A 57671-nucleotide genomic window follows, 5' to 3' on the forward strand; every position below is an offset into this window, starting at 1 on the left:
GCTGAGCGGCGTTGCGTCGGCAGGCGGCAATACCGGAGCAGGTATAGGTGGCGCATTGGGTGGAGTATTGGGCTCGGTAGTCGGCCAGTCGATCGGCGGCAGCACCGGCTCGGCAATCGGCGCGGGCCTGGGTGGCGCGGCCGGTGGTGCGGTGGGTGCCGACAAGCACAGCCGTGGCGAGGCGGCCATCGGCGGCGCACTGGGTGCAGCTGGCGGTAACGTGGTGGGTCGCCAGATGGGCGGCACCACTGGCAGCATGATCGGCGCAGCAGCCGGTGGCGGTGTGGGTGGTGCCTTGGGCAACCACATGGGCCGGGAATACGATGACGAGAGCGGGCATCGCTATCGTGATTATGACGACGATGACGATGATCGGGGCTGGCGTCGCCACCGCCACGACCGTGGCAATCACTACGGCTGGCGCAACAAACACCGCCACGACGACTGATCCGGCCGAGGCGGTTACGCTGATTCTTTACCTGCTTGGGGCCGCTTTGCGGCCCTTTCGCAACACAAGGCCGCTCCCACAAAGGCTCTGTTCCATGCGCGACAGCGCAGCCATGAGGTAGAGGGCTGTTGTGGCCTGCCGTGCCTAGTTCGCTGGCAAGAGGATCACGAAGTTCTTTTTCATGTCTTCCAGCACGGTCCATTTGCCCTTGGCGCCCGGTTCGATGATGAACGTGTCGCCAGCGGCCAGTTTGACGGGGGCGCAACCCTCAAGCTCGATGACGCAGCATCCACTCAGGACATGGCAGAACTCCCAAACCTTGTAGTCGATGCGCCACGCTCCGGTGCTGGCTTCCCATTCTCCGGAAATGCGACCTTGCTGTTCATCGTGATAGTACTTGGACGTCAGCGTATGAGGGGTGCCTTCCACCACCTCTTCAAAAAAGGGAAGGTCGCGTATCGGTTGGATATCCAGTTCGCGGAACACGGTCAGTTTCTTGTTCATGGCTTTTTCTCGAGCACGTTTTGGTTAGGGCGATACATCAAATAGGCTTCCCCGGTTACGCCCAGCATCGGGTGCGGAACGATCTGGCAGGTTTTAACAATTTGAAAACCGTGACGTTCGTAGAAGCGGCGTGCACCGTGGTTTTCTGCATAATCGATCAGGCATAGCCCATTCAGGCCAGACTCCTCGGCGCGCTGCTGGGCGTGGCGAAGAAACTGGACGCCCAGCCCCTGGCTGCGCCAGGCCTCATCCAGGGCCAGGCTGGATATGTACAAGGTGTCCGGTATTTCCATGTCGGAATAAGGCGCGAGGACCGGGTCTGTCTCGACAGGCCTGTCAGGGGTCTCGCGCAAGGCATAGCTATGCATCATGCCGATGACGCGCCCTTCGAAAGTGGCCATCAGGCAGTTCTTGTAGGAAAAGTCGCCCTGTTCCCTGGCATAGCGAGACGCACCGACGCTCAGCAATGCTTCCCCAGGTGCGGCAAGCTTGCTCCATATGTAATCGGCCATGCCCTCCGATGTCAGTTGAAAGAAGCGCGCAATATCGTGCGCGTCCGAGGCTTGAGCGGGCCTGAAGTCGATAGGCATGTACAGTGCTCCCATGGGACCGGGTGGTCAGTTTTCAAGGATTACGCCTTTGGCAGGGAGGCAGGGTAGGCGGGTTGAACGGTGCCCATCATGCTGTGGGCGAACACCGTCAGCACGGTGTGCGACGCTGTCCCATGCGCAAAGACAGGTTGCCGTCTGATGGCTCAGGCCTGGGGAATCGATCGTGCAGTTACCGGAGGTGGTTAGGCGAGAAACGGGCGATGTGTACGCCCATGGCGGGAGGGCCGGAAACAGAGCAGGGGGTGAACCCCGTATGGAGGTCGTATGTCACGAAAGGCAGCTACCGGCCCACGGCGGACACTGATCCAAAGCTCTGTAAGTCAGTACCGGCCTCATCGCCGGCAAGCCGGCTCCCACAGGAATATCACCAGCCTTCAGGTATGCGCTGTACCTGTGGGAGCCGCGCTTGCCGGCGATGGGCCGCGAAGCGGCCCCGGTTACAGATTTCCGCTATGGGTTGTTAGCCGCCATTCGCGACTACGACAGACAAGGAACGATTGTGGGCAGCTGTGGATTACCCCTTTACCTTTTCCTCTTCGCTAGCCTGGAGCACCCCGGCAGCATGCCTTGGCAATGCGATAGAAATCAGGGCAGCCAGCAGAACAAATACTGTGGAGATCCACAGGCAGGCTCCCAGCCCGTAAGCTTGGAATACCCAACCGGAAAGCAGCGTACCGACCAGCCGCCCTAGCGCGTTGGACATGTAATAGAAGCCCACATCCAGCGATACCCCGTCTTCCTTGGCATAGCTGACGATCAAGTAGCTGTGCAGCGACGAATTCACGGCGAACAGCACGCCGAACAGCATCAGCCCGCTCAGTAGCACCACCTGCGCCGACCAGCCTGCCGACAGGCCCAGGGCGATAAGCGCCGGCAGCCCGGCAAGGGCGATCGCCCAGATGAAGGCCGCGCGACCGTCAGGCACATGGCCGCGTTTCTTGCCAGTGATGTGGGGCGCAAGCGACTGGACGATGCCGTAGCCGATTATCCAGGCAGCCAGGAAGCCGCCGACCAGCCAGAAGTCCCAGCCAAAAGCCGTGCTCAGATATACCGGCAAAGCCACGACGAACCAGACGTCACGGGCGCCAAAGAGAAACAGCCGTGCGGCCGAGAGAATGTTGATGGCCCGGCTCTTGGACAGCATGTCGCGGAACTTCGGTTTGGCCTTGGCCTTGCCCAGGTCTTTCTTCAGCAGGATCAGGCTGCCGATCCAGATCAATGCCAGTACCGCCGCCATGGCCAGCACCGCCAGGGTGAAGCCGAGCAGGGCGAGCAGGGCACCACCAAGGAAGAAACCCACACCCTTTAGTGCGTTTTTCGAACCTGTGAGAATGGCTACCCACTTGTACAGGGTGCCTTGCTGGCTGTTCGGCACCAGAAGCTTGATGGAGCTCTTGGCGCTCATCTTGTTCAGGTCCTTGGCGATGCCGGACAGCGCCTGTGTCGCCATCACCCAGGGCACTGTCAGCCAGGCTGCTGGCACCGTGAGCATCAGCAAGGCCAGCACCTGCATGCCCAGGCCGATGTTCATGGTGCGGTTGAGCCCCAGGCGGGCGCCGAGGTAGCCGCCCACCAGGTTGGTGATCACGCCGAACACTTCGTAGAACAGGAACAGCGCCGCAATCTGCAGCGGCGTGTAGCCCAGCGAATGGAAGTGCAGTACCACCAGCATGCGCAATGCGCCGTCGGTGAGAGTGAAGGCCCAGTAGTTGCCGGTAACCAGCAGGTACTGACGCACTTGTGCAGGCAGGGCTGACAACGCCTTCATGATCGCCGGTTACTCCGCTGCGCCGACCAAGCGTGCCAGTTCAGCTGCACGGTTGGCGTAGCCCCACTCGTTGTCGTACCAGGCGTAGATCTTCACTTGGGTGCCATTGACCACCATGGTGGACAGCGCGTCGATGATCGAAGACCGTGGATCGGTGCGGTAGTCGATGGACACCAGAGGGCGTTCTTCGTAGCCCAGGATGTCCTTGAGCGGCCCTTCGGCAGCGGCTTGCAGCAGCGCATTGACCTCGGCAACCGTCGTCTCACGCTCCACCTCGAACACGCAGTCGGTGAGCGAGGCGTTGGCCAGCGGTACTCGCACAGCGTGACCATTCAGCTTGCCGCGCAGCTCAGGGAAGATCTCGGCGATTGCGGTAGCCGAACCCGTGGTGGTCGGGATCAGGCTCATGCCCGAGGCACGGGCACGACGCAGGTCCTTGTGTGGCGTATCGAGGATGCTCTGGGTATTGGTCAGGTCATGGATGGTGGTGATCGAGCCGTGGCGGATGCCCAGGTTTTCGTGAATTACCTTGACCACCGGGGCCAGGCAATTGGTGGTGCAGGAAGCGGCGGTGACGATACGGTGCTGCGCCGGGTCGAACAGCTGCTGGTTGACGCCCATCACCACGTTCAGCGCGCCTTTCTCCTTCACCGGAGCGCAGACCACCACGCGTTTGACGCCCTGATCCAGATAGGCCTGGAGCACCGCTACCGACTTCATCTTGCCGCTGGCGTCGATGACCAGATCACAGCCCGACCAGTCGGTGTCGGCGATCGTCTTGTTCGCGGTGACCTTGATGCGCTTGCCCTCGATCACCATCGAGTCGCCTTCTGCCCGGGCTTCACGCTGCCAGCGGCCGTGGACCGAATCGAAGTTGATCAGGTGGGCGTGGGTCTCGGCGTCCCCGGCCGGGTCATTGATCTGGACGAATTCGAATTCCGGCCAGCCCCAGGACGCGCGCAGCGCCAGGCGACCGATACGGCCAAACCCATTGATGCCTACTTTGATTGCCATGGTCTTGTACTCGAGTTGTGACTTCAGATGGATCGTTGATTGACACGCCTGGACAGTTCCTCGGCCGACTCCTTGCGCTCGGAGTAGCGGTCGACCAGGTAGTCGGCGCGGTCGCGCAACAGCAGGGTGAACTTCACCAGCTCTTCCATGACATCGACGACACGGTCGTAGTACGGGGACGGTTTCATGCGGCCCGTTTCGTCGAACTCCAGGTAGGCCTTGGGTACGGACGACTGGTTGGGGATGGTGAACATGCGCATCCAGCGGCCAAGCACACGCAGCTGGTTGACCACGTTGAACGACTGCGAACCGCCGCATACCTGCATGACCGCAAGGGTCTTGCCCTGGGTCGGCCGTACGGCGCCCATGCTCAGGGGGATCCAGTCGATCTGCGACTTGAACACACCGGTCATCGCGCCATGACGTTCCGGGGAGCACCAGACCATGCCTTCCGACCACAGCACCAGGTCGCGCAGCTGCTTGACCATCGGATGGTCATCCGGCGCGTCATCCGCCAATGGCAGGCCAGACGGGTTGAAGATTCGCGTCTCGGCACCGAAGTGCTCCAGCAGTCGGGCGGCTTCTTCGGTCAGCAGGCGGCTGAAGGAGCGTTCGCGGGTCGAGCCGTACAGCAGCAAGATGCGAGGCTTGTGGGTGGACTGCTGCTCGATCGCCAGTTTCTCGGCTGTCGGCAGATCGACCAGGTCGTTGTCGATGTTGGGAATGGGGTGTTCGGTCATGGTTTCACTCTGCAGGGCAGTGATGGATGGTCAGCAGCAGGTAGCCACGCGCTGAGGGCGGTCACCCATGGTGTCCAGTCGTTTGGCGCTGGTGCTCAACCATTCGCGATTGGCCCCCAGCGTTGTTACCAGGACATCGCGTACCCAGGTGGGCAGTTCTGGATGCAGGCGGTAGTAAACCCACTGGCCCTGACGGCGGTCTTCCAGCAGGCCACAGGTGCGCAGTTGTGCGAGGTGGCGGGAAACCTTGGGTTGGCTTTCTTCCAGGGCGCAGATCAGTTCACAGACGCACAGCTCTTCCTCACGAGCGATCAGCAGCATCATCCGAATGCGGTTCTCGTCGGCGAGGCATTTGAAGACCTGGGTCGGGGTCAGCGAGTCAGTCATGGCAGTTCTCGGTGTTTGCTTTTCATGCTTGATATATATGGTTTTTCAAATATACGATTTTTCGCATGTATTGCAAGGCCTGCCAGATTGATTTCTGCAGACGAAAAGAAGGCCTTGCAGGAGATCGCCCAGCCCTTTGGGCTGCGCTGTCGCGCAGAGAACTCAATTCGCAAGCGCGACGCGGCCTCTGTGGGAGCGGGCGTGCCCGCGAAAATTCAACGCGGTGGTTGGCACCGGCTGCGCCGGTGTTCGCGGGCACGCCCGCTCCCACAGAGGCCCTGCTCAATCATCCAGCTATATGCAGTTCCATGAGGGCGGGCCAGTCCGTTCCACCGTAGCGTCCTGTCGATCAAGGCTTGACCGCCCACGCTGTGCAAATACGTTTAACATGCTCCAGGCCTGCCCCCATCGTTGAAGAGATCTGTATGGAGTTACGTCAGCTTCGCTATTTCCTGAGTGTTCTGGAGTACGGCAGCCTTGGCAGGGCGGCGGTCGAGCTCGGGGTCGGCGCCTCCGCACTGAGCCAGCAACTGTCGAAGCTGGAGAGCGAGGTGAGTACCCGGCTTTTGACGCGTTCGAGCACCGGCGTAGCGCCGACCGCGGCCGGACTGGCCTTCGAATACCATGCGCGTCTTGCGCTTCGTCAGGCGGAGCATGCTGTCCTGGCGGCACAAAGTGGTCGCATGAGCGGCTATGCCAGCGTGGGGCTGGCACCGACCACTGCATCGATCCTTGGCTTGGCGTTGATCGACAGGATGCGCGAACGCTATCCCGACATCCGGCTGCACCTGGTGGAGATGCTGTCTGGTTATCTGATGAACCAACTCAATGCCCGGCACCTCGACCTGGCGGTGCTGTTCCAGGCAGAGACGGGGCCGCGGCTGGAGGTACGGGCGCTTCTGACGGAGCGGCTGTTCGTGCTGGTTCCCGCGCCACTGGTCAAGGACGGCTGGGGCGAGTCGCTCACGTTGCAACAGATCGCGACGCTGCCGTTGGTTATGCCAAGCACGCAACACGGTCTGCGAACGACGTTGCGCTCGATTTTCGAGCGGGCAGGGCTGGAGGCCAGCATCGTCATGGAAGTCGATGGTTTGTCGCTGTTGATGGATTGCGTGTGTGCGGGCCATGCCGCCACCATCCAGCCCGGCGCGACGGTGGCCCGGGCGCATCAGGCGGGCCTGCGCGTGTTTGCCATCGATGAAGCACAGGCGCAGCGTCGCAATGTCATTGTCAGCCTGACCGATGACGAGCTCTCGCCGGCAGCGTTGGCAACGCGGATCGTACTGCAGGAGGTCGCTCGGGATCTGGTGGAACAGGGCCGATGGCCTGGGGCCCGGCTGCTTTGACCCGGATTCTGGGTGCGCTCATCCAGCCCCTTTAGAAAAACTGAATGCCTCCCCCCGACCATCGCGTTTCGCGGTCTGCGGGCGCTCATTAAAGTCCCCGGTCACGAGGAGCAGCCGAACATTCGGCTCTTCGTGATCTGGAGGCGAAATGATCGATGTGCTAGTCATCGGAGGGGGCAATGCCGCCCTCTGTGCCGCGCTGATGGCGCGAGAGGCCGGAGCCAGCGTGCTGCTGCTCGAGGCCGCACCTCGCGCCTGGCGTGGTGGCAACTCACAACACACGCGTAACCTGCGGTGCATGCATGATGGCCCCCAGGACGTACTGCTCGAGGCGTACCCGGAAGAGGAGTTCTGGCAGGACCTGCTGAAGGTCACAGGTGGCCAGACCAACGAAAAGCTTGCGCGCCTGGTGATTCGCGCATCCTCCAGCTGCCGTGGGTGGATGCGCCGGCATGGCGTGCATTTCCAGCCCTCATTGTCAGGTGCGCTGCACACCGCACGGACCAATGCCTTCTTCATGGGCGGCGGCAAGGCGCTGGTCAATGCCTACTTTCGCAGCGCCGAAAACCTTGGCGTACAGATACGCTACGACACACCGGTAGCCAACATTGAACTGCGGGACGGACGCTTCGTTGCGGCCCATGTGCCGGCACGCGAGGTTCAGGGGCGACACCTGCCTGCCGAGCGCATCGAGGCGCGTACCTGTGTGCTTGCCGCCGGCGGCTTCGAGTCCAACCGTGAGTGGTTGCGCGAGGCGTGGGGGCAGAACGAGCGAGGGGAGTGGCCTTCGGACAACTTCCTGATCCGTGGTACGCGTTTCAATGACGGTGTGCTGTTGCGCCGCATGATCGAACAGGGCGCCGACACGATTGGCGACCCGACCCAGGCACACATGGTGGCGATCGATGCCCGCGCACCGCTATACGACGGCGGCATCTGCACGCGCATCGATTGTGTGTCGCTGGGCGTGGTGGTCAACCGCGACGGCCAGCGCTTCTACGATGAAGGCGAGGATTTCTGGCCCAAGCGCTATGCCATCTGGGGGCGCCTGGTGGCGCATCAGCCTGGGCAGGTGGGGTTCTCTATCATCGACCAGAAAGCCCTCGGGCGCTTCATGCCACCGGTTTTCCCGGGCGCCACCGCCGATAGCCTGGAGGCGTTGGCCGGCCTGCTCGGTTTGCCTGTGCAGGCCTTCCTCGAAACCGTGCATGCCTACAACCGAGCCTGCCAGGTGGGCACTTTCGACCACACCCGGCTGGACGACTGTCACACCGTTGGCCTGGAACCGGTGAAAAGCCACTGGGCGCGCCCGATCGATACGCCCCCCTACTACGGCTACCCGCTGCGCCCTGGCGTGACTTTCACCTACCTGGGGCTGCGCACCGATGAAACCGCCGCCGTCCATTTCGACGGGCGTCCCAGCCCGAACCTGTTCGTTGCCGGTGAAATGATGGCGGGCAATGTACTGGGCAAGGGCTACACCGCAGGCGTCGGCATGTCCATCGGCACCGCCTTCGGCCGTATCGCCGGAACCAGCGCTGCTGCGGCGGCGGGTTACGAACATCCAGAAAAAGAGAAGAGCCATGACTGCGCAACTGCCTGAGCCACGCCAGCCTGACACCGCCGGGCCGGCCCTCGAACTGATCCCGGTGTTGAACGTCGAGGAGCAGGAAGTGGACCGGCAAATGCGGATCTGCAATGCCTGCCGTTACTGCGAGGGCTTTTGCGCCGTTTTCCCGGCGATGACCCGCAGGCTGGAGTTCGGCAAGGCAGATATCCATTACCTGGCCAACCTGTGCCACAACTGCGGCGCCTGCCTGCATGCCTGCCAGTACGCGCAGCCCCACGAATTCGCGGTGAACGTGCCCCAGGCGATGGCCAAGGTGCGCGGGCAGACATACGCCGAGTACGCCTGGCCGGCCCTCTTCGGGCGGCTGTACAGGCACAACGGCACCTATGTCGCCAGTGCATTGGCCGTAGCCTTGTCGCTGTTCCTGCTGCTGACCTTGTTCGTCAACGGCACGCTGCTGCCCGGGCGGTTGGCTGGGAATTTCTATGCGGTCTTCCCGCACAACACCCTGGCGCTGATGTTCGGTAGCGTCTTTGTCGCTGCAGGCTTGGCTCTGGCGGTGGCGGTACGTCGCTTCTGGCGTTCGGTCTCGCCTGCCGAGGCGCTGGCGCAACCGGCAAAAGGGGCTGTGCTTGAGGCATCAAGCGCGGCGTTGACCCTGAAATACCTGGACGGCGGGCACGGCCAAGGTTGCAACAACGCCGATGATCGCTACACGCTCTGGCGCCGTCGCTTCCATCACTTCACCTTCTACGGCTTCATGCTGTGCTTTGCCGCCACGGTGGTCGCCACCGGGTATCACTATCTGCTGGGCCAGCAGGCGCCGTACCCGCTGCTGAGCGCACCGGTGTTGCTCGGAACCCTGGGCGGGATTGGCTTGATTGTCGGGCCTGCCGGGTTGCTTGCGCTGAACCTGCGCAGGGCGCCGGAGCAGGGCGATGTGGCCCAGCGCCCCATGGATCGGGCCTTCATCCTGCTTCTGCTGTTGGTCAGCGCCACAGGCCTTGCCTTGCTGGGGCTGCGTGATACCGCAGCGATGGCGATCGTGCTGGCGCTTCACCTGGGGACGGTGATGGCGCTGTTCATCACGCTGCCCTATGGCAAGTTTGCCCATGGCCTGTTCCGCAGCGCGGCACTGCTCAAGTTTGCAATCGAGAAGCGCCGCCCCAACAAGCTGGGCCTGGGCGGGGAGTGAACCATGAACTCAGCCCGTTTTTCCCCTGCGCCGTGCCGAGCCGGAAGCAAGGCATTTCGTTCAACGGTTGGGCCACTTGTCCAGCAGGATCGACACGAACTTCTCCGCTGCCGGCGACAGCGACGCCCCTCTGCGGTAGACCAACCCCAGGGTGCGGGTTACCTGGGGCTCGATCAGCGGCACGCTGACCAGCGTCGGGTGGTCGGCGCTGGGCATGGCCAGGCTGGGCATGGCCGACACGCCCAGCCCGGCCTCGACCATGCCCAGCGAGGTGGACAGGTGCTGGACCTCGTAGAACCACTTGGGCCGCAGGTTGAGACCGGACAGGGCATGGTCCAGCAGCATCCGGTTACCGCTGAGCCGGCCTACGCCGATCAGGCGGTAGTCGGCCAGTTCTGTCCAGGTGACGGCCTCACGGTTCGCCAGCTTGTGGTCCCTGCGGCAGGCCAGCACGAAGTGCTCCTGTACCAGGGAGACGAACTCGATGTCCGGGTGCTGGCCGCTCATCATGTTGATGCCGAAATCGGCTTCACCGCGCAGTACGGCTTCGAGCCCGTCGTTGGCACTGAGGTCCAGCAGACGAATGCGGATCTTGGGGTATTGCTCGTTGTAGTCACGGATCACCGACGGCAGGAAATAGAACGCTGCAGTCGGAATACAGGCGAGGGTTACCTGACCGGTCTGTCGTTCTGCGAGTTCGCGAATGCTCAGGATCGAGTCTTCGAAGTCATCCAGCAGGCGCCTTGCCTTGGGCAGGAAGTCACGCCCGACGCTGGTCAGGCTGACGCGACGAGTAGTGCGTTCCAGCAACGAAGTGCCCAAGCCTTCCTCGAGCTTCTTGATCCGCCGGCTCAAGGCGGGCTGCGACAGGTGCAACGCTTCTGCGGCTTCGTGGAAGCTGCCGAGTTCGGCGATTTTCACGAAAGATCGTATGTCTTGCAGCTCATATTCCATCTCGGATCGCTCTTGGCAGTCAGTTCTGAATTGATGCTTGGATCGCAATAATAGCTACGATATTTGCATTGGATTGATTTATCCATCCCTGTCAATCTTTTGTCCACAGCATCAATGATGTCCATTGATCAACAAGAGTGCGAAATCATGCAACGAATTCCTTGCGTACTCATGCGCGGTGGCACCTCCAAGGGCCCCTTTTTCCACGCATGGGACCTTCCTGCCAATGTGGTCGAACGCGACGAATTGCTGATCAACCTGATGGGTTCCGGGCATGAACTGGAAATCGACGGCATCGGTGGCGGTAGCCCGCAGACCAGCAAGGTAGCGATTGTCAGCCCCTCGCTGCATGCCGACGCCGACGTCGACTACCTGTTCGTGCAGGTTATGGTCGCCCAGCGCCGGGTCGATACCGCGCCCAACTGCGGCAACATGCTGTGCGCCGTTGGCCCGTTCGCCATCGAGCAAGGTCTTGTCAAAGGTCAGGACGGCAAGACGCTGGTGCGTATTCGCAACCTCAACACCGGCACTTTCGTCAATTCGCTGGTGGAAACCCCCGGCGGCATCGTGCGCTATGAAGGCCGCACGGCGATCGATGGCGTACCGGGCACTGCCGCTCCGGTGCACCTGACCTTCCTCGACGCGGTCGGCAGCAAGACCGGCAAGCTGTTCCCGACCGGCAAGGCCAAGGATGTGATCGACGGCGTTGCGGTCACCTGCATCGACATGGCCATGCCGATGATGGTGGTGGAGGCCAGCCAGCTGGGCGTCACCGGCTCGGAATCCCCGGCCGAACTCGACGCCAACGGCGAACTGCTCGAGCGCCTCGAGGCGTTGCGGCTGAAAGCCGGCAAGGCCATGGGCCTGGGTGATGTCAGCGGTATGGTCATCCCCAAGCCTGTTCTGGTGTCCAAGCCCCGTTATGACGGCACGTTGCAGGTCCGCTACTTCATGCCGCACAACTGCCACCGCGCCTTGGCCATCACCGGAGCGATAGGGCTGGCGACTGCCTGCGTCAGCCCAGGTACGGTAATCGGCGAACTGCTGGGCGAGGGCGCCGAGCAACTGGCCGAGGTACGCCTGGAACACCCAAGCGGCGGTATCGATGTCGCGCTGTCACGCAGCGGCGCCGATGGCAAGACGATTCAGGCCTCTGTGGTGCGAACCGCCCGGCGGCTGTTCTCAGGCTTCGTTTACGCGCCTACATTCCGCAGGTTGGCGGGGTAGGCCCAGGCGGTAGTCCAGACCTGTACATTCGCAACAAGCGCATCCGCACAATTTCAACAATGGGTGATGCCTCATGAGACTCGCCAAATCGCTGTACTTCCAGATCCTCTGCGCCGTCCTGCTGGGCGTGGTGGTCGGTCACTTCTGGGCGCAACAGGCCGTTGCGCTCAAGCCCCTGGGTGATGCGTTCATCAAGCTGATCAAGATGATGATCGCGCCGGTGGTCTTCTGCACCATCGTCACCGGTATCGCCGGGATGACCGACAAGCGCTCCCTCGGGCGTTTGATGAGCAAGACCTTGCTGCTGTTCCTGGTATTGACCGTCATCAGCCTGATGATCGGCCTGGCAGCGGTTTACCTGTTCCGCCCAGGTGTCGGCATGAACATCGACCCTGCCACGCTAAGCACCGCGGGGCTCGGCCAGTACGCCGCGTCTGCGGCAAAGCTCAGCGTGGTCGACTTCTTCATGCACATCATTCCCGACACCTTCATCGGGGCGTTCAACAAAGGCGAAGTGTTGCCGGTGCTGTTCATCGCGGTGCTCAGCGGTTTTGCCCTGTCGTCCATGGGCGAGAAGGGCAAGCCGGTACTCGATGTGCTGGAGTCTGCCTCGACCATGGTGTTTCGCATCTTTGGCTACCTGATGCGCTTCGCCCCGGTCGGCGCCTTCGGTGCACTGGCCTTTACCGTCGGGCAGTACGGCGTGACGTCCCTGGGGGCACTGGCCAAGCTGGTCGGTACGCTCTACATCGCCTGTGCGTTCTTCGTGCTGGTGGTGCTCGGTGGTATCTGCCGTGCTCACGGCTTCAGCCTGTGGAAGCTGCTGCGCTATTTCCGCGAGGAGTTTCTGGTGGTGCTCGGCACCTCGTCCACCGAGCCCGTGCTGCCGCGCATGCTGGAGAAACTGGAGAAATTGGGCTGCAAGAAAGGCGTGGTCGGGTTGGTATTGCCAACCGGTTACTCCTTCAACCTCGACGGTACAGCCATCTACCTGTCGTTGGCGGCAGTCTTCATCGCTCAAGCCTGCAACATCGACCTGAGCCTGGGCCAGACGGTGACGATGCTGGCGATCATGCTGTTGTCGTCAAAAGGCGCAGCGGGTGTGACCGGCAGTGGCTTCGTTGCGCTGGCTTCGACCTTGACCGTCATTCACGACATCCCGTTGGCAGGGCTTGCCTTGCTGATCGGCATCGATCGCTTCATGTCCGAGGCGCGTGCCCTGACCAGCCTGGCCAGCAACGCCGTGGCCACCGTGGTCATCTCGCTGTCGGAAAATGCCTGTGAACGGGAAACCTTGCTGCGCCGCCTGAACGGCATTCCGGCTGCACCGGACGAGGCCGATATTGCGCAGGCCGACTGGTCTGCCGAGCCTCGGCATCACAGCTGAAAGCCTCTTCCATCTCCCATTGTTGACTTAAAATCCCACTCAGCATCCTAGCGATGCCGAGTGGGGTAGGGGGCCGTCTGCCTTGCCGATGGCCGCAATAGAATAAAAACAAGAGAAAAGACCATGCTCGCACTCCTGGGCCTGATCATGGTGGTGACCTTCACCTACCTGATCATGAGCAAACGCCTGTCGCCAATCGTTGCGCTCACCGTGGTACCCATTGTCTTCGCCGTGATCGGTGGCTTCGCCCCCGAACTGGGCAAGATGATGCTCGATGGCTTGAAAATGGTGGCGCCCTCGGCAGCGCTGTTGCTGTTCGCCATCCTGTTCTTCGGCCTGATGATCGATGCCGGCCTGTTCGACCCGCTGATCCGCAAGATCCTCAAGCGCGTCAATGGCGACCCGGTCAAGATCGCCATCGGTACCGCGCTGCTGTCGCTGCTGGTGGCGCTCGACGGTGACGGCACCACCACCTACATGATTACCTGCGCGGCCATGCTGCCGCTGTACAAGCGCATCGGCATGAACCCGATGATCCTGGCCACGGTATCCATGCTGTCGCTGAGCATCATGAGTGGCATGAGCCCTTGGGGGGGGCCGGCCACCCGGGCCATTGCCGCGCTCGGGCTGGATGCGACCGAGTACTTCATCCCGATGCTGCCGACCGTGATCGGCGGTGCGGCCTGGGTGGTGTTCACCGCCTTCCTGCTGGGCCGTGCCGAGCGCCGACGCATCGGCAACATCGCCCTGGAGTCGGGTGGCGGCAACTGCTACATCAAGGAAATCCTCGGCGAGAGCCCACATAAGCGCCCACGCTTGGCGTATGTGAACCTGGTGCTGGTGATTGCCGTCATGACGGCGCTAGTGATGGGCGTCATGCACTCCGCTCTGTTGTTCATGATCGGTTTCGTCGCGGCGCTGATGATCAACTACCCGCAGCTGGATCTGCAGAAAGAGCGCATCCTCGCCCACTCCGGCAACGCCATGACAGTGGTACTGCTGGTATTCGCCGCAGGCATCTTCGCGGGGATCTTCTCGGGCACCAAGATGGTCGATGCACTGGCGCAGACCCTGGTCGACTGGATTCCCGAGGCTTGGAGCCACTGGTTCCCGCTGGTGGTGGCGCTGACCAGCATGCCGCTGACCTTCGTACTGTCCAACGACGCTTACTACTTTGGCGTGGTGCCGATCCTTGCCAACGCTGCGGCCGCCTACGGCATCGACCCGGTTGAAATCGCCCGCGCCTCGGTGCTGGGGCAGCCGGTGCACCTGATGAGCCCGCTGGTGGCCTCGACCTTGCTGCTGGTGGGCATGGTCGATCGCGACATCGGCGACTTCCAGAAGGCCACCGTGAAATGGGCGGTGCTGACATCACTGGTCATCACCGCACTGGCCTTGGTCACGGGTGCCTTGTCCTTCTTCGTCTGATCTGCCTCGGGCGCTGCTGGCGCCCACCTCATCCAAGAACAACAACAGAGTATCGAAAATGTCCCGAACTGTTTTCCGTGGGGCCACCTGTGGCCTGCTCTGCGGCTGGCTGCCTGTGGCCGGCGCTGCCGGATTCATCGACGACGGCAAGCTCAAGCTGCAGCTGCGCAACGTTTACTTCAACGAAAACTTCCGCGACGAACAAGGCATGAGCGCCCGCGCTGCTGCAACTGCAAAGAGCGAGCGTGTGGAATGGGCACAGGGTTTTCTGCTCGACTACCAATCAGGGTTCACCCAAGGCCCGCTGGGGCTGGGGCTCGATGCCCTGGGGCTTGTAGGCGTACGGCTCGATTCGGGCCGCGGGCGCAGCGGTACCGGCTTGCTGCCGGTGCATGACGATGGCCGTGCCGCGGACGAGTTCGCCAGTGCCGGTGTGACGGCCAAGGCGCGACTGGGGCAGACCATCGTCAAGCATGGCACCTTGCTGCCCAAGACACCGGTGCTGGTGTACAACGATGCGCGATTGTTGCCTCAGACCTACCAGGGTACGCAGCTGACCAGTACCGATGTCGATGGCCTGACCCTGACCGCCGGCCACCTGGACCGCTTCAAGCAGCGGGACTCCTCGGACAGCACCGGTCTGTTCCTCGATGGTTACAGTGGCGGCGAGTCAGGCGATTTCAGCTTTGCCGGGGCCGACTATGCCATCAGCAAGCAGCTGCGCTTGAGCTATTTCCACGGCCAGCTCGAACACTTCTATCGGCAGGACTATGCCGGCCTGGTACACGATCTGCCGTTGGGTGGAGGGGTGTTCACCACCGACTTGCGCTATTTCAAGAGCCGCGACAGCGGAGCCGCTCATGGCGGCCAGATCGACAATGACATGTTCAGCGGGCAGCTGTCCTATACCCACTCCGGGCACACTGTCGGTGCCGGTTACCAGGTGCTCGACGGCGAGGCTGGGCTGCCGTACATCAGCGGCGCGACGGTTTACTCGTTCAGTAACGTTGGCATAGGCAAGTTCATCGAGGAGGAAGAGAAAACCTGGATGGCGAGCTACGCCTACAACTTTGCAGCGGCCGGTGTGCCCGGGCTGACCTTCATGGCGCGCTACCTGAGCGGGGACAACGGTCGCTCGGCTGATGCCGGGCTCAGCGAGTGGGAGCGTGACGTGGAGCTTGCCTATGTGGTGCAATCCGGGCCTGTGAAAGGTCTGGGTGTGAAGCTTCGCAACTACGTCTACCGCTCTGACTTTTCCCGAGGGCGCGACAGCAACCGGATCTACCTGACCTACGATATTGCGATCTGGTAATGCGGCCGTGCGAGCATGCATGCCTCGAGGTGCTTGCTCGCACGCGTTTCATGCTTTGGACGGCTGTGGCGCTTTCTTGCCCAGTCGGATCAGCTCATTGGAGAAGCACAGGCCGAAGAGAATCAGCCCGGCCCCCAGGTACAACGTGTCCCGCGGTACTTCATTGAGCACCACGAACGCCAGCAGTGCGGCAAACAGCGGCTCGGTCAGCTCCAGCGCCTGGACTTGCGAGGGTTTCAGGTATTCGATGGCCTTGGTGGTACAGAAGAAGCCGAGGATGGTCGGCAACGCGGCCAGCGCCAGCAGTGCCATGACCGCCACCAGCGACAGCTCGCCAATGTTGAACCCATCGGTTGCAGCCGGCATCAGCAGGTAGAGGCTGCCGAAAAACAATAGTTGCCGGGTGAAATGCAGCCCCCCGGAAACGCCCATTCGCTTCATGGCAACCGAAAATGCGCCATAACCGCAGCCTCCGATCGAAGCGAGCACTGCACCTTCCAGCGTAAAGCCTTGTTCCAGGTCGGCGCCAAAAATCACGGCAATGCCAGCTATGGTCAAACCGGCGCCTACCGTCGCGTTGGCGGTGATCGGGTCCTTGAGAACTATTCGCCCCAGTAATATCGAAGATATGGACGCGCTTGCCATCAGGATCACCACGACGCCTGCCGCGGCGTAATGGCTATAGGCCGAGGTTTCAAAGTGGAACAACACAAAAATGCCGAGAAATGCGCAAACGGCAGCATGGAACCACTTGGCCGTATGCAGGGGCCGCTTTAGAAACAGGAGCAATGCTGACAGCAACAGGCAGCCGAGGACTGTTTTTATCAGGGCGATGCTGCTGGAGCTGAATCCACTGTTCATCAACACTTTGCTGAGTACGCCGATCGTTGCATTCAATGCAGCGGCGCAGAGTGCAAAGAGTACGCCTTTGCCGAAATGAGATTGCATTTGTACATTCCTTGTTATTGGCTTTATGCCTTCGCCCGGTCGACATGCAGGCGATTGCGGCCCGCCTGCTTGGCGATATAGAGCGCCCGGTCGGCGCGTTCAATCAGCGATGGTGGGCTGTCGAGGGCCGCTCCATCGGCACAGGCGATGCCGATGCTGGCGGTCACATGCCCGAAAGGGCTGCCTTTGTGAGGGACAGGTTGCAAGGCCAGGCGCTCGAGCATCAGCCTGGCGACGACGACCGCTCCGTCGTTGTCGGTATCGGGCAGGATCACGGCCAGTTCCTCACCCCCGTAGCGTGCCAGCAGGTCGCGAGGGCGGCGGATGCAGGAAGAGAGCAGGGCAGTCATCTGCTGCAGGCAGGCGTCGCCAGCCGGATGCCCGTAGGTGTCGTTGTAGCGTTTGAAATGATCGATGTCGATCATCAGCAAAGCCAGTGTGGTGCCGTTTCGATGGGCGGTGCGGATTTCCTGGGTCAGCGCCTCGTCAAAGCAGCGCCGGTTGGCAAGCCCCGTGAGCGCATCGTGCATCGCCAGGCTTTCGAGTTGTTGATTGCTCTCCAGCAACTGCTGCTGGGTCAGTCGAAGCTCGCTTTCGACCGCACTGCGCCGGCTCATGGCGCGAATCAGCAGCCAGCCAATGGCCCCGATCAGTGCCAGCAGCGCAGCGACCACCAGCGACGACAGCAGCGCCTCGAGCCGCCAGGCCGAGAGTGCTTCCTGCTTGCCCAGCGCGACCGTTGTCACCAGGGGTAGCTTGTCGCTCTTGCGAAACGCATAGAGGCGCTCCACGCCGTCCAGGCTGGAGGTGAACGATGCGGTGCCAGCTGGCTGGGCAACGAGATACTTGGTAAAGATGGGCGACTTCGAAAAGTTGCGACCCATGTCCTGTTCCCGAAATGGGTAGCGCACCAGCATGGAACCGTCGGTGTAGGCCAGCCCGATGGCACCGTCATGGCCGACATCCAGTTTGCCGAAAAGCTGCAGGAAGTTCTCCACGCCAAGCGTCATGGCGACAACGCCGGCGAACTCGCCGTGGTCATCGTTGAACCGCCGGCTGATGGTGATCACCCATTCCTGGTTGACGCGGCTACGGATTGGCAGGCCGATGAAGGGGTCGCGGGATGGGTCGTCACGGTGGTGGATGAAAAAGGCGCGGTCGCTGCTATTGGCACCGACGGGGGTCGGCTGGTTGGACGACATCAGCCAGCGTCCGTCCCTGGCGTAGATCATGATGCCGCTCATCGGCGGCATCAATGGTTGCTGGCGCTTGACCAGTTGATCCAGACGTTCGATCTGCGCAGGCCCGGCGCCCTCGGTTTCCAGGCGCTCGACCAGGCCGAGCAGCAGCATCGAGCTCTGCCGGACGATACCTTCCGAATAGGTGGACAGTGCCTGGGTCAGGTTCAGGCCATGGACATTGACGTCTTCCAGGGCGCGCTCGCGAGAAGCCATGACTTTCCACAGCGTTAACGATGCGAGAGAGCAACCGATGACCGATAGCAGTAGCACAACGAGGTGGATGTCACGCTTCACGTCAATTCACACGCCTTTTTCCCTAAAGACCAAGTTGAGCGTCGACACGCTTTAACTAACCAGACGGTCAGGAAGTAACCATCCGGTTCATGCGCAATAATATAACACCGAAGTTGCTGGAGTGTTCGACAGAATTACGCGCTCTGTCAGAACCCGTTTGTTATCTTCCGCCAGGTTTTGCAGAAGTGTGAACATGACGAGAGGGCAAGTAACCCTGGACGTAGCGCACGGTCTTTTCCAAAGTTCGCGCCATGTCGGGATGTGCCAAATGATACTTTCGTTCCAGTTTCTGGCTGTCACTCATGTCGAAGCGCTGCGTCTGGATGAAGTTCAATGACTCGGCGCTGATCGACAATCGGGCGGCCAGGCCGGGAATCGCCAATAGCCACTTCAGCAACCCTATGGGTACATGGCGGCGGGGGGCCTTGATATCCAGCGTTTGTGCCAATTGCTCGAGCATACCCTGCAGGTTCGGGGTGTGCTCATACAGCGCAAGGACCTGCCGGTTGGCCATCGACGGGTCGAACGCCACGCAGGTCATCATATTTACCAGGTAATCGACGCTGACCAATGGCAACCAGTGCCTGGCGGAACCAGGGACAGCCTTGAACCGGCCCAGTGCCAGGTTTCGAATGAGGTCGGCCAGAGGTTGCCCTTGAGGGATATGCCCGCTCTCGCTATGGCCACACACCGTAGCAGGATGAACGATCGTGTAATCCGCGCCTGCCTCCTGCATGTAGCGGATGACTGCAAAATGGGACTCCAGCTTGCTGCCTTCGTAGCCACCCACACGACCGTAGACTGCGGGCCAATTGGTGTTTTCAGGGCGCTCGTGATCAACCCCGATACTTGAAAGATGAGTAAGGTTCTGCAGCATATAGCCGCCCACCATCAGCAAGCGGATACGCTGGCTCGCCGCGAGCCTGGCGACTCTCAGCGCACCTTGTACATTGACTGCGCGGGCCTGCTCCATTGTCAGGCCCCAGGTAAACTGCGCCGCGAGGTGGAAGACCACAGCGACTGAAGCTACGCATTGCCTGTCTGTTTCGCTGAGTCCAAGTCCATCCCTGCTGATGTCTCCTTCAACTGCATTTATATATGCAGGGTTACCTCCCAGTTGGCTTACTTGCGCTTTGAGGCGTTCGATATTTTCAGGGTTGCGCATGAGCACCCAGGTCTTGTGCCCTGTCGCAGTAAGGCGGGCCAGTAGGTGTTGGCCGACAAACCCACTGCCGCCGGTAACGAAGCATTCCACGCTCATATCTGAATCCTTGTCTGGATGATTGGCGCAGGCTAAGGTGTAGAGCGTACTCTACAGTCAAGGAATTTTTACTGTGAATGTTGGAGAGTTGGAGCGCCGGAGTGGCGTCGGCCGCCATACATTGCGTTATTACGAGCAACTCGGGCTTATCGTGGCCCACCGCCAAGCCAACAACTACCGCAGCTACAGCGACCAGACCGTTGTTGATCTGGCCTTTATTCAAAGTGCCCAGAGCGGCGGTTTTTCGCTCGCCGAGATCGGCGACATCCTTGCGGCCAAGCGGGGTAATACGATCAATTGCGCGCAGGGCGCGATGTTGGTAACCAGCAAGATGGCCGACATTCAAGCGAAGATCACCACGCTGCAAGCCGCCTATGTTCTTCTGGACGCGGAGCGTGCAAAGCTTGAAGCCAGTGCCATTGCCAACGGGCTGACCATTCCTCACCTTCCTGCGATTTAGCATGGCTCGACGCCGTAGCTTGTTTATTCGCAATTATTTCTCATTTACACTTGTGTCTTGTTTCGGGGCCTACCTCTTATCCAGGATGCATCGTGTCGTTCGATCCCGCCAAACCGACGCTGCTGTCTACATTGGTACGTCACTATGACGATCTGGTGGACCACATTCGCCGACGCTTCGGCGACAGAAGCATGGCGCGCGATGTAGTGCATGACGTGTGCGTGCAGTTGCTTGAGCGCGGTGAGAAAGACGACGTCCGAACCCCACTGGCCTTGCTACGAAAAATCTCCCACGACACCGCCGTGAGTCGCTATCGTAGCGATCGCCGCCGAGGCACCTGGGTAGAGGCTATCTCCGAGCTGCCTGAGGTGGCCTGCCCGGCAGCCACCCCGATGACCAGGTATGACAGCGAGCGCGAGTTTCAACTGCTCGTCGACGCTATCACAGACCTCCCACCTCGCTGTCAGGCTGTTTTCGTCATGCACAAGATTCACGAAATCCCCCAGGCAGAAGTAGCCGCTCGCCTCGGTATCTCCATCAAGACAGTGGAAAAGCACCTGCGCCTGGGGTTGGCGGCGTGCAGGCAACGGCTTGGGCGCGATGAGGTGCATCCATGACCAAGCAGCCCGAACAGGCGCCGCTGGACGAGGCCCTGGGGCGACATCGTGAAGAGCTCAAGCAGCTGTTCCCCATGCCGCCGTCCAGGCCTGCGCCCTCGAAAGCGGTGAAGTCGGCAGGTATCACGCTGGCGGTTGCGATCGCCTTTGCAGCCCTGGCGTGGCTGAACCCTGCCTACAAGAGCGAGCGTTTCGCTACCGCCATTGGTGAGCGGCGCGCTGTGCTGCTGAGCGATGGAAGCAAGCTGCTGCTTGACAGTGGCACGCATGTCGATATCAGTTGGCGTCTGCTCAGCCGCGAAGTCGACCTGCGCGCAGGGCAGGCGCTTTTCGATGTGTCCTCGGCCGTGTACCGCCCCTTCGTGGTGTCCGCTGGCCTGGCGAAAGTCGAGGTGCTCGGTACGCTGTTCAATGTTCGCCGCCTGGATAACGACGCGGTGCGTGTGACCTTGGCCCGTGGGCGCGTGGACGTCGCGGCGGCTGCAGCACAAGCGCCTGTCACCCTCAGGCCAGGGCAACAGGTCGACTCGATTGGCGGGCAACTGATGCCGGTTGCGAAGGCTGATGCCTCCAGGGCGATGGCATGGAAAGATGATCGCATCGTGTTCGAGCAGACGCCGCTGGATGAAGCGGTGTCGTTGCTGCGCCTCTATCGCAAGGCCCCCATCGAGCTGAGCGACCCAAGCCTGGCCGCACTCAAGGTGACAGGGGTGTTCGAGGCGCACAATGTCGACCTGCTACTGGATCTGCTGCCAAGCATCCTGCCCGTCGCCGTGCTGCAACAAGGGGATGGCAGCGTCCGGATTCAACCCAAATCGACAAGAAAATAATTCTCAGGCGCAGGTAGGGTTTCTCGATCCCCATGGCGGCTACTGAAAAAGCCCAACCATAAAAAGGAACTCGAGAAGTGCATTTCCCCCTCTGCAGTCGCCAACTACGCTTGTCATTGCTCGCCAGTAGCCTGCTCATCGCAATGTCGGCCCAGGGCCGGGAAAAGGTGAACGTCGATCTCCCCGCCGCGCCGCTGGGCGAGGCCATCAACGCGCTCGCACAGCAGTCTTCGGTGCAGATCATCTTTGCCAGCGATCTCGGTGCAGGCCGAAACGTGCCTGCGGTGAAAGGGCGGTTCACACCTGAGGAAGCACTTCGAACGCTGCTCAAGGACAGTGGCTTGCAGGTACAGGCCAAGGATGAGCGCACGTTCGTCATCGTCGCGCAGGGTGCCCCTGCATCCAGCCCCGCAACCCACAGCGTGCCCGTGGAAATGGCGCAGATGGAAATCACCGCCTCGCGCACCAGCAGCAGCCTGGTTTCCGCAACGCGGCAATCCACCGTTCTGGAGCATGAACAACTGCAGGAGCTGCGCCAGGGTTCAGAGAGCCTGGCCACGGTACTCGCCAAGGCGATTCCGGGCATGTCCGACTCCAGCCGCACTGTCACCGAGTATGGCCAGACCCTGCGCGGGCGCAGCATGCTGGTCATGGTCGACGGGGTGCCGCTCAATACCAACCGCGACTCTTCGCGCAACCTGGCCAACATCGACCCGGCACTGATCGAACGGGTCGAAGTCATCCGTGGCAGCAGCGCCATCTACGGCAGCGGCGCCACGGGGGGCATCATCTCCATCACCACACGGCCTGCAGGTGGCGAAAACCGTGCCGAAACCAGCCTGAGCGCCACCTCGCCGCTCACCCGCCTGGGCAGCGATGGCCTGGGGGGCCAGTTCCAGCAGTATTTCGCAGGCTCTCAGGGCGCGGTGGACTACTCGTTCGACTTCGGTACCCGCCACATTGGTGCCTCGTACGATGCGCATGGCGACCGGATCGCCCCGGAGCCCAGTCAAGGCGACCTGTTCGATTCGAACATCTACAACATTGGCGGCAAGCTGGGGCTGCACATCGACGAGAACCAGCGAATCCAGCTTGCAGTCAGCCACTACGACGCCCGCCAGGACACAGACTACGCTACAGACCCAAGCGTCGCGAAACTCCCCGCAGGCTCTGTGCCGGCCAATGCGATCAAGGGCCTGGACCTCGACGAGCAGAACCGTATTCGCAACACCCTGGTGAACCTGGAGTACGAGAATCTCGACATTCTCGGAAGCCGGCTTTCTGCCCAGATGTACTACCGGGACTACTTCACCCGCTTCACCCCGTTCGACGCCCGGGCCGTTGCCACCCGCGGCGGCAACATCGACCAGATCATGCAGAACAGTGAAGTCTTCGGCAGCCGCCTGACCCTGCGCACGCCACTTGGCGACAGCGGCAGTACCGAGCTGGTGTGGGGTGGCGACTATAACCAGGAGCGCAGCGACATGCCGCTCGACGTCTTCGACCCGGCGGCTTATGACGCCAATGGCGGTTTGGTTTTCGACAAGACCGGCAAGCTCACCTACATGCCCCCGCTGAGGACGCGAAGCGCCGGTGCGTTCGCCCAGCTGCAGCATCGCTTCGACGAGCATTGGTCTATCGACGGCGGCCTGCGCTACGAATACTCCACCGCCGAGTTCGATGACTTCGTTCCGTTGTCTGAATCCGCGGCTGCCTCCCCGGTGGCGGTGAAGGGTGGCGACATTCATTACGATGCGGTGCTGTCGAACCTGGGCATCGTCTACTCACCGGTACTTGGCCAGGAAATCTACGCCTCCTTCAGCCAAGGCTTCCAATTGCCCGATGTGGGCATTCAGCTGCGCAATGCGCGCCGTGGTTTCGACATCGACGCATCGAACCTGGAGCCGGTCAAGACCAACAATTACGAGCTTGGCTGGCGAGGAGAGCTGGGCAGCAACACCCTCGGCACCTTGGCGCTGTTCTACACCACCTCCAAGCTGGGGGATGTGCAAAGTTTCAACAATGGCCTGATTCTGACCCGCACCAAGGAGCGCATCTACGGCGCTGAAGCCAGTGCCGATTGGCTATCGGACGATGCGGTGTGGGGCGCAGGGGGGAGTGCGACCTGGATGCGCGGGCGAGAAAAGCCGGACGGCAAAGGCTGGCAAGACATGACCGGCTATCGCGTTCCGCCGCTGAAGCTGACCGCCTACGTGCAATACAAGCCGACCCTGGATTGGAGCAACCGCTTGCAAGCCACGTTCTTCGACGCCAAGGACTACAGGCTCGATGGCGTGGACAGCTTTGGTCGACATCAGGTGAGCAGCTATACGACAGTCGACCTGGTCAGCCAGTACCAGATCTCCGCTGACGACAAGGTGAGCGTCGGCATCCAGAATCTGTTCAACCGCGACTACTACCCGCTCTACAGCCAGTTGCTGCGCAATAACAACAACACCAGCCACTTGCCGGCACCCGGCACTGTGTTGACTGCCAGCTATACGCACAATTGGTAAGGTGGTGAGCAATCACCGGGCCGGTATCGAGCCCGGTGGTCATTTACATGTTTCGCTCTACCAGGCATGAGGAAGGTGGAGCGGACTATCTATATTGGGCAGATAGCGCTCAGTGCCAATGCTGTCGGCCTGGGGACAGTGTCCGGACAGTTTGCGTTGCTGCTGTACAGGTAAAGCCTGCGGGCTACCCACTGAAAGCGGCAGTTGATCGTTGCATGGCGAATCAAAGGAGAGCGCACATGGACTTGCTCATTACCGCGGCAGCCCCTGAGGACCTGGCAGGCATCGCGGCTGTGACGGTGAAGGCCTGGCAGACAACGTTTCAGGGCATCCTGCCGGATGCATTTCTGGCCGGATTGACCATCGAGGCTCAGCAACAACGGCATCGGGCCATGTTCGCCGTTAGTGGAGTGATCTACCACGTGGCCAAGGTAGCGGGCGAGATCGTCGGCTTCTGCTCGGGAGGGCCGAACCGAAGCCCGGGGTTCGGGGAGGCTAACGAGCTCTATGGTCTTTATCTGCTGCCGCATTGGCAAGGGCAGGGCGTTGGGCGGCAGCTGCTGCTGACCGTGGCGATGCAGCTTCAAGCGCCGGGCCGGCAAGGTTTGCTCGCGTGGGTGCTGACGGATAACCCGAATCGGTACTTCTACCGACGCTGCGGTGGCCGGGAGGCGTCTGTACAGTCCATTGAACTGGCAGGGCAATCATGGCCGCTGACGGGTTATCGTTGGTCGTCTGCCCCTCCAGCCGATACCCGAGTATTCAATCCAGACCATTACCTTGAAACGCTCGGTGGGCGCGTGTTCAGCCAATCGCGCAACGCCGACGCTTGGCGGCTCACCCTGCTGGCGCTGGAGGCTGCGCTAACGCGCAGTGGCCCGAAAGCGCGATTGCTGTTGGTCGTGGGCATGCAAGCTGCGGGGAAAACCACCTGGATCGAGCAGCATCGTGGGGCAGGGGATGATAACGGTTGCCTGTACTTCGATGCAGCACTGCCGCGGCGCGTGCATCGTGCGCCAATCCTGGCGTTGGCCGCGCGCATTGGCGTGCCGGTCTCGGCGGTCTGGGTTCGTGCCTCGGTGGAGCAGGCGCTGGCACGCAATGCGTTGCGCCGCGCGGATCATCAAGTGCCGCGGGAGAGCATCGAGGCAGTTGCGGCTGCGTTCGAGCCGCCTTGCAGGTCAGAGGGGTTTGTCGAGGTTATCGAATCAAAGTCGCGGTGGTAAGCGGCAGAGCTTGGCCAAGAGCGGAAGTGCGGGAAGTAGCATTGCATACGAGTATTCATGGACTAACCTCAGGGGGACTTGCTGCCAAGGTGTCATCTTCCGACCGGCCGCCATTTGACGTTGGTCAAGGAGCCTTATGAAGACCTTTTTGCTAAGGGCGGTCCTGTTCGTTGTTTTATTTATCTTTGCCTTGCTCTGCCTGCTCGCGTCTCTTAATTTGTACAAGGAAGTAGATGAGACGAAGACTTGGTGGAAATTGAACGCCACTGTCGCTACTGCCTCCATTTCCGAGGAGGTGCACAGTAAGGGTACGACCTATTGCGCTCTGGTAAATGTGACCTTCGAGTTGGACGGACAGCAATATACGTATCCTCTCGAAACATCAAATCGGCCCTGCAGGAGCAGCCTGGAGTCGGTTGAAAGATCAATTGCAACATTCAGGGAGGGAAAAGTGATCGAGGTTCTTGTCGATCCAGCAAAGCCGGGCAGGGTCAAGCCTGGGTCTCTCTCACTAGGTGGAGCCTTCTACACTGTCATCGTCTTGGGCGCGCTAGCCTCTATTGGGGCTGTCGCTATTCTGAGGTCTTCTGTCAGGAAATCTGTCAGGAAAGCTGCCAGGAAACCGGTCAGGTTGACTCAATCAGAAAGCGTTTCACAATCAGCCTTGAGCAAGAAAGAGGTTCAGAAAAAAGTTCGAGAGTTACTCGACGCCAACATTGCAAAGTCGGAAGTGTTCTCACAACTCTCAGGGCAAGGTGTGAAAGACAGTCAACTTGCCTACTTTATCGCCTCGTATGCAGATCCAGTTCGCTGTGACGAGCATGATCGCAAGGTCAATATTCTCATTACAATCATGCTTGTTCAGGCTTTGATTGGATTTATTCTGGGAATGACTCAAGGCGCCGGGATCGGGCCAGCGGCCAAATGGATTGTGAGTATCTCAATGATCTTGATCCCCTTGCTGTGGGTCTGGGGTTTCTACAGCCATCGCGTCGTTGCCTACAACGCGTACATACTCCTTGCGCTACCCCAATTCCCAAAGACACTTGCTGGGTTTGCATCCAATCCGGCAACAACCACTGTCTCATTGGTTATCAGTATTGTTATGCTGGCTTTTGTCTGGTACGTCCGAGGAAAAATCTTTCCGGACTTCGCCTTCGTCACCCCCAGGAAAGTCAAAGGCAAGTACTTCTTTACGGACTGACCCGTCATGCTGACGGAACTGTCCGAATGGCGGTCCAGGTCTGTGAGTTCAATGTTCAGTGGCTCGATGACCTCGACCGGTTATTCGGATCCCGACGGTATTGACCTCAGGTTAAGTTTAGGTTCTAGAGTGTCGTCCGGACTCTCGCTGCTTCCGGAAACGAACTCACAAAGGACCAGGAATGGACACTCCGACCTCACTGCTGATTTTCCAGATCACCTGCTGCATCGGCTTGAGCCTGTGGCTGAGTATCAGCCTGATCAACAACCTGCATGCCTTTGCCAGTTCGGCTGGGGCGATCGGGGCGACCATGTCGATGGCGCCGCTGGCCCAACCGCCCGCAATCAGCCTCCCACTGCTGGGGCGAGCGATGACCTCTCCCTCCCTCCATCGCCTGGCCCTGTCGATCATCGTGCTGATACAGGCAGCCGCCGCCCTCACGGCCTGGGTCGGGTGCTATGAACTGGTGCTTGGCGCCGGCCTGGAGGCTTCACTGCCCTGGTTGAACCTGGCCTTGAGCGCAACGCTCGGGTTCCTGCTCGCCATGCTGCTGGGCGGGATATGGTTCGGCTACTGGATCCGTCAGGAAGGGTTGCAACTGACCCATCTGCTGCTGATGGTCTGGGTCCTGCTGCACTTCGTCGTACTCAATGTCCGGTGGAGTTGATCGGTCGATGGATACTTGCAGGATGCCAGGAAGGAGCACCAGATGAAGACGATGATCGTAGGTGCCAGCAGAGGGTTGGGCCGTGCCTTGCTCGAAGGGCTCGGCAAGCCAGGGGACACGCTGATCGGCGTATCCCGCAAACAGCCGGTCGACCTGGCCCTTGCCTCGGGCATCGATCTGCACTGGATCGATGCCGACCTTGCCAAGCCAACGGCGGCTGTAGCACAGATCGCGGATCGAACACCTGCCGATCTGGATGTCCTGATCTGCAACGTGGGCATTTGGGAAGAACACGCCTTCAGCGAGCACTACGCATTCCTCGACGACAGCGACGAATCGATCACCAGGCTGGTCGAGGTGAACATCACCGCCACGCTGCTTCTGCTCAAGCGGCTGGTGCCGAAGTTGCTGGGTGCGCCCCGGCCGCAGCTGATCCTCACCGGTTCAACCTCGGCCCTTCGCCAGAGCGGGCGCCCGGAGGTGGCGTTCGGCGCTTCCAAGTTCGCCCTCAACGGCATGGCTGATGCGCTACGTGAAGGCTTCAGGGATGACAACCTGGCGGTGACCGTGCTTCACCTGGGTTACCTGAATACCGACGACTCCCTGAATACGCCATTGGCGCAAGCCGCAGCACGAGGCGAACGGCGCCAGGTACCGGTGCATGATGTGGTCACCATGGTCGACGCGCTGTTGCGCTTGTCCGGGGCTTCGTTCGTAAGGGAGCTGATCTTGCCGGCGATCGGCGATGAGCGCTTCTGACGCCAAAGCTGCCATTCAGCCCTCACGTTTGGTGGCTGTGCTGCCTCCGGTACTCGCCCGGTGTCATGCCTGTCCAGGCTTTGAAGGCGCGCAGGAAAGAATTGGCATCCATGAACCCGATCAGGAACGCAATTTCCCCTGGGGACAGGTTTGAGCGAGACAGGTAATGGCAAGCCAGGCCCTGACGCGTGTCATTGAGTATCTCCTGATAGTTCTGTGCCTCGTCTGCAAGATGACGCTGGAGTGAGCGCTTGCTCATCGCCAGACGACTGGAGACATCATGGATGCTGCTCCGCCCGCTCGGCAGCATATCGAGCAGCGCGCTGTGTACTCGTTCTTGGGTGGTGGCGCCGGCTTCGAGCTTTGAAAGCCGCGTCCGGAGTTCCGGCTCGAAGAATTGCCACATGGCAACGTTCTCGGTAAGGAAAGGGCGCGCAGCATCTTCTTTGGAGAAGCGAATACGATTGCAGTTGCCTTGTCGCAAGCTACATCCCAGGAACTCTTCGCACGGTTTTGCTGGTTCGGGCAGCGCAACCAACTCTGCCTCCAGCGGGGTGATCGTTTGCCTTGTGGCGAGGCGCGCCAGGTGGGTAAAGAAAACCAGTTCCATCGCAAGGAGGCTGCGCGGGAGCGGACGGTCGTATCCATAGCACTCGATAAAAACCTCGGTGTAAGCGTCGTGGAAGACCACATCCAGTGCCAAGGGACCACACAGACGCTTGTATTCGGCAAGCCGGGCGAGCGCTACGTTGAAGTCGGGGCTGCACAGGCAAGCAAAAAGAGCCGGATCGAAGGCTTCGACTGAAATGGCACCACCGAGTCGGAGTGGTAGATGCGACTCTCCGACCAGCTGCTCAAGGCTTTCGAAAAGTCGAAAATACTCAGGTGGCGAGAGCACGGAGTCCTTGCGGCTGAATAGATCAGCCGGTAGCTCGGCCAAGGCCAGCAGGTCCCCAGGCGCTACTCCCAAATCAGCAATGATCACCTTCCACCCAGCATGCACGGCGAAATTCTTGGCTTGTTTCATTATCGAGGTATCTCTTTGCAGCGCATTGCCTTGGCACGCAAGTCAGCAAGGCGAACGGGCAGGGCTTCTCTGGCCTTCTCAGGATGCCTTTTCCATTGCCTTGCGGGACATCCTGAGCACCAGTTTGCGAGGCAACAGCGGAACAATCCAGTCGAGCATGACGCGCAACTTGCCTTCATTGAACGCAACCAGTTCACCGCGCTCCATGGCCTGGTAACCGCATTGCGCCACGGATTGTGCCGTCCTGGCATTGTTCCAGGCATCCACACCCTGCAGATCACCTGCGGCGACGAAACCTGTTGCGACCGCGCCCGGGCACAGCGCAGTGGCGGTTACACCGTATTCCCGGGTTTCCTCGGCGATAGCCTGGGTGAAGGATGTCACGAATGCCTTCGTGGCGTAATAAACCGCCTGCAGGGGGCCTGGTATGAACGAGGCGGTCGACGAGACGTTGAGAATACGCCCGCGTCGACGCAACACCATCGCCTTCAGATAATGATGGGTCAGAGCGGTAAGCGCGGTCATGTTCACTTGCATCATGGCTAGATCGCCAGCGATGTCGCGTTCGACGAACTTCCCGTGGCCACCGAACCCGGCGTTGTTGATCAGAACGTCGATGGACAACCCCAATGCTTCGGTGGCAGCGAATACCCGATCTGCTGCGCCAGGATCGGCCAGGTCTTCCACGATTACATACACTTTCACGCCGTATCGAGTCTGAAGTTCCTGCTTGATGGACTCCAGCTTGTCACGCGAGCGCGCTACCAGGACGACATCGCCACGCTTGGCCGCATGGAGGCGTGCCAGTTCCAGTCCGATGCCACCCGAGGCGCCAGTGATCAATGCGGTGTCGGTAACCATGTTTTCTCCTTGCTTGGTGCAATACGTTTGGGCAAGGAGATGCTACGGTACGGGTTTGGGGATGGCACTAGCGCAAGATGCCATGGCTGATTCCGATTGCGCCAAGCTGTGGTTCGCGCAACGCGAGCCAAGCGTTATCCATTACTTGATAGCGACTGCTTTCTAGCCGAAGCAGACATCAGATGTAGCCGCAGTCGAGCCGCAGCTGGCATGCTTGTTGATCGCTAGCGGGAAGACGCAGGGAGTCTACGATGGAACGGTCTTGCATTACTTATTACCTGGAAATGACCTCGGCTTCCGAGCTGCAGGAAAAACCACAGCGTCACGACCTTCAGATCATCGAATGTGAAGTGCCTCAGGCGGAATTCAATCGGTTTCTCTACAAGCTGGTAGGAACGCCCTGGGAGTGGGGCGATCTTGATAGCTGGAGCAGTTCCGAATGGCAGGCACTCGTTGAACAGGAGTGCCACCGTACCTGGGTTGCCTATCACCGCGGCGCGATAGCCGGCTATTACGAGCTTTATCGCCCCGATGGCTGTAACTGCGAAATCCGCTACTTCGGGTTGGCACCGCAGTTTCTAGGGTGCGGCTTCGGCGGGGCACTCTTGAGTCACGCTGTTCGATCTGCGTGGGAATGGCAAGGTACAGAGCGGGTGTGGGTACACACATGCACGTTCGACCATCCTGCCGCGCTTGGAAATTATCAGGCGCGCGGATTTCGTGTTTTCAAGCAGGAGGAGACGCAGCCAAGCCAATGAGCGGCGACGCCAGACTGCGAAGCTCGCCATGGAAGAAGGCGGCCGTTCACGAGTGGCCGTTTTCGACCCAAAGCGGACATCTGTAACCGGGGCCGCTTCGCGGCCCATCGCCGGCAAGCGCGGCTCCCACAAGTACAGCGCATGCCTGAAGGCTGGTGATACTCCTGTGGGAGCCGGCTTGCCGGCGATGAAGCCTGCACTGACTACAGAGCTTTGGATCAGTGTCCGCCTTGGGTCGATAGCTGCCGGTCGGGGATGACCGGTTTCGACCCAGAGCAGTCGTTCGAGGCGTCTACGAAAACCAGAGTCGATTCGGTGCGACACCAACCGCTCAGCATCTGGAGGGGTGCGAACCAGGTTTATAGCCTTCAATCACAAGGACTTGTGAGACTTCACAGTCCGGATAGATCCACTTGCCCCAGTTGGCCAAAACCCACTCCTTGCTGAGGCCAAGGCATTCGGCATTGCTCTCCCTAGGTAGCCAAACCAGCGGCAGGCCGGCCTTATAGCCAGTGGTAACCATCAGCCCAAAGCGACGATCCTCGTCCAGTGTTTCAAAAACCATGAAATCGACAACATCTTCATACGGGTATGAACCCTTGGCTCTGAATACGGTTCCACGACTGAAAACCTCATTTGAGCATTCAAGAAGTGTTGTCATAAAATTCACTTTTCCTTATGTACAGGCAGCCCAAGGCTTTGAGCAGTTTACGACAACTCGTGGCTCAAACGCCTGCTGGGAGGCTGAAGATAGAGTTCGTCGAGCGGCCGCTCTGGGTCTAAAGCTGCTGGTCGTGGAGAGTTCGGTTAGGTATTTGGGCATTGAGGTCGATGACGCTCTGGAGATGGCGGAACAGACTGAGGTTTGACGATGTTATCTCTTTTAGCACCGGGATACAGGCCGGAGCCTTTTGAGGGGAGTTACCAGCGGAATCCAAAACTCTTCTATTTGAATACTTGCCTGCGCCTGAAGGTGCGCCTCTGCTACTAACCAGTTACTGACATTGAAAATCAAAACCCTTGTCCCGCTGGGTCCTTGAAAGGCATCCAGCGGAACAGGGGTAGAACATTTGGTATCAGTAGTTCCAGAAGCCTGCAATCCACCGGAAGGTATCACCATCAATGGCTACGCGGCCAACCGAAGGGAAGGGCAGGTGGGTGGCGACGAACAGTTCGCCACTTGCCGCCGCCTCGCGCAGCAGGCGCACGCGCACTTGGACCGACTCTTCCGGGTCGTGCTCGAAGCCGTTGTGCCATTCCGGGTGGTCGAAAGCCACCGGGAACAGCGCGTCGCCGGCGAAGGTCAAGCGCTCGCCGGCGGAATCGACGTAGACGATGCAATGGCCGGGGGTGTGACCGCCGGTAAGCTTGGACACCACGCCCGGCGCAACCTGGTGTTCGTCCTCGAAGATGTGCAGCCGGCTTTCGTAATGCGCCATGAATTCATTGGCAGTGCGACGCAGGACATCTGGGACTGGCTGCGGCATTTCGGTCAGGCTGAAGTCCGGGATCTTCCAGAAGTCGACTTCGGTAGCCGTGACGTGGATGCGCACCTCAGGGCTCAGACCGTTCTTCACAGTGTCGGTCAGCAGCCCGCCGATGTGGTCCATGTGCATGTGTGTGATCACGATATCGGTGATCGACGACAGCTCGATGCCGGCATCCTTCAGGCGCTTGGGGAGCTGCCCGGCGCGGGGGAAACCGGGGAACTGGTTGCCCAGGCCGGCGTCGATCAGGATGGTCTGCTCACCGCTGCGCACCAGCAGCACGTTCAGTGCCCAGTCGAACATGTCCGGGCCCAGGTACATCTCCTTGAACCACGCCGCGCGCTCTTCCGGCGTGGCGTTGGTCGACATGGTTTCGGTCGGCAGCGGCAGCACGCCGTCGCTGACCACCAGCACGTCGATCTCGCCCACGCGCAGGGCGTAGCGCGAAGGCACCAGTTCCTGGGCCGGGGTGGTGGCATCGGGCTGGGCGAAGGTATTCAGGTGCATGGTCATGGTGGTCTCCTGTTGCTTGTTAGGTCCGGTCCATCAGGCGAATGGCGCTCCCTCGGGGCCAGGGAGTGCGGGCGGAGCGAATAAAGTGGATAGAGCGATCAGGCCACCGGGATCAGCGGGTCAGCGGCGGCCAGGGCGGCGCGGCGGTCGGCGGCCGGCGGGTAGATCCAGACGGTATTGATCTGCGTCTTGAGTTCCTTGGCCTCGGCCTTCACCAGCTTCAGCTGGCGGTCCCAGCCTTCGGTATACACGGCGCCCCAGGCGCCGAGGTCTAGGCAGGTGACGTACTTGGGCTGGCGGTACTGGGTCGGGGCAACGCCAAGCAGGTCGGCGGCGGCGTTGTTGCCGGCGTGGCGTCCGAGGCTGATGGCGTGCTGGCAGGACATCGCGGCGAAGTTGCCGATATCGTCGGTCGCGGCGTAGGCGACGTCACCGGCGGCGAAGACGTTCTGCAGTCCACGAACCTTGAGGTTGCCGTCCACGTGCAGGCGGCCCTGACCATCACGTTGGGCTGTCAGCTGTTCGGTCAGCGGGCTTGCGCGGAAACCCACAGTCCAGATTACTGTGTGGCTCTCGATGTGGCGGCCGTCGGCGAGCGTCACGCCGTTGGCGTCCACGGCCGCGACGGTGGCGCCGGTGATCCATTCGATGCCCAGGCTGTCGGAGGCCTCGATGATCGATGGGCGGATGCCTTCGCCCATTACCGCGCCGATGCGCTCGCCGCGATCGACGATGACCACGCGGACATCCTGGTCTTCACCCAGTATCGCACGCAGGCGGGCCGGCATTTCGGTGCCGGTCTCGATACCGGTGAAGCCGCCGCCGGCGATCACCACGGTGTTGCGTGCGCGACCGGCCGGCTGGTTGCGCAGCGACATCAGGTGGCTTTCCAGATGCGCCGCCGATTCGATCTGGTCGACGTCGAAGGCATGCTCGTTCAGGCCCGGTACCGGCGGGCGGGACAGGTGGCTGCCGCTGGCCAGTACCAGGCGGTCGTAGCTCAGCTCCCCAGCGCGGCCGGTTTCATCGCGGTAGCCGACCTTGCGGGACTGCTCGTCGATGCTCTCGGCGGTGCCCTTGACGAAGCGCACGCCCACGACCTCGAACAGCTCGGTCAGCGGAGCGAACATGCTGTGCACATCGGGTTCGTAGAAGCGCGGGCGGATGCGCAGTTCAGGCTGCGGCGCCAACAGGGTGATTTCCACATCGTTGCGGCCGTGCATGTCCAGCAGGCGGGCGGCGCTCAGTGCGCTCCACAGTCCACCGAAGCCCGCGCCAATAACCAGAAGTTGCTGTTTCATCATGTGCTCCTGACTCGAATGGATGAATTTCCTTGAAGTCACTGCTTCAAGTTCGGCGTGACGCTGACGGGTAGTTGCAAACCTGGTTTGCGTTGTGCCGTCTGCAGTCATCCGCTGTGAGTCCATGCTAGGGAGGAAAACTTCCGGGCGCACTTCTACATCGGTGTGCAGGAATTACGCATGTGTTGAAGAGAACTATACGAAGGTATCGACGGGGAGCTGCAGTGCAGTGATCAGGGACGGGAATAGCTTGCGGGGGATTTTCGCGTTCAGGATTTCAGAACTAGGGCAGTTTCGATGCAGGCCAGCAATTGTTCCGCTTCGAACGGCTTGGGCAGGCAGGCGATAACGCCGGGCATGTCCGTGCTGATACGTGGCCGCTCGCCGGGGTAGGCGGTCATGAAGATCACCGGAAGGTCCAGGCCACGGCTGCGCAGCGCTTCATAGAGCTCCACGCCGCACATGCCCGGCATCTGGATATCGGAGATCAGGCAGCTGGCCAGTTCCGGGCCGTCGGAGCCGAGGAACTCGCGCGCCCCAGCGTAGGTGCGCGCCAGGTAGCCGGTGGCGCGCAGCAGGCCTTCCAGTGCGGTGCGAAGGGATTCATCGTCGTCGACTACTGCAATGACAGCCTTGATGCGCATTTGCGTCTTTTGCATCCTCTGGGGCGCGCGTGGCGGCGCCTGCCGTATTTGCAAGATACGCCGTCGAACAAGTCGGAGAAGTATACCTAGGTATAGTCGGGCAACACCTGGGTATGGATATTCCGGCTGGCCGTCTGATGCGGGTGATATTCGCAGCAGGACGTTGAGCGGAACAATACCCAGGTATTAGTTCGGATAACCAACGGGTGGCGATATTGCACCCATGTACAACTGACTCAGCGGTTACGCCTGAATAGCCTGCAATCACATCGCAAGCCTGGAGAAGTGAGCCGGCTCTGCGAAAGGCAGTTCGGATGCAACTTTCACCAGGCGGGCGAAACCATGAACAGAAATGACCTGCGACATGTTGATATCAACTTGCTGGTTGTCTTCGAAACCATGATGCGCGAGCGCAACGTGACCCGGGCGGGCGAACGCCTGTTCCTCTGCCAGGCCACCGTCAGCAGTGCGCTGAACCGCTTGCGGACGATGTTCGACGACCCGCTGTTCATTCGCAGCCTGCGCCCGGTGCGTGGCTGCTTTGCCCGCCACCTGGAGCTGCAGCCGGAGCGTTCGCTGGCGCTGGCCGTGGCCTGAGCGAGGCTCAGCGGCTGAAGCGGCTGCGGTAGTCGCGCGGGGAGATCGACAGGTGGCGCTGGAAGGTGCTGCGCAGCCGTTCCTCGTCGGCGAAACCGCAGGCGCGGGCGATCTGCTCGATGTTGCGCGAGGAGTTCTCCAGCAGGCGTTTTGCCGCTTCCAGGCGCAACAGTTCGATGGCCTTGGCCGGTGTGCGCCCGGTACGTTCCTTGTACACGCGGGAGAAATTGCGCAGGCTCATTTTCGCCTGCTCGGCGAGGCGTTCCACGGTCAGTTCCGGATCCCCCAGATTCTCCGCCAGCCACAGGTGCAACTCGTCGAAGGCCGGGCTGTCCTGAGTCTGCATTTGCAGCAGGGTGCTGTACTGCGCCTGCCCGCCAGGGCGCTTGAGGTAGACCACCAGCTCGCGCGCCGCCTGCATGCTGACATCGCGGCCGCAGTCGGCTTCCACCAGCGCCAGTGCCAGATCGATGCCGGCGGTGACCCCTGCCGAGGTCCAGACCGCGCCCTGCTGGATGAAGATCGCGTCGGCGTCCACCTCCAGAGCCGGGAAGCGCTGTTGCAGGGTGTCGCACAGAGCCCAGTGGGTCGCGGCGCGGCAGCCGTCGAGCAGCCCGGCCTTGGCCAGCAGGAAGGCGCCGCTGCACACGGAGGCCACCCGGCGCACTTTTGACGCCGCGTGGCTCAGCCAGACCGCCAGTTCGCCGTGGCTGTCGAGGGTTTCGCCGATCTCCGGGGCGCCCGGGACGACCAGGGTGTCGACCTCGGCGAGGTCGAGTTCAGCCAGCACGCTGCTATCCACCGACAGTCCTTCGACGGTGCTCACCAGTCCGCCGCGCAGGCTCGCCGTCAGCAGCCGGTAGCCGGGCAGGCCGCGCTGCGCCAGGGCCTTGCTGGCGGCCCAGAACACGGTCTGTGCGCCGCTCAGGTCGAGCAGGCCCATCTGCGGGTAGGCGACGAAGGCGACGGTGATCGGCGTCGTTGCCGGGAGCGGGTAAGGGGGCGCAAAGGTGCTTGCCATAGAGGTTCTGCCTGTTCGGGTGGCCGGTCGGAAGTTGGCCGAATGTGTGGCCGATATTCAGGGGTTTCTGGCCTGGCGGCGCTTCGCTTCGCCAGGCTAGCCTTGCGCGCAGCAGCGTTATGGCCAATATCCCGAAGGTATCGCTCCGGCCCCGTGACCAGTGGGCTGGCACTTTGCCGCGGGCCCCATCATGGACTAAATTTTTTGATCTGCACACCGCGAGTGTCGCGGTCCCCGAAGGAGGCAAGATGAGCTCGTCGTCGCATTCCAATTCGCCGCAAGGCCCGAAGGAGCCGGTGGTCTATGTGGTCGATGACGACCAGTCCATGCGCCTCGCCCTCGATGGCCTGCTGCGCTCCATCGGCTTGCAGGTGCAGACCTTCGATTCGACCCAGGCCTTTCTGTCCTTTGCCCGGCGTGACGTCCCCAGCTGCCTGGTGCTCGACGTGCGCCTGCGCGGCGAGAGCGGCCTGGCGTTCCAGGAGCAGATGGAGAAGAGCGGGGTGCGTATGCCCATCGTCTTCATGACCGGCCACGGCGATATCGCGATGACGGTCAAGGCCATGAAGGCCGGCGCGGTGGACTTCCTCGCCAAGCCTTTTCGCGACCAGGACATGCTCGACGCGGTGGCCAGCGCCCTGGCCCGCGACGGTGAGCGGCTGCAGGTCGAACAGTCCGGCGCGGCGCTGCGACAGGCCTTCGAGGCGCTGACCCTGCGTGAGCGCGAAGTGCTGCGCTTCGTCGTCGCGGGGTTGATGAACAAGCAGATCGCCGCCGAGCTCAACCTCAGCGAAGTGACCGTCAAGGTTCACCGTGGCCAGGTGATGAAGAAGCTGGCCGCCCGCTCGGTCGCCGATCTGGTGCGCATGGCCGAGGCCCTGGGCGTCGAGCCGTTGCAGCGGACGACCTGAGCGCCGCCACGCGTATCGCATAACAGTCGCTGACCACTGGGGGCAGCAGAAAACCTTTCAGAGGTTGCCGAACCGATGGCCAGCAAACAGAAGATCCTATGGGACGACGGCGAGCGGGTATTCTGCCGCGTCCGTCCATCCGGTGACGACGGCGCCAGCGTGCTGCTTGTGCGCCCGGCCGCTGAACATCCGTTGCCCGCCACGCTGGAACGGCTGGCCCACGAGTACAGCCTGCGCGACGAACTGCACAGCGCCTGGGCACTGCGCCCGCAGGCGCTGCACCGTGAAGGCGGCAAGACCCGCCTGCTGCTCGATGACCCCGGCGGCGAGCCGTTGTCCCGTGTGCTGCGCCAGCCGCTGGACATCGCAACCTGCCTGCGCCTGGCCGTGGACATCGCCGTGGCGCTGCGCCACTTACACCAGCGCGGCCTGGTGCACAAGGACCTCAAGCCCAATCACATCCAGGTCAATTGCACCGATGGCCAGGCCCGCCTGACCGGCTTCGGCCTGGCCTCGCGGTTGCCGCGCGAGCGTCAGGCGCCCGAACCGCCGGAGACCATCGCCGGCACCCTGGCCTACATGGCGCCGGAACAGACCGGGCGGATGAACCGCTCCGTCGACTCGCGCAGCGACCTCTATGCCTTTGGCGTGGTCCTCTACCAGATGCTCACCGGCACGCTGCCGTTTTCCGCCAGCGACCCGATGGAATGGGTGCACTGCCACATCGCGCGCAAGCCAACGCCGCCCGGCGAACGGGTTGCCGGCTTGCCACCGATGCTCTCGCAACTCGTCCTCAAGCTGCTGGCCAAGACCGCCGAGGAGCGCTACCAGAGCGCCTCCGGCGTCGAACACGACCTGCGCCGTTGCCTGGACGACTGGCAGCGGAGCGGGCGCATCGAAGCCTTCAGCATGGACGAACAGGGCACGCCCGATCGCCTGCTGGTGCCCGAGAAACTTTACGGTCGCGAGCGGGAAGTGGAGATGCTGGTCGAGGCCTTCGCGCGCATCGTCGCCAGCAGCACGCCGGAGCTGGTGCTAGTGTCGGGCTATTCTGGAATCGGCAAGTCCTCGGTGGTCAACGAGCTGCACAAGGTGCTGGTCCCGCCGCGCGGGTTGTTCGCTTCCGGCAAGTTCGACCAGTACAAGCGCGACATTCCCTACTCGACACTGGTGCAGGCCTTCCAGGGGCTGGTGCGCACGTTGCTGGGCAAAAGCGGTGACGTGCTGGAGGGCTGGCGCAGCGACCTCTTGCAGGCGCTGGAGCCCAATGCCCGGTTGATCACCGACCTGATTCCCGAGCTGCGGCTGATCATCGGCGACCAGCCGCCGGTGCCCGATCTTGAGCCGCAACAGGCGCAGCGCCGCTTCCTGTTGGTGTTCCGCCGTTTCATCGGCGTGTTCGCCCGCGCCGATCACCCGCTGGCGCTGTTCCTCGACGACCTGCAATGGCTGGATGCGGCGACCCTCGACCTGCTCGAAGATCTGCTCACCCATTCGGAGCTGCGCCACCTGATGCTGGTGGGCGCGTACCGAGACAACGAGGTGGATGCCAGCCATCCGCTGACTCGCAAGCTACAAGCCATCCGCCAGGCCGGCGTGCGCATCGACGAGATACGCCTGGCGCCGCTAGCCCGGGCGCACATCGAGCAACTGATTGCCGAGGCCCTGCGCTGTCCGCCGCCGAGCATCGTCGCGCTGGCCCGGCTGGTGCAGGACAAGACCGCCGGCAACCCGTTCTTCGTCATCCAGTTCCTCCAGGCGCTGGCCGAGGAACAGTTGATGACTTACGACCACGAGGCGCGGCGTTGGCGCTGGGAGCCGGAGCGCATCCACGCCAAGGGGTTTACCGACAACGTCGTCGACCTGATGGTCGGCAAGCTCGCGCGCCTGCCGCTGGAAACCCGCCAGGCGCTGCAGCAGCTGGCCTGCCTGGGCAACACCGCGCAGATCAGTACCCTGGCGACCGTGCTCGACCTGCCGCCGGTGAAGGTGCATTCAATACTCTGGTCGGCTGTGCGCCAGGAACTGGTGGAGCGCCTGGAAGGCGCCTGCGCTTTCGTCCACGACCGCATCCACGAGGCAGCGTATTCGCTGATCGCCGAAACCGCCCGTGCCGAGGCGCACCTGCGCATCGGTCGCCTGCTGGCCGAGCAGACGCCGGCGGAACGCCGCGAAGAAGCGATCTTCGAGATCGTCGGTCAGCTCAATCGCGGCGCCCGGCTGATCGAGGCTCGCGCCGAGCGCGAGCAACTGGCCGAGTACAATCTGCTGGCCGGGCAGCGCGCCAAGGCTTCAAGCGCCTACACCTCGGCGTTGGCCTATCTGCGCGCCGGCATGCAACTGCTCGACGGCGATTTCTGGGAACGCCGTCACGACCTGGGCTTTGCCCTGGAACTCAACTGTGCCGAATGCGAATTTCTCACGGGCCAGCTGGCGCAGGCCGATGAGCGGCTCACCGCGCTGACGCCACGCGCCGCCACCACGGTGGAGCAGGCGGCGGTGGCCTGCCTGCAGATGGACGTGTGCCTGTTGCAGGACCGCAGCGACAGGGCGGTCGCCGTATGCCTAGCCTACCTGGACGCAGTCGGCATCCACTGGTCGGCGCACCCGGACGACGAGCAGGTGCGCGAGGAATACCAGCAGATCTGGACGCAGTTGGGCGAGCGCAGTATCGAGCAACTGATCGACCTTCCGCTGATGGAGGACGCCGCCTCCCTGGCGACTCTCGATGCCCTCGGCAAACTTTTCGCCCCGGCGCTGCAGAGCGACGCCAACCTGGCTAGCCTGACCATCTGCAAGGCCGTAAGCCTGAGTCTGGAGCGGGGCAACTGCGACGCCTCCTGCATGCTTTATGCGAACGTGGGAAGGATTGCCGGCCGCCGCTTCGGTGACTACGAAGCCGGCTACCACTTCGGTCGCCTGGGCTGCGACCTGGTCGACCGGCGCGGGATGAATCGTCATGAGGCTCGCACCTACCTGTGCTTCTCGATGTTCGTGGCGCGCTGGATGCGCCCGGTGCGCGAGTGCCGGGAACTGCTGCGCCGGGCTTTCGTCGCGGCCAACCGCGTCGGCGATCTGGCTTACGCCGCCTATGCCGGTAACGGCCATATCGCTGATGTGCTGTTCCTCGGCGAGCCGCTGGCGCAGGTGCACGTAGAGGCCGAGCAGGGACTGGCTTATGCGCAGAAGGTGCGCTTCGGCCTGGTGGTGGACTTCATAAGCACGCAGCTGGCGCTGATCCGTACGCTGCGCGGGCAGACCCCGACCTTCGGCTGTTTCGACGATGAGCTGTTCGACGAGGCGCGTTTCGAGGCGCACCTGGACAGCACGCCGGGCCTGGCGCTGGCAGCGGCCAAGTACTGGATACGCAAGCTGCAGGCCCGCTGCATGGCGGGCGATCAGGCGGCGGCCATGCACTGTGTGGCGCGGGCGAAGGCGCTGCTGTGGGTTGTGGAGACCTTTACTGAGGAGTCCGAATACCACCTCCATGCGGCGCTGACGCTGGCTGCCACTTTCGATTCCGCGGCTGTCGATGAGCAATCTGAGCGCCTGCGAGAGCTGGCCGTGCATCACGCGCAATTGCAGGAGTGGGCACGGCAGTGCGGCGAATCGTTCGCCTGCCGGGTTGCTCTGGTGGGCGCGGAAATCGCCCGGGCCGAAGGGCGTTTGGTCGACGCAGAGTTGCTTTACGAAGAGGCCATCCGCCAGGCGCAGGACAACGGCTTCGTGCAGATCGAGGCGCTGGCCAACGAGCTGGCGGGGCGCTTCTACGGCGCGCGCGGCCTGGCCAAGATCGCCCGCGTCTACCTGCAGGACGCGCGATACGGCTACCTGCGCTGGGGCGCCGATGGCAAGGTGCGTCAGCTGGAAGGGAAACATCGCTACCTGCGCAACGAGGAGCCCGCGCCCGGCCCGACCGCGACCATTGCCACCCCGGTGGAGCACCTGGACCTGGCCACCGTGCTCAAGGTATCCCAGGCAGCCTCGGGCGAGATCGTCCTGGAGAAGCTGATCGACATGGTGATGCGCACCGCCATCGAGCAGGCCGGCGCCGAGCGTGGCGTGCTGGTTCTTGCCGAAGCGGGTGAGCCACGCATAGCGGCGCTGGCGACTGTCGGCGACGACGCGATGCAGTTGTGCAACGAACCGATCCGCGCGGCGACGCTGGCCGAGACGGTGCTCTACCAGGTGCTGCGCACTGGCGAGAGCCTGTGCCTGGACGACGCCATGGCCGAGCCGGGCCTCACTACCGACCCCTATGTCCGGCAGCACGGCGCGCGTTCGATCCTCTGCATGCCGCTGATGAACCAGGGCAAGCTCACCGGCGCGTTGTACCTGGAGAACAACCTCTCGGCGTGCGTGTTCAGCCCTGCACGGATCGCCGTGCTGCGACTGCTGGCCTCGCAGGCGGCGACCTCGCTGGAGAACGCGCGCCTTTATCGCGACGCCGCGGAACGCGAAGCGAGGATTCGCCGGCTGGTGGACGCCAACATCATCGGCATCATCGTCTGGAGTGCGGGCGGCGAGATAGCAGAAGCCAACGACGCTTTCCTGCGCATGGTCGGCTACGAGCGTGATGACCTGCTTTCCGGCCGCGTGCGCTGGCACGACCTGACACCGCCGGAGTCCTTCGCGCTGAGTCAAGCGCACCTTGCCTCGGCTATCCGGACCGGGCATGCACAGCCCTTCGAGAAGGAATACATCCGCAAGGACGGCAGCCGCGTTTCGGTGATCGTCGGCCTGGCGGCCTTCGAGGCCAGCCAACAGGAGGGGGTGGCCTTCGTGCTCGACCTCACCGAGCGCAAGCAGGCCGAGGAGCGCGTGCGCGAGGGCGAACGTCGCTATCGCGAGGTGCAGAACGAACTGGCCCACGCCAACCGCGTGGCGACCATGGGACAACTGGCAGCGTCTATCGCCCACGAGGTGAACCAGCCGATCGCCGCCACCGTGACCAACGCCAATGCCGCCCTTCGCTGGCTGGGGGCACAGCCGCCGGAGCTGGGTGAAGTCAGCCAGGTGCTGGGGCGCATCATCAAGGACGCCAACCGCGCCGCCGAGGTGCTGGGGCGCATCCGCCAGCTGATCCGCAAGACACCGCCGCAGAAACAGGCCGTGGACGTCAGCGCGGCGCTGCGCGAGATGGTCGACTTCACCCGCGGCGAGGCGGCCAAGTGCGGCGCCGTGGTGCGCGTCGAACTTGCCGACGGCCTGCCGGAAGTGGAGGGTGACCGGGTAGAGTTGCAGCAGGTGATGCTCAACCTGATCGTCAATGCCCTGGAAGCCATGGACGGTGTGCCCGTTGGCGAGCGCCACCTACTGGTCTGTTCCGAGTCCGATGCGGGTGGCGTGCGAGTGAGGGTGTGCGATAACGGCCCGGGGTTCGCCGAGAACAACGCCGACCTGATCTTCGCGCCGTTCTATACCACCAAGGCCACCGGCATGGGCATGGGGCTGTCGATCTGCCGCTCGATCATCGACAGCCATGGCGGCCATCTCTGGGCCAGCGCCAACCAGCCCCGTGGTGCGGCGGTGCAGTTCACCCTGCCGGCGCATCCCACAATGGCCGACTGAAAAAGCGAAAGGGGGCTTGACCTTGACACTAGCGTCAAGCCCCCAGAGTGCTCCCCATCGGAGGTCAACATGCAAATCGGAGAGCTGGCCTTACGCGCCGGCGTCAGTACACGCGCGCTTCGCCACTATGAGTCGAAGCAGCTGATCGAGTCGGCGCGGCTGGACAATGGCTATCGCGACTACGCCGCGTCCATGGTGCAACGCGTGCTCTGGGTGCGCGAGCTGCTCGAGTGCGGCTTCAGCACCCGGCAGATCCACGGCCTGCTGCAGTACCTGGAGGAGGAAGAGGACAGCGAAGGCTTTCTCGCCTGCCTGCAGCAGCACCTGGAAAAACTGGTGGCCCTGGACGCGCTGCAGGCCCAGCTGGCCGAGCGCCGCGAACGCCTGGCGGAAAAGATCGAGCGCTATCTGCCCCTGCAACAGGACCTGCTGCGTGCTCCCGATTTGCGACCTCCCAAACGAGCGGATTCACAAGCAACGTTGGAGATATGATGGGAAAGCTAAGCAACAAGGTCGCCCTGGTCACGGGCGGCAACAGCGGTATCGGCCTGGCCACCGCGCAACGATTCGCCCAGGAAGGCGCCGAGGTGGTCATCACCGGGCGTCGTCGGCAAGCGGTGGAGGAGGCGGTCGAGCTCATCGGTGAAAACGCCGTGGGCATCTGCGCCGACGCCAGCCGGTTGGAGGAGCTGGACGACCTGTACCAGCAGATCGGAGAGCGCTTCGGCCGCCTCGATGTGCTGGTCGCCAACGCTGGCGTCATCCGTCCGGCTCCGGGCGATCAGGTCGATGAAGAGCAGTTTGACGAGCAGTTCGATATCAACGTCAAAGGCGTCTTCTACACCATCCAGAAAGCGCTACCGCTGCTGCGTGACGGCGGCTCCATCGTGCTGGTGTCGTCCATCGCCCACCTGAAGGCGCTGGAGGCCCACGTTGTCTACGCGGCGACCAAGGCGGCGGTGCGCTCCTTTGCCCGCAGCTGGGCAGCGGAACTCAAGGGCCGTAACATCCGCGTCAACTGCCTGAGCCCCGGCCCGGTCCGGACGCCGATCATCGGCAAGATGGGCATCGGCGAGGCGCAGTACGGTGAGTTCGAAAGGCAACTGGCGGGGTTAATTCCGCTGGGTCGGCTCGGTCGCCCTGAAGAGCTGGCGAACTCTGCGCTGTTCCTCGCTTCGGACGACAGCAGCTTCATCACCGGCGTCGACCTGTGCGTCGATGGCGGGCTGTCGCAGCTCTGAATGGAATAAGCCTGGGGCTCTGTGCCCCGGAGCTTTCGCTTGCAGCGGCATCAGCCCTTGATGAAGGCCAGCAGGTCCGCGTTAATGGTCTCGGCGTGGGTGGTGCACATGCCGTGGGGCAGACCGGGGTAGGTCTTCAGGGTGCCGTTGCGAAGCAGCTGGATCGAGAGGCGCGCGGAGTCGTCGAGGGGGACGATCTGATCGTCCTCACCGTGGAGCACCAGTGTCGGCACGGCGATTTGCTTCAGGTCTTCGGTAAAGTCGGTTTCCGAGAAGGCCGCAATACAGTCGTAATGGGCCTTGGCCCCGCCGTTCATGCCCTGGCGCCACCAGTTGCCGATCACCGCTTCGGAGACCTTCGCGCCCGGCCGGTTGAAGCCGTAAAAGGGGCCCCCTGCGACGTCGCGGTAGAAGTTCGAGCGGCTGGCGGCGAGCGCTTCGCGGAAGCCGTCAAACACCTTGAGCGGCAGGCCGCCGGGGTTCTTCGCGGTTTTCAGCATGATCGGCGGCACCGCGCCGATCGGCACCGCCTTTGCGACGCGGCCGGCACCATGGCGTGCGACGTAGCGGGCAACCTCGCCACCGCCAGTGGAATGGCCGATATGCACGGCGTTCTTCAGATCCAGGTGCGCAACCAGTTCCGCAAGTTCCGCGGCGTAGGTGTCCATGTCGTTGCCTTTGTCGGTCTGTGTGGAGCGACCGTGGCCACGGCGGTCATGGGCAATCACGCGGTAACCCTGGCTTGGGGCCTGCACCATCGTCCATGGGTATCGCACATCCATACCTAGGTTTCACGGATGAACACTCTATGACTAGAGCTCGTCGGTTTACCGAACGTAGATCCTTGGGGGCTGGAAGCGATGCAGCACAGATGTGCCCAGCTTTCGAAGAGTTAAGAGGGAGTATTGGTCTGCTACCGACCCATAGCGGTCAGTTCCTCTGACAGCCTCAGACGAAGACTCCAGGCTGGGATAGCCACTATTGACCCAGGCGTATTTTCTCCAGCTCCGCTAAAGCGATCAGCAGTTCGGCAACAGACTGTGGCTTATGGAGATTGACGCCAGTTTGACGCGCCACCAGTTCAATTACAGCATCACGAGGCAATCCTATTTTTTGAGCTACCAGCAGGTCGCATGAGCGCGCATGTGACGCACGGTGCGAGAGTGGCTCGATGTCATCTAGCAGTTTTTTCTTATGCGAATTGAAGGACATTCTTTTACCAGAGTATTACTCGTCAACCTTGCTGCCAACGCTACTGCTTCGTCATAGTATTGCTCAAGGGCTGCTCTGGGTCGAAAGCCGTCAGTCACTACCGACCGGTATCGACCCAAAGCGGACAGTGATCCAAAGCACTGTTGTCAGTACCGGCCTCATCGCCGGCAAGCCGGCTCCCACAGGAATATCACCAGCTTTCAGGCATGCGCTGTACCTGTGGGAGCCGCGCTTGCCGGCGATGGGCCGCGAAGCGGCCCCGGTTACAGATTTCCGCCTTGGGTCGTTAGCAGCCATCCGCGACCGACCGTTAGCTGTCATTTTGCCCAACAGCAATCATTGTGGGAGCGGGTTCACCCGCGAACACCGGCACCGCCGGTGCCATCCATCGCGGCGCTTGCTTCGCGGGTAAACCCGCTCCCACAGAGTTCGCGTCGCGCTTACAAAGCCAGTTAACTTTCAGCGTCACCGACAATGCCGATGGCCCTCATTGGGTGCCCGTGACGCCCAGAAGCGACACCGCGGTCAGCAGGAGATGAACTACGCTTCTGTAACAACACCGCAGATCGAAGAAACATTGCACAAGGTCGATACGGCCGGATGCTGGTGGTAAGGGACTGGCCATTCTTCGGGACCCGGCACCCTCATCGCCATCACCCGGGGTAGCCTCCGTGACAATCAAACAGCCCCTTACTGCTCTGCTGTTACTCGCCCTGCTGTCTGGTGGTTGTACAACGCCCACTGTCTCTCACGAACCCAGTCAGGCCTTGCCTGCGAACGATTCGGCGTTCGGTCGTTCTATCCAGGCCCAGGCAGCCCCCCATCGGGGCCAGTCGGGCTTTCGCTTGTTCTCCGATAGTGCCGAGGCTTTCGCCGCCCGCGCCGAGCTGATTCGCAATGCTCAAAGCAGCATCGACTTGCAGTACTACATCGTCCACGACGGCATCAGTACTCGGATACTGGTGCGCGAGCTGCTCATCGCCGCCGACCGCGGCGTCCGCGTCAGGATCTTGCTCGATGACACCACCAGCGATGACCTGGAGCGAATTATCGCGACACTGGCGGCGCATCCGCATATACAGATCCGCGTGTTCAATCCACTGCACCTGGGCCGCAGTACCGTCGTGACGCGTACCATGGGCCGGCTGTTCAACCTGGCCCGGCAGCACCGGCGCATGCACAACAAATTGTGGGTGGTGGACAACAGTGCGGCCATCGTCGGCGGGCGCAATCTGGGGGACGAGTATTTCGATGCCGAGCCCAACAGGAATTTCACCGACATCGACATGCTCGGCGTCGGGCCGGTTGCAGAACAATTGGGACATGGTTTCGACCAGTACTGGAACAGTGCCCTGAGCAAGCCCATCGAGCAGTTCATCTCGACCAGGCCGACGACCGGGGACTTGAAAAACCTCCGGACTCGGCTGGACGAGTCCCTGGAGAAAGTACGCAAACAGAATCATGCGCTCTATCAACAACTGATGAGCTATACCACCCAGCCACGCCTGAATGACTGGCGCAGGGAGTTGATCTGGGCCTGGAACAAAGCGATGTGGGATGCACCGAGCAAGGTCTTGTCGAGTGGCGAGCCAGCCCCGTACTTGTTGTTGGCCACCCAATTGGCACCCGAGCTCAATGGGGTATCCAAGGAGCTGATCCTTGTCTCGGCGTACATGGTGCCCGGCCAACCAGGGGTGGTGTACCTGACCCGTCGTGCCGACGCTGGCGTGTCGATCAGCTTGCTGACCAACTCACTGGAAGCCACCGATGTACCCGCCGCGCACGGTGCTTACGCGCCTTATCGCAAAACCTTGCTGGAGCATGGTGTGCAGTTGTTCGAATTACGCAGCCAATCCGGTGACAATGGCGACAGCGACAGTGGGCTGGGCCTGTTTCATGGTGGATCCTCCAATAGCTCCGAGTCCAGCCTGCATAGCAAGGCGATGATATTCGACCAGCAGAAAGCGTTTATCGGCTCGTTCAATTTCGACTCGCGCTCCTTGTTGTGGAATACCGAAGTCGGCGTGTTGGTCGATGACCCTGAGCTTGCTGGACGGGTGCGCGAACTGGCTCTGGAGGGGATGGCACCGGCTCTCAGTTATCACACCCGGCTGGAAAAGAATCAGCTGGTATGGGTCACCGAAGACGATGGCAAGCAACATACATTGACCAAGGAACCGGGGAGTTGGTGGCGACACTTCAATTCCTGGCTCAGCAGCGCGATCGGGCTGGAGAAAATGCTATAGCGTGGTTAGATCCAAGGCGCGACGATGATTAGCGCCACTGATCTGCTATTCACGTACAGCACTGAACACCTGAGGTAAATCCATTACCCCAACAGGGTAGGGCGCTTTTCCATCGCCCCTGACTTCTGGGAGTTCAGCATGAAAGCAATCGTATACAACGCACCGCGCGACGTCGCCGTCAAGAATGTTGCCGATGCAAGGATCGAGAAACCTACCGATGCGCTGGTGCGCATCACCACCACGAACATCTGCGGGTCCGACCTTCACATGTATGAGGGGCGCACATCGTTCGAGGCCGGGCGTGTGTTCGGCCATGAGAACCTCGGTGAGGTGATCGAGGTGGGGGCAGGGGTGGACCGCGTCAAAGTCGGTGACTGGGTCAGCCTGCCGTTCAACATCGGCTGCGGGTTCTGCGAAAACTGCGAAAAAGGCCTGACAGGGTTCTGCCTCACTGCCAATCCGGGTGCTGCCGGGGCCGCATATGGTTTTGCCGACATGGGTCCCTACCAAGGTGGCCAGGCCGAGCTGTTGCGTGTGCCATACGCTGATTTCAACTGCCTGGTGCTGCCGGAGGACGCCCAGGAACGTGAAGATGACTACGTCATGCTTTCGGATATTTTTCCCACTGGCTGGCATGCGACAGAGCTGGCCGGCCTGCAGCCGGGCGAGAGCATTGCGATTTATGGAGCGGGCCCTGTCGGGTTGATGGCGGCCTATTCGGCAATCATCAAAGGTGCCTCCGAGGTGTTCGTGATCGACAACCAGCCGGATCGTTTGAGGCTGGCCGCGCAGCTAGGGGCAACCCCCATCAACGCGGTCGAGCAGAAGGCTGTGGACGAGATCATGAACCTGACCCACGGCAAAGGCACCGACCGGGGATGCGAATGCGTGGGTTACCAGTGCTGCGACAAGCATGGCCATGAAGCGAACTACCTCACCATGAACAACCTGGTTGCCTCGACCAAGGCTACCGGTGGCATAGGCGTCGTGGGTGTGTTCGTGCCAGAAGATCCGGGTGCGAAGAACGACCTGGCGAAGCAGGGCAAGATGGCCTTCGATTTCGGGGCGTTCTGGTTCAAGGGCCAATTCATCCGCACAGGCCAGGCGAACGTGAAGGCCTACAATCGCCGCCTGGCGCAGCTCATTCATCATGGGCGCGCCAAGCCTTCCCAGATAATTTCCCATCGTTTGACGCTTGCTGAAGGCCCCGATGCCTACAAGCACTTTGATGCGCGGGATGATGGCTGGACGAAGGTGGTGCTCAAGCCTGCTGCCTGACTCGCACCCCGATGCTTCCAGGCAAGGAAGCTCGGCGAGGGAGGCGTTCGTCTGGTGTGCTAACTGGCACCTGCTTGAAACAAGCCCCGAACCACCTCCCTCATCCAGCGATTCCCGCTGTCTTGCTGGTAGCGCGCGTGCCAATGCTGCTTGACCGTGAAGCCCTCCACTGCAAACGGGCAATCGTGCACCTGCAGACCATGCATGTCGGCAAGTGTCTGCCCGATGTGCCGTGGCAGCGTTGCCACCAGGTCGGTCGACCCGACAATCATCCCCAACCCTAGAAACGCCGGCAGCTCCAGCATGATCCTGCGTTCGATGCCGGCCCGCGCCAAACCAGCCTCCAGTAACTTTTGCCCGGTCCCGGCACTGATCTGTACATGCCCCTCGCCCTGGTAGCGCGCCACGCTCATGCCTTTGCCCAAACGAGGGTGTTGTGGGTTGCTCAGGCAGACCCAGTCCTGTTCGAACAACACTTGCTGATACATCCCCGCACCCAGCCAAGGCACAAAGCCGATGGCCAGGTCCGCCTCGCCGGACTCCAGCGCGCTTTCGGTGTTGCCATCTATGCGCGCCGCCTCCAGGCGAATACCCGGCGCATGGGTACGCAGGTGGTTGAGGATGCTGGGCAGCAGGGTGATATGGCTGGCATCACTGACGCACAGGCGAAAGCGACGCTGGGCCGTGGCCGGAACGAATTGCGGCTCCCAGGTAGTCAGGCGCCGCAGCGATTCCAGCACCTCGCGGCATGGCCCGATCAACTGGTCTGCCCGCGGGGTAGGGGCCATGCCCCCGGGGGTGCGCACGAACAGCGGGTCGTTCAGTTCTTCACGCAAGCGCCCCAACCAGATACTCACGGTAGGTTGACTCTGGCCGAGCTGTTCAGCGCTACGGGTCACGCTACGGCAGTGGTAAAGCACATCGAACAGCTGCAGCAGCTTGGGATCAGGCAAGGCATCGAGCGTGCTCATTATTGCGAAACTCAATAAGTGTATTGAGGCCATTGTATAGCCGAAATAAGCCTCGCTGCATAAGGTGGTCGCAAACCACAGGAGGTCAGCGATTTGAAAATCTGCATTCTGGGCGCCGGCGCCCTGGGTTGCGCCATTGGTGCGGCCTTGAGCGAGGCGGGGCACGAAACCTGGCTGTTGAATCGTGGCCAGGCGCATGTCGAGGCGATGAATTTGCGCGGGCTGCGGGTGCAGGATGAACGCGGCGAGCGGCAGGTCCGGGTGAAGGCGGCTTGCGACGCGGCAACCGTGGGCGTGGCCGACCTGGTAGTGGTGCTGGTCAAGTCGTTCCACACCAGCGAGGCGATTGCCGGTGCCAAGGCGCTGATCGGGCCGCAGACGCTGGTGCTATCGCTGCAGAACGGTCTTGGCCACGAAGACATCCTGGCCGAGGCCGTGGGGCGTGAGCGGGTATTGGCCGGCAAGACCTACGTCGGTGGCGTGCTGCTGGCGCCGGGTTCGATCCGTGCCGGCGTGGCAGGCAAACACACCTTCATCGGCGAGCTCGACGGCCAACGGACCTCGCGTGTGCAGGCCATCGCCGAGGCTTTCAATGGCGCCGGGCTCGCCACCACGGTCAGCGACAACATTCTCGGCACCATGTGGGACAAGCTGCTGGTCAACGTCGCGACAGGCGCGCTCAGCGGCATCACCATGCTCAGTTATGGCCAGCTGTACAGCGAGCCGCTGCTGGAAAGCACCGCCAAGGCAGCGGTCAGCGAAGCCATCGCCGTCGCCGAGCGGGCCGGCATCCGCCTGAGCCTCACCAGCCCGGACGCTGCGTGGTGCCTGGCAGCTGAAGGCCTGCCGGCAAGCTTCCGTACCTCAATGCTGCAGAGCCTGGAAAAGGGCTCGGTCACCGAGGTCGATTTCATCAACGGCTCCGTCGTGCGCTGGGGCCAGCGCCACGGCGTGGCTACGCCGGTCAACGCGACCCTGGTTGCCTGCATCAAGGGTATCGAGCGCGCCATGGCCGATCAGCAGAAGGGAAGTAATCCATGAGCCAGCCGAAAGCCTACCTTGAACACGTTGCGTTCTGGGTGCGGGACATCCAGTGGCACATCCGCTTTTTCAGCGAGGTGTGCGGCATGACCATGCGCGAGATGCAGGGTGACGCCGAGCAGCCTGCGCAGTACTGGACCCTTGGTGGCCTGCAGTTCATCCACCAGCCGGACTTTGCCGGCCCGGAAGGGCGCATGGCACACCTGGGCATCATGTGCGAGGACCTCGAAGCCGCGTTGGCCGCCGCACAGCGTTTCGGCGTCAGCGAAATGCCTCAGGGCCGCAACTGGCTGCGCCTGCCTGACGGCCTGGCCGTCGAGTTCATTCAGGCATTGCCGGCGAAATGCGTCGCCCAGGCACTGGCCATCGACCCACGTGCAGAGGTGGTGGCATGAGCGTGGTGGAAAAATACTGGGACGATGCCTGCGAAGGCGATGAATGCATCAGCCCCACCTACACCGTTACCCGCGAACGCATCCTGGCCTACGCCGAACTCACCGGCGACCACACCCCGGTGCATGTCGACGAGGCGTACGCCAACGCGAGCCACTTCGGCTGCCTGGTTGCCCATGGCCTGTTCGGCCTGTCGATCGCCGACGGCCTGAAGACCCAGTGCGAATACCGCTTTGTACCGGGCATGTCGCTGGGCTGGACCTGGGACTTCGTGCTGCCGATCAAGGTCGACGATGTGCTGCACGTGCGCATGCGCGTGGGGGCGATGCGCCCGAGCAACAGCCGACCTGGCTGGGGCATCGTGGTCTTGCCGTCGGAACTGATCAACCAGCATGGCGAAGTCGTGCAGCGTGGCGAGCACCGGCTGATGGTGCCCCGGAGGGTGCAGGCATGAGCCAGGCATTGCCATTGGCGGGTATTCGCGTCATCGACTATAGCCACTTCCTGGCCGGGCCCTATGTGGGCCGTTGCCTGGCAGCACTGGGCGCCGAGGTGATCAAGGTCGAACGGCCGGGCAGCGGCGATGCCGGCCGCCAGCACGCGTTTACCCTTGATGAACAGCAGAGCGGTTACTTCCTGCAACTGAACATGGGCAAGCAGGGCGTCAGCGTGAACATGAAGGACCCGCGTGGCAAAGCATTCATGCAGCGCCTTACCGACTCGGCCGATGTGTTCATCGAAAACTATCGCCCCGGCGCCCTGGACAAGCTGGGCCTGGGCTATGCCGAGCTGTCAGCGCGCAACCCGCGTCTGGTGTACTGCTCGATTTCCGCTTACGGCCACACCGGCCCGGATGCCCACCGCGCCGGCTTCGGGCTGATCGCCGAGGCCAAGAGCGGGATCATGCAGATGGTCGGCGTGCCGGGCGAAGCGCCGCCGTTGCTGCGCATTTCCCTGGGCGACATGTACACCGGCATCCATGCCGTGGCGGCGATCAATGCGGCGCTGCTGGGCAGACTGAACAGCGGCCGGGGCCAGCACATCGACATGGCCCTTTACGACACGCTGGTGTCGATGCATGAATACGCGGTGCAGTGCTACACCTTGTCCGATGGCACGGTCCTGCCCGAGCAGACCGGCCATGACATGCCCACCTCCACCCTGTACGGCGTGTTTCGTGCGGCTGATGGTGACCTGGTAATCGCCGCCCAGGTCGACGACGCCTGGAAGCGCTTTGCCGCGATGCTCGAAGCCAACGGTGGCCCGCCCGGGTTCGGCAGCGACAGCCGCTACCACAGCCTCAATGGCCGCAACGCCCACCGCCAGGCGATCCTGGCCGTGGTGCGTGACTGGGTTGGTGCGCGCCGGGTAGCCGATATCCTGCAATTGCTCGATGACATCGACATCCCCAGCGCCAAGGTTCAACGCATCGACGAGGTCGTGGCTGACCCACAGATCCAGGCGCGCAACATGGTCATCGAGCAGCAGCACCCGCGCTACGGTACCTTGCGCCTGCCCAACCTGCCGTTCCGCTTTTCCGAGTGCGACACCACGATCCACCAAGTGGCCCCGGACCTCGGTCAGCACAATGCCGAAGTGGCCGCCGGCCTAGGTTTCAGCCCTGAAGAAATCACCGCCATGCAGGCAGACGGTGTGCTGTTCACCCACGGAGATGCACGATGAGCGACCGCTATGCAGTGATCGGCCGACCGATCAACCACACCAAGTCCCCGTTGATTCATGGCCTGTTCGCCCAGGCCAGTGGCCAGTGCCTGGAGTACGGCGCCATCGAGGGCGAGCTCGAGGGCTTCGAGGCCCAGGTGCTGAACTTTCGCAACGGTGGCGGGTTGGGCATGAACATCACCGCGCCGTTCAAGCTGCGCGCCTTCGAGCTGGCTGACCAACGCAGCGAGCGCGCACAGCTGGCGCGGGCGGCCAATGCATTGAAGTTCGAGAATGGCCGTATCTTTGCCGAGAACTTCGACGGCATCGGCTTGCTGCGGGATATCGAGGAAAACCTCGGTGAACCACTGGCCAATCGGCGGGTACTGTTGCTCGGCGCCGGTGGCGCGGTACGTGGTGCATTGCTGCCGTTCCTGGAGGCGGGGCCAAGCGAACTGGTGCTTGCCAACCGTGACATGGCCAAGGCGCTCAGCCTGCGCAACGAACTGGACCACCCAAGGCTGCGCATCAGCCGTTATGAGGAGCTGGAGGGACAGTCCTTCGACATCGTGGTCAATGCCACTTCCGCGAGTCTCACCGGCGAGCTGCCGCCGCTACCTCAAGGCGTGCTGGGCGAGACGCGGCTGGCTTACGAGCTGGCGTATGGCAAAGGCCTGACGCCGTTCCTGCACATGGCCCAGGCGCAGGGTGTGGCGCGCCTGGCCGACGGTGTCGGCATGCTGGTCGAGCAGGCGGCGGAGGCTTTCGCCTGGTGGCGCGGGGTGCGGCCTGAAACCCGTGCCGTGATCGATCGCCTGACCATTCCACTGGAGTAGGATCCCGCTCCTATGGTACTCCACATAACTCCTTGATTTAGCAGGGACTCTGTGGGAGCGGGTTTACCCTGGTGCCAGTCAGTTGAGCGATTTGGGGCCGCTTTGCGGCCCATCGCCGGCAAGCCGGGCTCCCACAGGTACGGCGCAGACCTCAAGATTTTCGCGGTCCCTGTGGGAGCCCGGCTTGCCGGCGATGGGCTGCGCAGCAGCCCCATAAGCTACGGGCCTGTTGTTTTTGCAAAGTTTCAGTTTAATGTAGAGGTACAAACATATTGTGTTGAGTACTCTACATGAACCGCTGGTCGCTACTGATCCTCGGATTGCCGACGGCCAATGCCACCGAGCGCATGCGTGCCTGGAGAAGCCTGAAGGCCTCCGGAGCCGCAGTGCTGAGGGATGGTGTTTACCTGCTGCCCGAACAATGTGCGGGTCGGGAAGTTTTCGAGGCAGTCGAGCGTGACGTGCTGGCTATCAACGGCACCGCATTTCTCCTGTCGCTGCCTGAGCGTGAAGAGCGCTTCAGCAGGCTGTTCGACAGGAGCGACGAGTACGCCAGCCTGATGGAAGAAATTGCAGGCTGCAGGGCCGAGCTGGCGCCAGAGAATGCGCTGCAGACCGCACGGCAGGTGCGCAAGCTCAGAAAGGCCTTCAGCCAGCTGGCGGCGACCGATTTTTTCCCGGGCGTGCCCAAGGCACAAGCCGATGCGGCGCTGCAAGAGCTCGAAGCCGCGATTGGCCGCGCACTGTCTTCCGATGAGCCGAGTGCCCACGACGAGGCGATCACCCGACTGGTACGCAACGACTACCAGGGGCGCCTTTGGGCCACCCGCAAGCGCCCATGGGTGGATCGGCTGGCATGTGCCTGGTTGATTCGTCGCTTCATCGATGCCGACGCTCGATTCATCTGGCTGGACAGGCCTGAAGACTGCCCGGGCGATGCGCTGGGCTTCGATTTTGATGGGGCCAGGTTCAGCCATGTCGGCCAGCGGGTGTCCTTCGAAACCCTCATCGAGAGCTTTGCCCTACAGCAGCCGGGCCTGGCACGCTTGGCCGCGGTCATTCACTACCTGGATGTGGGAGGCAACCAGCCCTCGGAAGCACCAGGTATCGAACGTGTCCTCGCGGGCTTGAGACAAAGCATTGGCGATGACGATCAACTGACAACGGTCGCCGGGGGCATCTTCGATGGCCTTCTGACGGCTTTCGCGAGTGAGGAAGCGCAAAATGGTTGATAGCACCTCTGCAGTGGGCGAACAGCCACCATCGCAAGCGGTTCAGCGGCCGGTCGGACTGTTCGAAGCATTCCTGTTCTGGCTCAAGCTGGGCTTCATCAGTTTTGGTGGGCCCGCCGGGCAGATCTCGATCATGCACCAGGAACTGGTCGAGCGCCGGCGCTGGATCAGCGAGAAGCGGTTCCTGCACGCGCTGAACTACTGCATGTTGTTGCCAGGCCCCGAGGCACAGCAACTGGCCACCTACATCGGTTGGCTCATGCACCGCTCCTGGGGCGGGGTGATTGCCGGCGTATTGTTCGTATTGCCCTCGCTGTTCATCCTGATTGGCCTGTCCTGGGTCTACATCGCCTTTGGCGAGGTCCCGGTGGTGGCGGGGGTCTTCTACGGCATCAAGCCTGCAGTCACGGCCATTGTCGTCCACGCGGCGCACCGGATCGGCTCGCGCGCGCTGAAGAACGGCTGGCTGTGGGCCATGGCCGCAGCGTCGTTCGTGGCCATCTTCGCCCTCGATGTGCCGTTCCCGTTGATCGTGCTGGTTGCCGGTATCGCAGGCTATGTGGGCGGTCGCTTCGCCCCCGGCAAATTCGTGATCGGTGGTGGTCATGGGGCTGCCAGGAACAGCTACGGCCCGGCCCTGATCGACGACGACACACCAACGCCTGAGCATGCGCGTTTTCGGGTGGGGCATTTGCTGCGTCTGGTGCTGATCGGCGCCGTATTGTGGACCTTGCCCATGGGGCTGCTGACACTGACGTTTGGCTGGGCCGGCACCCTGACGCAAATGGGCTGGTTCTTCACCAAGGCCGCACTTTTGACCTTCGGTGGCGCCTACGCCGTCCTGCCCTATGTGTATCAGGGCGCCGTCGGGCATTACGGCTGGCTGTCACCCACTCAGATGATCGATGGCCTTGCCTTGGGAGAAACCACGCCAGGACCATTGATCATGGTGGTGGCTTTCGTCGGCTTCGTCGGTGGCTACGTGCATCCGATGTTCGGTGAGCAAAACCCGTTCCTGGCCGGTGCAGTCGCGGCCAGCCTCGTCACCTGGTTCACCTTCCTGCCTTCGTTCCTGTTCATCCTCGCCGGTGGCCCGTTGGTGGAGTCGACCCACAACGAGATGAAGTTCACCGCACCGCTGACGGGGATCACGGCCGCGGTCGTGGGGGTGATCCTGAACCTCGCCATGTTCTTCGGCTATCACGTGCTCTGGCCAAAGGGTTTCAGTGGGGCGTTCGACTGGCCTTCGGCGTTGATCGCCATTGCTGCCGCAGTGGCCCTGTTCCGCTTCAAGCGTGGCGTGATCCAGGTACTGTTCAGTTGCGCCTTGGCCGGTGTGGCGGTCCATATGTTGCGTGGTTGATACCGGTTGCCGGCCGACATCGTCGGCCGGCTTGTCACGAATCAGAAGGTATAGGTCACCCGCCCGAAGTAATACCCGCCGGTAAAGCCATAGGGCGAGTACACCCCGTATCCCTTGACCATGGTCTTGCTGCTCGGTGCCTGGCGCTCGGGGTAGATATCGAACAGGTTGCGCGCCCCGATCGCCACCTCCAGGTCCTTGGTCAACTGGTAGCCTGCATCCAGGTCGGTGATCCAGCGCGCCTTGTACTCGCGGTCCAGCGAACGGTCGTTGGCGGCATTCACCTCGCGCCAGGATCCGTAGCGGGTCAGCCCCAGGTTGACCCGGTAGCGGTCCAGGCGCCAGTTGCCGCCAAGGATCAGCTTGGTGTGCGGTTGTACCTCGGTCAGCAGGTTGCGCGCCTGGCGGTTCATAAGTTCGTAGGGCGTGCCAAGGATGTTCACGCTCTGCTTGTAGTCGAGGATCTCGGTGTCGTTCCAGTTGAAGGCCGCCGTCCACTTCACCGTCCCTGCACCGCCCAGGTCCTGGTCGTAGCTGCCCACCAGGTCCAGGCCCTTGGTGCGGGTATCGGCGCCGTTGGTGAAGTACTGGCCGCCCGAGGTCGAGTCGATACCGTTGGCGAGCAAGGCCTGGGTGACCTCGGGGCCGAGCAGGGTACCGGTGAGGGTGATGCGGTCGCGCACGTTGATCAGGTAGGCATCGGCAGTGAAGGCCAGGCGCTCGCCGGGCTGCCAGGCCAGCCCCAGGCTGTAGTTGGTGGACTTCTCCGGTTTCAGTGGTTCGGCGCCCAGCGCCTTGGCGGCGGCCGAATCCACCGGCAGCACGCCATAGTTGATCGACTGGTACACGCCGTCGACCACGCCGTAGGTGGTGGAGCGGGCGCTGAACAGGTTGTTGGCCAAGGACGGCGCGCGGAAGCCGTTGCTCACCGTCGCCCGCACGGCCAGTTCGGGGGTCAGCTCGTAGCGGGTGGTCAGCTTGCCGCTGCGGGTGGCCCCGATATTGCGATCATAGTGCTCGTAGCGCAGGGCAGCGCCCCAGTACCACTGCGGCAGCGGGTTGAAACCCACGTCCAGGTAACCGGCGTAGCTGTTGCGGCTGGCACTGGCGGCCTCGGCGGGGGAGATGCCGTTGGTGACCTGGGCGCCGGAGGCGGCGCAATTGCCGGGCGCCTTGCAGTAGCCGCCGTCGGCCCAGCTGGCCCAGTCGCCAGCCTGCACCTGGTAGGTATCGCGGCGCTGTTCCAGGCCCCAGGAGAAGTCCAGCGGCTTGGTCAGCCCAACCTCGAAGCTGCGGCGCAGGTCGAGGTTGCTGGTCAGTTGCGAGCTGACCCAGGTGCCGGATTCGAAATGGTTGGGCGTGGCCTCGCCCAATGACGGGTTCTGGTTGTTCCAGGTGCCCTGTTCGGCCTCGTTGCGCCCGTAGGTACTGGACAGGTCCCAGTCCCATTCGCCGGCCAGGCCCCTGGCGCCAAACGCCGCCTGGTAGTCGTATTCCTCGATGTACCAGGTGGGCGTGTAGCCCGAGGGGCGTCCGTTGGGCCCGGTGGTGATGGTGTTGACGATGGTCGGCAGGCGGAAGTTCTGGCCCT

51 protein-coding genes and 1 pseudogene (2 of these 52 only partly in view) are annotated in these 57671 nt (G+C 62.0%); 31 read left to right on the forward strand and 21 right to left on the reverse strand.

All coding sequences use genetic code 11. From position 1 onward, the window contains the following. Positions 1–448, forward strand: the 3' portion of a protein-coding gene (locus CAG34_RS03945; RefSeq protein WP_085588127.1) for a glycine zipper domain-containing protein. Its footprint begins 38 nt before the window's first position; only the last 448 of its 486 coding nucleotides appear in the window; the start codon falls outside the window, past its left edge; the stop codon is at positions 446–448. Between the two features lie 144 nt (positions 449–592). On the opposite strand, the gene CAG34_RS03950 is transcribed toward CAG34_RS03945, so the two are convergent. The 6 genes from CAG34_RS03950 to CAG34_RS03975 all read right to left on the reverse strand — a co-directional run bounded on the left by CAG34_RS03950 (position 593) and on the right by CAG34_RS03975 (position 5472). Continuing rightward, the gene (locus CAG34_RS03950) at positions 593–952 is read right to left on the reverse strand and encodes a cupin domain-containing protein (protein ID WP_085588129.1); all 360 of its coding nucleotides are present in this window, start codon (positions 950–952) and stop codon (positions 593–595) included. Beyond that, positions 949–1542, reverse strand: a complete 594-nt coding sequence (locus CAG34_RS03955; protein ID WP_178080707.1) for a GNAT family N-acetyltransferase — start codon at positions 1540–1542, stop codon at positions 949–951. The genes CAG34_RS03950 and CAG34_RS03955 overlap by 4 nt, the downstream gene beginning before the upstream one ends. Before the next feature lie 535 nt (positions 1543–2077). After that, complete coding sequence (arsJ, locus tag CAG34_RS03960; protein ID WP_085588133.1) at positions 2078–3331, reverse strand: organoarsenical effux MFS transporter ArsJ; 1254 nt, start codon at positions 3329–3331, stop codon at positions 2078–2080. A gap of 9 nt (positions 3332–3340) precedes the next feature. Next, entirely contained in the window at positions 3341–4345 is a 1005-nt protein-coding gene (locus tag CAG34_RS03965) for an ArsJ-associated glyceraldehyde-3-phosphate dehydrogenase (protein WP_085588135.1), read from the reverse strand. A 23-nt stretch (positions 4346–4368) separates the two neighbouring features. Then, entirely contained in the window at positions 4369–5085 is a 717-nt protein-coding gene (gene arsH / locus CAG34_RS03970; RefSeq protein WP_085588137.1) for an arsenical resistance protein ArsH, read from the reverse strand. A gap of 30 nt (positions 5086–5115) precedes the next feature. Beyond that, positions 5116–5472 carry a metalloregulator ArsR/SmtB family transcription factor gene (locus tag CAG34_RS03975; RefSeq protein WP_025339501.1) on the reverse strand — a complete coding sequence of 119 codons (357 nt, stop codon included), beginning with the start codon at positions 5470–5472 and terminating at the stop codon, positions 5116–5118. Between the two features lie 425 nt (positions 5473–5897). Between CAG34_RS03975 and CAG34_RS03980 the strand changes: the two genes are divergently transcribed. From CAG34_RS03980 to tcuB, 3 genes are all read left to right on the forward strand, one after another. Then, positions 5898–6818, forward strand: coding sequence for a LysR family transcriptional regulator (locus tag CAG34_RS03980; protein WP_025339500.1), 921 nt, complete (start codon positions 5898–5900; stop codon positions 6816–6818). Positions 6819–6966: 148 nt separating this feature from the next. Further along, positions 6967–8421, forward strand: coding sequence for an FAD-dependent tricarballylate dehydrogenase TcuA (tcuA, locus tag CAG34_RS03985; protein ID WP_085588139.1), 1455 nt, complete (start codon positions 6967–6969; stop codon positions 8419–8421). After that, the gene (gene tcuB, locus CAG34_RS03990) at positions 8402–9583 is read left to right on the forward strand and encodes a tricarballylate utilization 4Fe-4S protein TcuB (protein WP_025339498.1); all 1182 of its coding nucleotides are present in this window, start codon (positions 8402–8404) and stop codon (positions 9581–9583) included. The genes tcuA and tcuB overlap by 20 nt, the downstream gene beginning before the upstream one ends. 60 nt (positions 9584–9643) lie before the next feature. Here the strand turns inward: tcuB and CAG34_RS03995 are convergent, their stop codons facing one another. Beyond that, the gene (locus CAG34_RS03995) at positions 9644–10537 is read right to left on the reverse strand and encodes a LysR family transcriptional regulator (RefSeq protein ID WP_013972231.1); all 894 of its coding nucleotides are present in this window, start codon (positions 10535–10537) and stop codon (positions 9644–9646) included. Positions 10538–10684: 147 nt separating this feature from the next. Here CAG34_RS03995 and CAG34_RS04000 point away from each other — a divergent pair, with 147 nt between their 5' ends. From CAG34_RS04000 to CAG34_RS04015, 4 genes are all read left to right on the forward strand, one after another. Beyond that, positions 10685–11764: a 4-oxalomesaconate tautomerase gene (locus CAG34_RS04000; protein ID WP_003256767.1), complete on the forward strand. Its 1080-nt coding sequence runs from the start codon at positions 10685–10687 to the stop codon at positions 11762–11764. A 73-nt stretch (positions 11765–11837) separates the two neighbouring features. Further along, complete coding sequence (dctA, locus tag CAG34_RS04005; RefSeq protein ID WP_025339496.1) at positions 11838–13151, forward strand: C4-dicarboxylate transporter DctA; 1314 nt, start codon at positions 11838–11840, stop codon at positions 13149–13151. 123 nt (positions 13152–13274) lie between these two features. Then, the gene (locus CAG34_RS04010; RefSeq protein WP_039612843.1) at positions 13275–14579 is read left to right on the forward strand and encodes a CitMHS family transporter; all 1305 of its coding nucleotides are present in this window, start codon (positions 13275–13277) and stop codon (positions 14577–14579) included. A gap of 58 nt (positions 14580–14637) precedes the next feature. Next, complete coding sequence (locus CAG34_RS04015; RefSeq protein WP_085588141.1) at positions 14638–15891, forward strand: OprD family porin; 1254 nt, start codon at positions 14638–14640, stop codon at positions 15889–15891. A 48-nt stretch (positions 15892–15939) separates the two neighbouring features. Here the strand turns inward: CAG34_RS04015 and CAG34_RS04020 are convergent, their stop codons facing one another. From CAG34_RS04020 to CAG34_RS04030, 3 genes are all read right to left on the reverse strand, one after another. Further along, on the reverse strand, positions 15940–16839 hold the full coding sequence (locus CAG34_RS04020; protein ID WP_085588143.1) for a DMT family transporter: 900 nt from the start codon (positions 16837–16839) through the stop codon (positions 15940–15942). Positions 16840–16862: 23 nt separating this feature from the next. After that, positions 16863–18374: a sensor domain-containing diguanylate cyclase gene (locus CAG34_RS04025; RefSeq protein ID WP_178080861.1), complete on the reverse strand. Its 1512-nt coding sequence runs from the start codon at positions 18372–18374 to the stop codon at positions 16863–16865. 160 nt (positions 18375–18534) lie between these two features. Then, complete coding sequence (locus CAG34_RS04030; protein WP_085588147.1) at positions 18535–19635, reverse strand: SDR family oxidoreductase; 1101 nt, start codon at positions 19633–19635, stop codon at positions 18535–18537. Positions 19636–19708: 73 nt separating this feature from the next. On the opposite strand from CAG34_RS04030, the gene CAG34_RS04035 reads away from it, so the two are divergent. The 8 genes from CAG34_RS04035 (at position 19709) to CAG34_RS04070 (ending at position 27914) form a co-directional block, all read left to right on the forward strand. Beyond that, entirely contained in the window at positions 19709–20095 is a 387-nt protein-coding gene (locus CAG34_RS04035) for a MerR family transcriptional regulator (RefSeq protein ID WP_085588149.1), read from the forward strand. Positions 20096–20187: 92 nt separating this feature from the next. Beyond that, positions 20188–20712: an RNA polymerase sigma factor gene (locus tag CAG34_RS04040; RefSeq protein WP_085588151.1), complete on the forward strand. Its 525-nt coding sequence runs from the start codon at positions 20188–20190 to the stop codon at positions 20710–20712. Next, the gene (locus CAG34_RS04045) at positions 20709–21542 is read left to right on the forward strand and encodes a FecR family protein (RefSeq protein WP_085588153.1); all 834 of its coding nucleotides are present in this window, start codon (positions 20709–20711) and stop codon (positions 21540–21542) included. The genes CAG34_RS04040 and CAG34_RS04045 overlap by 4 nt, the downstream gene beginning before the upstream one ends. 77 nt (positions 21543–21619) lie before the next feature. Then, complete coding sequence (locus CAG34_RS04050) at positions 21620–24058, forward strand: TonB-dependent receptor (RefSeq protein ID WP_085588155.1); 2439 nt, start codon at positions 21620–21622, stop codon at positions 24056–24058. 239 nt (positions 24059–24297) lie between these two features. Continuing rightward, positions 24298–25284: a GNAT family N-acetyltransferase gene (locus tag CAG34_RS28850; RefSeq protein ID WP_218191898.1), complete on the forward strand. Its 987-nt coding sequence runs from the start codon at positions 24298–24300 to the stop codon at positions 25282–25284. A 136-nt stretch (positions 25285–25420) separates the two neighbouring features. Next, the gene (locus tag CAG34_RS04060) at positions 25421–26488 is read left to right on the forward strand and encodes a DUF3592 domain-containing protein (protein WP_085588159.1); all 1068 of its coding nucleotides are present in this window, start codon (positions 25421–25423) and stop codon (positions 26486–26488) included. A gap of 181 nt (positions 26489–26669) precedes the next feature. Next, on the forward strand, positions 26670–27155 hold the full coding sequence (locus CAG34_RS04065; protein ID WP_025339485.1) for a DUF2165 domain-containing protein: 486 nt from the start codon (positions 26670–26672) through the stop codon (positions 27153–27155). 42 nt (positions 27156–27197) lie between these two features. Next, positions 27198–27914 carry an SDR family oxidoreductase gene (locus CAG34_RS04070; protein ID WP_085588161.1) on the forward strand — a complete coding sequence of 239 codons (717 nt, stop codon included), beginning with the start codon at positions 27198–27200 and terminating at the stop codon, positions 27912–27914. 22 nt (positions 27915–27936) lie between these two features. On the opposite strand, the gene CAG34_RS04075 is transcribed toward CAG34_RS04070, so the two are convergent. Further along, entirely contained in the window at positions 27937–28941 is a 1005-nt protein-coding gene (locus CAG34_RS04075; protein ID WP_085588163.1) for an AraC family transcriptional regulator, read from the reverse strand. A gap of 78 nt (positions 28942–29019) precedes the next feature. Next, a complete protein-coding gene (locus CAG34_RS04080; protein ID WP_085588165.1) occupies positions 29020–29802 on the reverse strand; it encodes an SDR family oxidoreductase in 783 nt (260 codons plus the stop codon). A 251-nt stretch (positions 29803–30053) separates the two neighbouring features. Between CAG34_RS04080 and CAG34_RS04085 the strand changes: the two genes are divergently transcribed. Continuing rightward, positions 30054–30560 (forward strand): GNAT family N-acetyltransferase, encoded by a 507-nt coding sequence (locus tag CAG34_RS04085; RefSeq protein WP_025339481.1) that lies wholly within the window; start codon positions 30054–30056, stop codon positions 30558–30560. 331 nt (positions 30561–30891) lie between these two features. On the opposite strand, the gene imm45 is transcribed toward CAG34_RS04085, so the two are convergent. From imm45 to CAG34_RS04105, 4 genes are all read right to left on the reverse strand, one after another. Beyond that, entirely contained in the window at positions 30892–31221 is a 330-nt protein-coding gene (gene imm45 / locus CAG34_RS04090) for an Imm45 family immunity protein (RefSeq protein ID WP_085588167.1), read from the reverse strand. Between the two features lie 415 nt (positions 31222–31636). Next, entirely contained in the window at positions 31637–32560 is a 924-nt protein-coding gene (locus CAG34_RS04095; RefSeq protein ID WP_085588169.1) for an MBL fold metallo-hydrolase, read from the reverse strand. A gap of 98 nt (positions 32561–32658) precedes the next feature. Beyond that, positions 32659–33861, reverse strand: a complete 1203-nt coding sequence (locus tag CAG34_RS04100; RefSeq protein ID WP_085588171.1) for an NAD(P)/FAD-dependent oxidoreductase — start codon at positions 33859–33861, stop codon at positions 32659–32661. 269 nt (positions 33862–34130) lie between these two features. Then, complete coding sequence (locus tag CAG34_RS04105) at positions 34131–34505, reverse strand: response regulator transcription factor (RefSeq protein ID WP_085588173.1); 375 nt, start codon at positions 34503–34505, stop codon at positions 34131–34133. A 342-nt stretch (positions 34506–34847) separates the two neighbouring features. Between CAG34_RS04105 and CAG34_RS04110 the strand changes: the two are divergent. After that, a pseudogene (locus CAG34_RS04110) lies at positions 34848–35072 on the forward strand (LysR family transcriptional regulator); the annotation flags it as partial. Positions 35073–35109: 37 nt separating this feature from the next. Here CAG34_RS04110 and CAG34_RS04115 read toward each other — a convergent pair. Further along, a complete protein-coding gene (locus CAG34_RS04115; RefSeq protein ID WP_178080862.1) occupies positions 35110–36123 on the reverse strand; it encodes a GlxA family transcriptional regulator in 1014 nt (337 codons plus the stop codon). A gap of 248 nt (positions 36124–36371) precedes the next feature. Between CAG34_RS04115 and CAG34_RS04120 the strand changes: the two genes are divergently transcribed. From CAG34_RS04120 to CAG34_RS04135, 4 genes are all read left to right on the forward strand, one after another. Further along, positions 36372–37034, forward strand: coding sequence for a response regulator transcription factor (locus CAG34_RS04120; protein WP_085588176.1), 663 nt, complete (start codon positions 36372–36374; stop codon positions 37032–37034). A gap of 75 nt (positions 37035–37109) precedes the next feature. Beyond that, a complete protein-coding gene (locus CAG34_RS04125; protein ID WP_085588178.1) occupies positions 37110–42605 on the forward strand; it encodes an AAA family ATPase in 5496 nt (1831 codons plus the stop codon). A gap of 69 nt (positions 42606–42674) precedes the next feature. Then, positions 42675–43097 carry a MerR family transcriptional regulator gene (locus tag CAG34_RS04130; protein ID WP_085588180.1) on the forward strand — a complete coding sequence of 141 codons (423 nt, stop codon included), beginning with the start codon at positions 42675–42677 and terminating at the stop codon, positions 43095–43097. Further along, positions 43097–43846 carry an SDR family NAD(P)-dependent oxidoreductase gene (locus CAG34_RS04135; protein ID WP_085588182.1) on the forward strand — a complete coding sequence of 250 codons (750 nt, stop codon included), beginning with the start codon at positions 43097–43099 and terminating at the stop codon, positions 43844–43846. The genes CAG34_RS04130 and CAG34_RS04135 overlap by 1 nt, the downstream gene beginning before the upstream one ends. Positions 43847–43896: 50 nt before the next feature. Here CAG34_RS04135 and CAG34_RS04140 read toward each other — a convergent pair whose 3' ends face one another. Both CAG34_RS04140 and CAG34_RS27555 read right to left on the reverse strand, forming a co-directional pair. After that, positions 43897–44628, reverse strand: a complete 732-nt coding sequence (locus tag CAG34_RS04140) for an alpha/beta fold hydrolase (protein WP_305880078.1) — start codon at positions 44626–44628, stop codon at positions 43897–43899. Between the two features lie 196 nt (positions 44629–44824). Beyond that, positions 44825–45058 (reverse strand): hypothetical protein, encoded by a 234-nt coding sequence (locus CAG34_RS27555; RefSeq protein WP_139833474.1) that lies wholly within the window; start codon positions 45056–45058, stop codon positions 44825–44827. A 671-nt stretch (positions 45059–45729) separates the two neighbouring features. Here CAG34_RS27555 and CAG34_RS04150 point away from each other — a divergent pair. Beyond that, positions 45730–47304 (forward strand): phospholipase D family protein, encoded by a 1575-nt coding sequence (locus CAG34_RS04150; protein ID WP_085588184.1) that lies wholly within the window; start codon positions 45730–45732, stop codon positions 47302–47304. A gap of 138 nt (positions 47305–47442) precedes the next feature. Further along, positions 47443–48582 (forward strand): glutathione-independent formaldehyde dehydrogenase, encoded by a 1140-nt coding sequence (locus tag CAG34_RS04155; RefSeq protein ID WP_025339478.1) that lies wholly within the window; start codon positions 47443–47445, stop codon positions 48580–48582. Positions 48583–48641: 59 nt separating this feature from the next. On the opposite strand, the gene CAG34_RS04160 is transcribed toward CAG34_RS04155, so the two are convergent. Further along, a complete protein-coding gene (locus CAG34_RS04160; RefSeq protein ID WP_085588186.1) occupies positions 48642–49553 on the reverse strand; it encodes a LysR family transcriptional regulator in 912 nt (303 codons plus the stop codon). 93 nt (positions 49554–49646) lie between these two features. Between CAG34_RS04160 and CAG34_RS04165 the strand changes: the two genes are divergently transcribed. The 7 genes from CAG34_RS04165 (at position 49647) to chrA (ending at position 56080) form a co-directional block, all read left to right on the forward strand. Further along, entirely contained in the window at positions 49647–50594 is a 948-nt protein-coding gene (locus CAG34_RS04165) for a ketopantoate reductase family protein (RefSeq protein WP_085588188.1), read from the forward strand. Then, a complete protein-coding gene (locus CAG34_RS04170) occupies positions 50591–50989 on the forward strand; it encodes a VOC family protein (protein WP_025339475.1) in 399 nt (132 codons plus the stop codon). Before CAG34_RS04165 ends, CAG34_RS04170 begins: the two co-directional genes overlap by 4 nt. Beyond that, positions 50986–51441 (forward strand): MaoC family dehydratase, encoded by a 456-nt coding sequence (locus tag CAG34_RS04175; RefSeq protein ID WP_075045462.1) that lies wholly within the window; start codon positions 50986–50988, stop codon positions 51439–51441. The genes CAG34_RS04170 and CAG34_RS04175 overlap by 4 nt, the downstream gene beginning before the upstream one ends. Further along, positions 51438–52670, forward strand: a complete 1233-nt coding sequence (locus CAG34_RS04180) for a CaiB/BaiF CoA-transferase family protein (RefSeq protein WP_085588190.1) — start codon at positions 51438–51440, stop codon at positions 52668–52670. Before CAG34_RS04175 ends, CAG34_RS04180 begins: the two co-directional genes overlap by 4 nt. Beyond that, on the forward strand, positions 52667–53485 hold the full coding sequence (gene aroE, locus CAG34_RS04185) for a shikimate dehydrogenase (protein WP_085588192.1): 819 nt from the start codon (positions 52667–52669) through the stop codon (positions 53483–53485). Before CAG34_RS04180 ends, aroE begins: the two co-directional genes overlap by 4 nt. A 290-nt stretch (positions 53486–53775) precedes the next feature. Beyond that, positions 53776–54717, forward strand: coding sequence for a chromate resistance protein ChrB domain-containing protein (locus tag CAG34_RS04190; protein ID WP_143516396.1), 942 nt, complete (start codon positions 53776–53778; stop codon positions 54715–54717). Then, positions 54710–56080: a chromate efflux transporter gene (gene chrA / locus CAG34_RS04195; protein WP_085588194.1), complete on the forward strand. Its 1371-nt coding sequence runs from the start codon at positions 54710–54712 to the stop codon at positions 56078–56080. Before CAG34_RS04190 ends, chrA begins: the two co-directional genes overlap by 8 nt. Positions 56081–56121: 41 nt before the next feature. Here the strand turns inward: chrA and CAG34_RS04200 are convergent, their stop codons facing one another. Beyond that, positions 56122–57671, reverse strand: the 3' portion of a protein-coding gene (locus CAG34_RS04200) for a TonB-dependent siderophore receptor (protein WP_085588196.1). The gene runs 862 nt beyond the window's last position; 1550 of the gene's 2412 nt are visible here — the last part of the coding sequence; its start codon lies off the right edge, out of view — the gene reads right to left on this strand; the stop codon is at positions 56122–56124.

The sequence above is a fragment of the Pseudomonas sp. B14(2017) genome, from assembly GCF_002113255.1.
Classification (GTDB): domain Bacteria; phylum Pseudomonadota; class Gammaproteobacteria; order Pseudomonadales; family Pseudomonadaceae; genus Aquipseudomonas; species Aquipseudomonas putida_Z.

Excerpts from the sequence above, each read along its gene's own strand:
- CAG34_RS03965 (WP_085588135.1), bottom strand. The coding sequence starts at position 4,345 with ATGGCAATCAAAGTAGGCATCAATGGGTTTGGCCGTATCGGTCGCCTG.
- CAG34_RS04065 (WP_025339485.1), top strand. The coding sequence starts at position 26,670 with ATGGACACTCCGACCTCACTGCTGATTTTCCAGATCACCTGCTGCATC.
- CAG34_RS04020 (WP_085588143.1), bottom strand. The coding sequence starts at position 16,839 with ATGCAATCTCATTTCGGCAAAGGCGTACTCTTTGCACTCTGCGCCGCT.
- CAG34_RS04115 (WP_178080862.1), bottom strand. The coding sequence starts at position 36,123 with ATGGCAAGCACCTTTGCGCCCCCTTACCCGCTCCCGGCAACGACGCCG.
- CAG34_RS03950 (WP_085588129.1), bottom strand. The coding sequence starts at position 952 with ATGAACAAGAAACTGACCGTGTTCCGCGAACTGGATATCCAACCGATA.
- CAG34_RS04010 (WP_039612843.1), top strand. The coding sequence starts at position 13,275 with ATGCTCGCACTCCTGGGCCTGATCATGGTGGTGACCTTCACCTACCTG.
- CAG34_RS04130 (WP_085588180.1), top strand. The coding sequence starts at position 42,675 with ATGCAAATCGGAGAGCTGGCCTTACGCGCCGGCGTCAGTACACGCGCG.
- CAG34_RS04135 (WP_085588182.1), top strand. The coding sequence starts at position 43,097 with ATGGGAAAGCTAAGCAACAAGGTCGCCCTGGTCACGGGCGGCAACAGC.
- CAG34_RS03955 (WP_178080707.1), bottom strand. The coding sequence starts at position 1,542 with ATGCCTATCGACTTCAGGCCCGCTCAAGCCTCGGACGCGCACGATATT.
- CAG34_RS04075 (WP_085588163.1), bottom strand. The coding sequence starts at position 28,941 with ATGAAACAAGCCAAGAATTTCGCCGTGCATGCTGGGTGGAAGGTGATC.
- CAG34_RS27555 (WP_139833474.1), bottom strand. The coding sequence starts at position 45,058 with ATGTCCTTCAATTCGCATAAGAAAAAACTGCTAGATGACATCGAGCCA.
- CAG34_RS04180 (WP_085588190.1), top strand. The coding sequence starts at position 51,438 with ATGAGCCAGGCATTGCCATTGGCGGGTATTCGCGTCATCGACTATAGC.
- CAG34_RS04095 (WP_085588169.1), bottom strand. The coding sequence starts at position 32,560 with ATGACCATGCACCTGAATACCTTCGCCCAGCCCGATGCCACCACCCCG.
- CAG34_RS04060 (WP_085588159.1), top strand. The coding sequence starts at position 25,421 with ATGAAGACCTTTTTGCTAAGGGCGGTCCTGTTCGTTGTTTTATTTATC.
- arsH (WP_085588137.1), bottom strand. The coding sequence starts at position 5,085 with ATGACCGAACACCCCATTCCCAACATCGACAACGACCTGGTCGATCTG.
- CAG34_RS04045 (WP_085588153.1), top strand. The coding sequence starts at position 20,709 with ATGACCAAGCAGCCCGAACAGGCGCCGCTGGACGAGGCCCTGGGGCGA.
- dctA (WP_025339496.1), top strand. The coding sequence starts at position 11,838 with ATGAGACTCGCCAAATCGCTGTACTTCCAGATCCTCTGCGCCGTCCTG.
- aroE (WP_085588192.1), top strand. The coding sequence starts at position 52,667 with ATGAGCGACCGCTATGCAGTGATCGGCCGACCGATCAACCACACCAAG.
- CAG34_RS04080 (WP_085588165.1), bottom strand. The coding sequence starts at position 29,802 with ATGGTTACCGACACCGCATTGATCACTGGCGCCTCGGGTGGCATCGGA.
- CAG34_RS04105 (WP_085588173.1), bottom strand. The coding sequence starts at position 34,505 with ATGCGCATCAAGGCTGTCATTGCAGTAGTCGACGACGATGAATCCCTT.
- CAG34_RS04170 (WP_025339475.1), top strand. The coding sequence starts at position 50,591 with ATGAGCCAGCCGAAAGCCTACCTTGAACACGTTGCGTTCTGGGTGCGG.
- CAG34_RS28850 (WP_218191898.1), top strand. The coding sequence starts at position 24,298 with ATGGACTTGCTCATTACCGCGGCAGCCCCTGAGGACCTGGCAGGCATC.
- CAG34_RS04000 (WP_003256767.1), top strand. The coding sequence starts at position 10,685 with ATGCAACGAATTCCTTGCGTACTCATGCGCGGTGGCACCTCCAAGGGC.
- CAG34_RS04175 (WP_075045462.1), top strand. The coding sequence starts at position 50,986 with ATGAGCGTGGTGGAAAAATACTGGGACGATGCCTGCGAAGGCGATGAA.
- CAG34_RS04155 (WP_025339478.1), top strand. The coding sequence starts at position 47,443 with ATGAAAGCAATCGTATACAACGCACCGCGCGACGTCGCCGTCAAGAAT.
- CAG34_RS04085 (WP_025339481.1), top strand. The coding sequence starts at position 30,054 with ATGGAACGGTCTTGCATTACTTATTACCTGGAAATGACCTCGGCTTCC.
- CAG34_RS04125 (WP_085588178.1), top strand. The coding sequence starts at position 37,110 with ATGGCCAGCAAACAGAAGATCCTATGGGACGACGGCGAGCGGGTATTC.
- CAG34_RS03980 (WP_025339500.1), top strand. The coding sequence starts at position 5,898 with ATGGAGTTACGTCAGCTTCGCTATTTCCTGAGTGTTCTGGAGTACGGC.
- tcuA (WP_085588139.1), top strand. The coding sequence starts at position 6,967 with ATGATCGATGTGCTAGTCATCGGAGGGGGCAATGCCGCCCTCTGTGCC.
- CAG34_RS04140 (WP_305880078.1), bottom strand. The coding sequence starts at position 44,628 with ATGGATGTGCGATACCCATGGACGATGGTGCAGGCCCCAAGCCAGGGT.
- tcuB (WP_025339498.1), top strand. The coding sequence starts at position 8,402 with ATGACTGCGCAACTGCCTGAGCCACGCCAGCCTGACACCGCCGGGCCG.
- CAG34_RS04070 (WP_085588161.1), top strand. The coding sequence starts at position 27,198 with ATGAAGACGATGATCGTAGGTGCCAGCAGAGGGTTGGGCCGTGCCTTG.
- CAG34_RS03975 (WP_025339501.1), bottom strand. The coding sequence starts at position 5,472 with ATGACTGACTCGCTGACCCCGACCCAGGTCTTCAAATGCCTCGCCGAC.
- CAG34_RS04190 (WP_143516396.1), top strand. The coding sequence starts at position 53,776 with ATGAACCGCTGGTCGCTACTGATCCTCGGATTGCCGACGGCCAATGCC.
- imm45 (WP_085588167.1), bottom strand. The coding sequence starts at position 31,221 with ATGACAACACTTCTTGAATGCTCAAATGAGGTTTTCAGTCGTGGAACC.
- CAG34_RS03995 (WP_013972231.1), bottom strand. The coding sequence starts at position 10,537 with ATGGAATATGAGCTGCAAGACATACGATCTTTCGTGAAAATCGCCGAA.
- CAG34_RS04015 (WP_085588141.1), top strand. The coding sequence starts at position 14,638 with ATGTCCCGAACTGTTTTCCGTGGGGCCACCTGTGGCCTGCTCTGCGGC.
- CAG34_RS04160 (WP_085588186.1), bottom strand. The coding sequence starts at position 49,553 with ATGAGCACGCTCGATGCCTTGCCTGATCCCAAGCTGCTGCAGCTGTTC.
- CAG34_RS04120 (WP_085588176.1), top strand. The coding sequence starts at position 36,372 with ATGAGCTCGTCGTCGCATTCCAATTCGCCGCAAGGCCCGAAGGAGCCG.
- CAG34_RS04030 (WP_085588147.1), bottom strand. The coding sequence starts at position 19,635 with ATGAGCGTGGAATGCTTCGTTACCGGCGGCAGTGGGTTTGTCGGCCAA.
- CAG34_RS04100 (WP_085588171.1), bottom strand. The coding sequence starts at position 33,861 with ATGAAACAGCAACTTCTGGTTATTGGCGCGGGCTTCGGTGGACTGTGG.
- arsJ (WP_085588133.1), bottom strand. The coding sequence starts at position 3,331 with ATGAAGGCGTTGTCAGCCCTGCCTGCACAAGTGCGTCAGTACCTGCTG.
- chrA (WP_085588194.1), top strand. The coding sequence starts at position 54,710 with ATGGTTGATAGCACCTCTGCAGTGGGCGAACAGCCACCATCGCAAGCG.